Here is a 57671-nt window from a genome sequence, read left to right on the forward strand (position 1 = left end):
AGCCAATCAATGTTGCCAGGTTATCAAATAATTCCACAATGGTGAAAGAAAAAATAACAGCGATCACGCCATACCCAACAGCTCCCATAATATCCATCTGCATGAAAGTCTCAGACATACTTGGCAATTTAAACGAAATAATATCTCCAATCCCTTTAGGGACAGCTGCAGCACCACCGATCATCGCAATAATGGTAGTAGTTGCGATCGTAATCAAAAGCCCTCCTTTTATATTTTTTGCCATTAAAAATCCAGCTATGATGACACCGATTATCGCTATTAAAGGACCTGCTTTTGTCACGTCGCCCAAGCTGACAACGGTTGATTCATCCGTAACAACTAAACCAGCATTCTGAAATCCGATAAATGCAATAAATAAACCGATTCCTACACCAATTGCTGACTTCAATGGGGCAGGAACTCCTTCTACAATTTTTGTCCGGATTCCGGTTACAGTTAAAATAAAGAACACGAGTCCGGATATAAACACAGCACCAAGAGCGGTTTGCCATGTTAGTCCCTCACCGATGACAACGGTATACGTAAAGAATGCGTTCAAGCCCATTCCGGGTGCAATAGCAACAGGATAGTTTACCCAAAGTGCAAACAAGAGCGTACAAAAAACACTCGCATAAATCGTTGCGGCTAGAGCAGCTTCATGTGGAATACCTGCATCAGCTAAAATCATCGGATTTACAATAATAATATAACTCATTGCTAAAAACGAAGTAATGCCGGCTATAATTTCCGTTCTGGCGTTTGTTCCTCTTTCGGATAGCTTAAATACCTTCTCTAATAACCCCTTTTGATTAGGACCTACAGTATTACTTTTTTCCTGGATATCTTCCGCTTGTTTTGACACATCATCATCCCCCTATCTTCGTATTGAATCCATCCTTTGCTAACGCAACATATACATATAACAGTAAGTTGTATATTTCGGTCTGCATTCACCTCCTTAGATAATTATTTAAGAGAACTGCATAAATCCATATCCTTGAAATGATTAAAAAGTGATCGCTAAAGAAGAAATATTAAACAAGAAATAAATTTACGCTGATTGTTTACATGAAGAGAAGTTTTTGTACAAATTAAGCGTTGAAGAGCTTGTATCATAATGCAATCTATATATTTTAAAGAAAAGGAGAATGTTTAATAATAAAGATGCTCTGATGTAAAAGCATCTTTATTATCAACAAGGCTTTTAAATGATGAAATGGAGGATAAACGCTGCTGTAACAAAATACATAACGGGATGGATCTGTTTCATTTGTCCGGTACCTAGTTTCAATAACGTATAAGAGATGAACCCAAATGCAAGACCTTCGGCTATACTAAATGTAAGCGGCATCATAATAATCGTGAGCATAACAGGTATGACAATGGTAAAGTCATCAAATGCAATATTTTTAATTTCCGGAAGCATAAATGCCCCAACAAGAATTAAAGCAGGTGCAATAGCTTCAGTTGGAATATAAGAAATCAAAGGAGCGATAAACAACGTACATCCAAATAACGCTGCTACTACAAGCGCTTTTAAACCGGTTCTTCCACCTTCAGCAATACCAGTCGCATTCTCTGCATAGGCATTTAAAGCTGTCCCACCCAAAGAAGCACTTAAAAGAGTCCCGGCGGCATCGGCCTGCAACGCACGATCAATCCCATCAATTTTTCCGTCCTTACGAACAAGTTTTGCTTTTTTAGCAAATCCAATGAGTGTTCCTGTATTATCAAATAATTCAACAAGCGTAAAAGAAAGAATAATGGAAACAATGCCAAATCCAACAGCTGCTCCTAAATCCATTGCTAAGAAGGTTTCACTGAAACTAGGAATATTTAATGAAAATACTTCTCCAATACTGCTTGGAGAATCTGTATAACCTACAATCATCGAAACGGCAGACGTCAGGAGTATGGCAAGTAACAAACCTCCTTTTACATTTCTGGCAGTTAATATCCCTGCTATAATAAGGCCAAATAATGAAAGTAAAGGTCCCGTAGCTGTTATATCCCCTATTGCTACGATATTCGATTCATCAGAAATAACTAATCCAGCATTCTGAAGACCGAGAAAGGTAATAAACAAACCAATTCCTACCGTTATCGCGGATTTTAAAGAATCTGGAATGCCGTAGATAATCATTGTTCGTATCCCTGTAATTGTAAGGATAAGAAAGACAATCCCCGATATAAATACAGCACCTAACCCTGCCTGCCAAGTCAATCCCTCACCAATTACAACGGTATATGTAAAGAATGCGACCAGTCCGATCCCCGGTGCCACAGCAGCAGGGAAATTGGACCACAAGGCAAATACAATGGTAGCAAATAAAGCAACAAAAATGGTTGCTGCAAGTGTAGCATCTCGTGGCATCCCTGCGTCCGCAAGCATCATTGGAATGACAAAGATAATATAACTCATCGAAACAAAGGTAGTTATACCTGCGAGAATTTCAGTTTTCACATCTGTTGCCCGCTCGGTTAGTTTAAAAAACTGATCCAAGCCTGATTGTTGTTTATTTTTACCGATTTTCACTTCAATTTCTGGCTGCCTCTTTTCTTCAGGGTGTCTGTCATATTTTATTTCTTGTTCCTGTCCTAGATTTGACATACTATTTTCCCTCCCAAAATCTTTGGCTACAGTAGATGGACGAAACATGGATTGGTGAAAATACGATTTATTCCTTTATCACTTCCTTTATCATCTCAGCGATAACGCTAGTTAAAATATATTCTCCATTTTTCATTTCCAGATGAATACCTTGTTAAAAACGGACGCATAATAAAGTGACTATTCTGAAAATTACATGTAAGCACATACATCACCTGCGAAATGTAAACGACATATCGTCTATTACTTTCTTTGGTTGAATCAAGAAAGCAAAAAAACCACAGCAATCCCTGCATTAACAGGAATTTGCTGCGGTTCATTCTTTTCCGATAAACAGAAATGCACGATACCGCCACAAAATATTTAGAAATAAATGCGTATGAACACTTTTACTTCGTTGGAAATATTTTATTTACTATCTATTAATGTAAACGTTTTATTTTTGTTTGTCAAGTTGGAATTTTTATAATTTTTTGGTTATACATGGATACTGCTGATATAATAAGAAAAGCTCACCTTTTATTGTATCGGTTCAATGAACACATCCATAATTCCGCCGCAAATTCCACCATCTTCATAAAATAAACCTTGGGTTAAGTCCACTTGATGCTGCATGGGAATACCTCTCTCTATGACCGCAAAAGACTTTTCAATTACTTCTCCCTCACCACAGCCTCCACCGATGGTACCGTCGATGTCTCCATCTGAATAAATGATCATTTTTGCACCGGTTTCCCTCGGTATGGACCCTTTCGTTCTAATAATGGTGGCAACTGCGGCGCGCTTACTTTCTTTGCGAGCAGACATCACCTTCTCATAAAAATCAATCTTATTCATTTTCTCGATCTCTCCCGAAAAATTAATTTTGAATAACTCGATATTTTTTCTTTTAAAGAACTCCCACTGGCCTGATTTTTCACCTTTAAAATTTCTGCTAAAATACTAATTGCAATTTCTACAGGGGTCTGTGCACCAACATCAAGACCTACAGGGGAATAAATATTAATAAAGTTATGGTCTGTAAATTCATCTTTCAGTTGTTCAAACACACCAGAAATTCTTCTTCTGCTGCCTATCATTCCGATATATACGGTACGTTCTTCTACATCCAGCATTTCTTCACGTTTTAATAACTCTTGTAAACTGACAACATCAAATTTATGCCCCCGTGTTAATAATAGTATATAAGTTTCTGATGTAATGGGAACATTTCTGAAAAAATCAATATACGATGAACAGACAACTTCATCTGCATATGGAAACTTTTTAGTATTCGCAAATTCCTTGCGGTCATCAATAACCGTTACATAAAAACCGAGCATTTTGCCTACTTCGGCGACAGGTTCTGATACATGCCCAGCTCCTGCCACAATTAAATGTGGAGGAACTGGAAAAATTTCTACGTAACATTCTATATGTGTGTTGCGATAAACAACATCAATTGTTTTTGTTTTCTTTTGTTCTAATAATGGCAGACAATTCTCTATTATTTTCTGCTGGAAGTCTTGCGGCATTTTACTTTCATCGTATAAAGTTCCATCCTTATAAAGAATAATTTTTGCGCCGATGAAAGATATTTCTGGAAGATTCGTAATTGTAATGAGAACGGCATCGTTATGCTCATTAACTGCTTTTGTAAGCCTTTTAAATAACTCCTCGCTCATCATTGGGATCACCTCGAAATAAGCGATGGCTTTTTCGTTGCCTGCATAGCATGATAAATACGTTCTGGAGTGGCTGGCAGACGGTTAATTCGTGCTCCTGTCGCGTCATGAATTGCTGCCATGATTGCTGGAATGATTGGTATCATGACAACCTCAGCAATTCCCTTTGCCCCAAACGGTCCGGTTTCCTCATTAGACTCTACTGGTATTGTTACAATCTCAGGCGTTTCCCGAATAGTCGGTATAATGTAATCTGTAAAATTTTTCGTTTTATGCATCCCATCTTCGATCAGCACATCTTCATACAAGGTGTAGCCAATTCCCATAACGGCACCACCCTCCGATTGTCCTTCAAGACCTTGTGGATTTAAGACTTTTCCCGCATCTGGAATCGCTACGACTTTCAGGACATCTGTTTGTCCTGTGAGTGTATCCACTTCTACCATTACAACGTGTGTCATATAGCCGTATAAGTGATGGGGAGCACCGCCAGAGTTTCGAAGTTCTTCTTTTTCTTTTGGCAAATAAAAGTGACCTTCTACTCGTGTTGATTTACGTTTATCTAATAAAATTTCACAAATTTGCTTATATGTTACAAACTGGCTTTCATCCCCTGCGACCATTAATTTATTGTTGGCCAGCTCTATTTCAGATTTGGGTACATCTAAGATTTCTGCGGCAGTTTCTGAAAGCAAATTAATCATGTTGGGCGCGGCTGTTGCGATTGCTCGACCACCAGTGTATGTTGACCTAGAAGCGGAAATAGTGCCGCTATCGAGTGTTTTTGTTGTATCACCCTGGACAACGATGATATGATCAAGACTGCATTTGAGACACTCCGCAGCAACTTGTGCGTAAACCGTTCCATTTCCAGTACCAATTTCTTCAATGGCTACTCCGACTTTAAATCGACCATCCTCAAGCAGTTCCATGGTAGCCGCTCCATAATCAGGGCTGCCAAGACCCATCCCCACACCATGAAACGAAGTAGCTATTGCAACACCTCTCTTCTTCCATGGTTCACTAACTTGGGATTTATATAAATCTCTATTTTTCCACAGGTCACATTGTTCAGCTTTCTCTAATGTTTCGATTGTACCAACGCTCGATTTGACAACATGACCTAAGCTTGAAACATCGCCCTGGCGGTATGCATTTTTCTTTCTAATCTCAACGGGATCAAGACCTGTTTTTTCTGCCAGCATATCGATATGTGTTTCAATCCCTGTGCAAACTTGATTTACTCCAAAACCACGAAAAGCACCTGCAATTCCATTATTTGTATAGACGCAAAAACCTTCCATATCAACATTCGGAATTTTATAAGGTCCTGATGCGTGTTCGATAGCCAGTGCAGTTACTGCACCTCCAAGTGAAGCATATGCACCTGTATCTGCAATAGCACATACTTTATTTGCTACTAGGCTTCCATCCTTGGTTGCACCTGTTTTAACAGTAACTTTAAAAGGATGGCGTTTGATTCCGGCAAGTACAGATTCTTCACGACTTAAGTGAATTTTGACTGGTCTGCCGCTAATGTTATGTGCTAATAATGCAAGGTGAATCTGTACCGTAATCTCATCTTTTCCTCCAAAGCCACCACCATTTGGACTGGAGTAAACATGAATTCTTTCCGGATTTAATGCAAGCGCCCGCGCGATTTGCAATTTGTCTCTGTGGCCATATTGTGCAGGGCATTGTATCATGAGTGAACCATCAGGCTTAAGCATTCCCCAGCCGCCCTCTGTTTCAATAAAAGCATGCATTTGTCTTGGTGAATAAAAAGTGTTCTCGAATATATAGTCTGCCTCTTCAAAACCTTTATCAATATCTCCATTACGAATAGACACATGGCTGTGGATATTTCCATCTGGATGGAGCTTGGGAGCGCCTTGAACCATTGCCTTTTCAGCGTCAGTAACAGGGTCAAGCACTTCATAGTCCACCTCAATTAATTCAAGAGCCGATTCGGCTGCTTCAAGTGTTTCTGCCCCTACAAGAGCCACAGCGTCTCCTGTACACCGAACAACATTTTCGCATAAAACAGGCTGATCTGGTGTTACAATTCCAAAACCATTAAAACCTGGGATATCCTTATGTGTAAGCACACAAACCACATCCGGATGAGCTTCCGCCTTTGTTGTATCAATTGATTTGATCTTAGCAAAGGGATACTTTGCGCGCAATACTTTTCCCCACACCATATTTGGATAGTTATAATCCGTTTTATATTTCTGTTCCCCTGTCACTTTTTCAGATCCATCGATTCTTTTTACAGGTTTACCGACCCATTGTAAATTTTGCTTATCTTTGTATGCTTGTGTTTCTTCCACTTGTTTACTCATCTTTCATCCCACCTTTTCATTAAACGGTATAACCCGCGCTCTAACAATGCACTTGCCATGCTCCGTCTATATTTGGCACTTGCTCTAACATCTGAAATGGGCATCACTTCTTTCCAGGCAGCTCCTGCTATATCCTGAATTGCTTCATCATGGAGCGGATTTATGGTAAGCATCCTTTCACATTTTTCAGATCGAACGATTGTTGGCGCGACTGAACCAAATGCGATTTTTCCGCCGAGACATTCTCTGGACTTTTCACCCATTTTTAATGAAATGGCGACATTAACAATAGAAATGGATTGCGCCTTACGCGGTCCTAGCTTTTCAAAAATACCAATTTCATTCTCCGTTTGCGGGCGTATGATAATATTTGTAATCATTTCCTCTTGTGCTTGCACGGTTCTGCCCGGTCCCACAAAAAATTCATTGATAGGTACAATTCGTTTTTCCATCAATGAGGTTAGTTCAATTTGCGCATCGAGGACGAAAAGAGTTGGTATGGTATCCCCTGCCGGTGAAGCAGTGGCAATATTTCCCCCAATGGTTCCCATATTTTGCAGTTGTACGGCACCAACTTCTTTTGAGGCGGCTGTTAATACATCTGCTTTTTTTTGAAGTAATCCTGAATGGACAATATCTGTATGTGTCGTGAGTGGCCCAATGTGGATTCCATTCTCCTCTTCCTTAATATAACGAAGTGAATCCAGTTGTTTGATATTAATCCACGTATCTGGTAGCCAAGCACCATCTTTCATACGAACAACTGCATCTGTTCCACCTGCAATAAAACGCGATGTTTTATCCTTTTCGCCAAGATGGTATAGGCATTCTTCAACCGTTTGTGGTGAAATCATTTCTATTTCTGAAACTTTCATGGTAAGCCCCCTTCAGAAAAATTTTTAAGATAATCCTCTGGTTTGTTAAAGTTAAACAGAATGGATGGATCCTGAACTTCTAAATACATGATACGCTCAGCATAATCACTGACAATTTGTCTTAATCCTTTTGTATTTTCGCGAACAGCTAATAAGTCATCTTTCAAATTGCCGTGGAATAAAATTGGATGTCCCCGTTTATTTTCGTAAACAGGTATGATCGCTGCAGATTGAATTAATTTATCTGACATCTTCGTTAAGGTATGACTTGGCACGGGCTGGTCTACGTTACATATGAAAATACCTTTCGCATTATCAGAAACATTTGATGCTCCAATTCGAATGGATGAGCTCTTTCCTTGCTTGTAATGATCATTTCTTACAATTTTCAAATGATCATACTGCGTCATCACTGAATGAAGCTGGTCTGCTTGGTAGCCAAGAACAACAACAATTTCACGTACTCTCGCCTGGTGTATTTGTTCGATTTGGTATTCGATCAGTGTTTTTCCTTGCCACGGAAGTAAAGCCTTTAATTTTCCCATTCGGCTGGAGAAACCTGCCGCAAGCAATATTGCCGACATTCCTTTTTTATTCAATTCGTCGTCTCTTCCATCGTAAGTTGTTTCCTTGCGGCTGTTTGTACTGCTTTCATTATTTTGGTGTATCCGGTGCATCGACAAAGGTTGCCCCCAAGTGCTGTTTTAACTTCATCATCAGTAGGAACATGGTTTATACCGTCTAAGAATGACCTGGAAGATACAATCAATCCAGGTGTACAATACCCACACTGTGTTGCACCTTCATCAACAAATGCTTGCTGTACAACATCCATATTCGACGTTAAACCTATCCCCTCAACAGTGATAACGCTTACATCGTGTATTTGACCTATTAAAACAAGACAAGAACAAACAGAAACTCCATCCAGTAACACAGTACAAGATCCACACTCCCCCTTGCCGCAACATTCTTTGCTGCCTGTTAAATCAAATTCATCTCTAAGTACATCCAATAATGTTTTTGTTGGTGCACAATTCACAGAGACATTTTTTCCATTAACTTTAAAATGAATGTCTTTCAAACGATCAACCTCCATGTATTTTGTATAGAAGCCATTTTCAATAGTTTTGGATAATGATTTGTTTGAGGATTACAGGGAAGATTCATAGAACACAGAAGTACGTAAAAAAAGGTGCCATTAAAAAGCTACGAAAAGGTGCCTCACACAAAATGAAGGCGCCTTTTCGTAGCTAAGGTTTACGGTTCCCTGTAGAAACCCCCAAACGAATATTGAGGTTATACGAAAAACGGCTCTTTACAAATGAAAATGACATATTTTTGTAATTGTTTAAATTATATCCGGCGTATACTTTTTTGTCAATATACAATTTTCTAAAAATTACAGGAATTAGCTTGATTATGTTTACAAAATTCTTTAAGAAATCATTCTCTTTCCTTTTATTTTTCATGCTATAATTGCTTAGTAGCTTTATCTATTAGTAGAAAGGTTGGCATCAATGAACAGAAGAACTTTTTTAAAAAAGGCATTTGGGAGCTTTTTAGCTTTCATTGGGCTTAGCGGTGGAACTTACTATTATGCACGCGAAATAGAACCTTCTTTACTTGACGTTCATAAAAAAACAATTACTTCATCCAATCTATCAAAAAGTTTTAATGACTTTAAAATCGTTCAATTTTCAGATACCCATATCGGTTTTCACTATACACTCGAGCAATTTAATGAGTTGGTAGAGAAAATAAATAAATTAAACCCAAATTTAATTGTTTTCACCGGCGATTTGGTCGATGAGCCAAACAATTTTCATAATAAGGGAGAGCTGACTGAAGCTTTAAAAAAACTAACATGTACACACGGTAAATATTGGATTTATGGCAATCATGATCATGGCGGTTATGGCACAAACAAGATGAAGAAGATCATGGATCAAGCCGACTTTCATCTGCTAAAAAATGAACATGCACGGATCGAAGAAAGTAACGATCAATTTATTTTAGGCGGTATTGATGATGTTATGCTTGGAAGTCCAAATTTAAAACAAACTTTAAGAAAGGCAAACCCCGACTTATTTACGGTTATTCTGGCCCATGAACCTGATTATGCAGATACAACCCGCAAATTCCCTGTAGATATTCAGTTATCAGGTCATAGTCACGGAGGTCAAGTTCGCTTTCCATTTTTGGGACATTTATATACCCCCCTCTATGCAGAGAAGTATGTACAGGGCGAATATCAGTTTACCAACGAAAGATTAACACTTTACGTCAATAGAGGAATCGGCACAACGAGATTGCCATACCGCTTTTTATGCAAACCCGAAATACATGAATATACATTACAATCAAGCAAATAAGGAAAAATGCATTCCGTTGGCAACATCCAACCAAATGCATTTTTTTGTGTCAAATAAATAATTATATTGCAAGTAGACGAGCTTTACGTTAAGCTTAATTTATGACAAATGAAGAAAGGAGAATTTTCCCATGGGTGAACAAATTCCTTTACATGAACTCGCTAAAGCTATCTATACCATTAATAGACATGCTAAAACTGCCCCAGAACCTAAGCATTTATACTATATAAAAAAGAAAACCATTCAGCGATTACTCCAGGAAAAACGTGCAACAAAGATTGGCCTTCACTTTTCAGACCATCCAAAACGGAGTAACCAACACTCCACTTCACTTGTTAAAGTGGATAATTATTATTTTCATGTCCCTCCAACCAAAACAGATTTTAAGGAACTTAAGCATCTAGGTACACTCGATCAAAGTTATCGAAACCCAAAAACGAGAATGTCGCTTTCACAGGCTAAAAGGATCATCTACCGCTATATCGATTGGAAGCCTAAGAAGCACCGCCATCAGAAAAAGCAATATACATCTCCTTATTACACCCCTTCATCCTTAGGTAAAATGGAGTGGCCTCCTAGAAGAACATAATCCTGTACTTCCTGTATATACTCCCATGTTTTAATATTTCCTTTTAAAGGTATATGTAATAAAGGAAGGGTATCATTTTGATTAAATGAAAGGACTTCACTTATGAAATATGCAAAACAAATACATATTTTAAAGGATCATTATGGCAAACTTTCAGCGGATGAAAAAGAATTGGTAATACATTTAGTACCGCCCGAACATGAAACACCGGAGGACATGGATAGAAGAAGTACAAGTTCAATTCAAGTGACGAATACGAAAATGAATCAATGAGGCTGTTCCTTAAAGGTGCTTACTTTTTTTCAGCCTCTTTTATGGTTTAATTATTTCTTTTTAAAACCCGTTGAAGACTGTGATATAAGATCATAATACCTCCCCAAATAGCGAGGCACTGCAATGTTATTTTTAACAAATTCAATAAGCTATCAGAAAGATCACCCAAGAATAACACGACGGTAAAAAAAATGGCAACAACGAATAAGCTGCTTGTCAAGTAGCTTAAGAATCGAATAGACCGAAGCATGACAAACCATGACATGATAGGTTTTATCATGAGATAGCTTATGCAGACCCCTAAAAAAACCAATATAAAATAGATGTACTCCGCTTGAATAGTAACGAAGGAATAAAGCAGTACATAAAGCCAATCCGAATGGGTCATAGAATTCACTTCTTTCACAATGGTAATGCAAAACGTTAGAATGATAAGATTGTTATGATCCAGTTTAAACTTTCATAGCGCTTGTTATACATGATGTACAAAAAAGAAACTAAAAAACCAGAAACGGCATCCCATGCTTTCTGGCTTTTTTAATTCAAGAATTTATTTATGTTCGACTACGATAGTTCAAGATTTTTTCGTTTATGATCAACTAAATCTGTTTGCTTCTTTTCCAACTTCATTTCAATTTGACTAATCTTTTTTTCATCAGCCAATAATGCTTTTTTATTTTCTTGAACAAGTTGTTCAAATGAATACATTTTTGATCGCATATTTTATACACTCCTTTTCTTTCCCTTCATTTTAATTATAACCAATTTCTCCGGAAATAAATCATAATTTTGTGAACAATTTAGTAAAATTTAAAAAATTTGATATTTCTTTATATATTTTTAACGTATATTTTGAAATAGTAAAGAATGAAAATGATATAATAGGAATACATTAAAAAAGAAGATGCTTAGCTATTTCTCTGTCACATTCTTCTTTCGGCTATATCGATTTAACATTCTATCTAGTTCCTGGCTTAATTTAATTGATTCTTTACTCGTAAATCCTTTTTCTATAGCTACCGTCATCATCTTGTTGCGTAAAACCTCGATATGTTCAAGTAATTTTTCAGATGTACACATTTAATTAAGATAGTCTCCTCTTTATGTATTATTGTATTGTCAGCAAAAATATACTTTCCGATGCTTTTTCTTTTCGTTTTCATCAACGAATTAAAAAATATTATTTTCCAATGTAGGAATAGATTTCGGTTCTTCCTCACACAAATGTACCTTTGACAGTTTAACATATAAAGAGGAAAAATAGAATTTGGATCATGATATAAAAAATGTATTCATTATACCGATTATAGAACAATCGTTCTTATATGTAAAGTTAGATAACTAAAGTGTTTTGAAAAATATATTAAATATATATAATTTAATATATATAACTGTTGTATATAATTCGAAACCTAAGAATCACTGTGCTAATATATTATATGAACTTGTTTTTTTGAGAAAGGATGTCCTCATTGACTAAGTCAAAAAAGAAAAATGAATGGGTGGAATGGATAAAAGCTATTGTAATCGCTATTGTAATTGCTTTTTTATTAAGAAATTTTGTGTTTGCAACATCTATTGTCGATGGGGATAGTATGGCCCCTACATTAGAAAACGGGGAAAGGGTTGTTTTTAATAAATTTTCTTATTTAATTGGTGACCCTGAACATGGAGATATTGTTATCATTCAGAGGCCACAAAAAAATTATGTGAAGCGTATTATTGGACTGCCTGGAGAAACAATAGAGATTGTAAATCATGATATATATATAAATGGTAAAAAATATGAAGAAAATTTTGTAAATAAAGAAGCTAAAATGCTTACTGGTAATTTTGGCCCCATTAAAATTCCAGAGGGAAGCTATTTTGTAATGGGTGATAATCGGGCCATCAGTAAGGATAGCCGAAATGGGTTGGGTTTTATTTCCAGAGATGATATTATTGGAAGGTCAGAATTTATTATTTTTCCATTTAATGAATGGGCGTTAACAAGATAAAATTAAACACATCATAAAAAGCGGAAAACGCAGGTAACATGCGAATCCGCTTTTTTACTATTATCCTTTGTCAAAAATACAATATCCAAGATTTAGCAGAATGATACCAAAGCAAGCAATACCAAAAATTGTCTCCCACATAGCTGGCACCCCCCTTGTAGCATGTATGTACACAAAATTTATTTTTTGATGAACATTGATATAAATCCTACCTTCTTATCATACCAATAAACATAACCTAAATAAAGCAAAATTTCGCTCAATCAACCGTGACAAACGTCCATACACTACATTATAGGTGTCATACAATGTAGTGTAAGTTTTATGGAGGTGAATCATGATGAGTTACGGTTATGATGGTGGTTATCACGAAGGATATTATGGATACGGATATGGTTCAAGAAACAATTTTGCGTTAATTGTAGTACTCTTTATCCTTTTAATTATTGTCGGCACAGCGTTTTATTGCTAAATTGTTACTGTATTTCAAGGCTGTTTCAATCTGAGGGCTTCTCGCTTGAAACAGCCTTTTTTATTTCCTAAATGCTTTAACCAATAATTAATTTTTCTTTTGGATAACGGTAGTTTCCTCTTTTTTTATTCTTTTTAAACATAAATAAAAAGGTTATGATGCCTACCCGTCCAATAAACATTAAGATCATTAGGATTATTTTAGAGATGCTCGTTAATTCGCTTGTAATGCCTAAGGATAGACCAACCGTCCCAAAAGCAGAAGTAACTTCAAATAATAGTTGTGTGATCGTAAAAGGTTCTATAATGGAAATAAGAAAAACGGAACTAAAAACAGTTATAACTGCCATAAGTGTAACGGTCACTGCTTTTAGCAGATCTTCCTCATAAACTTCACGTCGAAAGATACGAATTCTTTCCCCACCTCTAGCGTACGTAAGAATGAAAATCACTACCAGAGCAAATGTGGTTGTACGAATACCGCCACCAGCACTGCTTGGTGAAGCTCCTATAAACATCAATATAGACATAAAGAGATGATTTTGTTCCGTTAACAAACTGACATCCATGGTTGATAATCCACCACTTCTCGTCGTAACCGATTGAAACAAGGAATAAAATAGATTTTCATGCCACGCTTTATCAGCAAAGAAATTTCCGCTATCTAATAAATAAATAAATAACGTTCCTATCATAATCAAAATAAAAAACGTACTTGTCGTTACTTTTGTAAAAAGACTAAATCGGAAATGTTCCCTTTCAGCCGATTTTGCGAATATAAATTTCTTTACTTCTATCAGTACAGGAAAACCGATTGCTCCAAAAATAATCAATAACATGTTTACAAATTGGACAAAGTAATCATGTTTAAAGACCATTAAGGATTGACCTGTTATATCAAATCCACCATTAGATATTGCGCTGATTGTTCCAAAAAAACCATGCAAATAGGCTTCTTTTGCAGTTGGAAAGTATTGCAAGAAATATGTCCCAAGGACAATAAAACCAATAAATTCAATAGTAAAAAGAACATAAATAATTTGCTTAATTAAATGAACCATGCCTTCAAACGTTGTTTGGTTTTGATCAGTCATAATTAAACGGCGTTCTTTTAATCCGATCTTTTTACCTAAAAGAAGCCAGATAAAGGTACCGATCGCCATTACACCCACAGCACCAAGTTGCAGTATGACAGCAAGCAAAATAATGCCTGTTGTACTTAATGAATTTGCAATCGTAATCGTGCTCAAACCTGTCACACTAAGTGCACTGACTGCAGTAAAAAGGATGTCAATAAATGGGATATCTACACCATCCTGATGTGCAATCGGTAAAGCTAATACAATTGTGGATACAATCACAGCTATAAAATAAAATAATAATAAGATTTGTACTGGTGATAGTCTGTTTATCCAGTGAATTCGGCGAAAGTTCATCTTGCTACTCCTTCTTCGCTGATATAAAAATTTAAAAACATACATTCATTATAGCAGTCGTAATGCATGAATGCTTGTGTTTTCCTTATTTTATTTTATAGATCATAAAGGTATCGTCTTCTTTATAATAACTCCTTAAATTTCTCAAGAAGTTCCTCTCCCTGATACCCTTCTTCAACTAATGCGGTAAGCATTTCTTGAATTTTGTCCTTTTGCTTATCCACAATAGAACCTTTGAATAATACGTTCATTTTTGAACCAATTTCATTAACACCAATGATGGACGTAAGGAAGGTTGCAGGACTATTGCTCTCTTTCGTTATTTTTACTTGGATCAATACTTCATCTTTTTCTTCCTGTAAATTTTTAAAGAACTCCAAATACGCTTGTTCAATATATGCTTCGATGAGCCACGTATTTTCTTCGTCCTCACGATTAATCGTTAATCCATCGATTAGTGGTATATCTGTTAAATGGATATCTTCTTCTTTTTCCTCAATGATTTCCAAACGTTTTAGTTTAAATGTTTTCATTTCCTATCCACCTATATAAGACATTTCAATTTTCTTCCGTTTCTTATGTTTTCCTTCTGACCGTTCGTCCGAATAACGATCTTTTCTTTTTCCCCATAAAGATATCAATTCTGTTTCCAATTCTTCATCTGTTAAGCCTTTTCTCAGTTTTTCTTTTATGTCAAATCCATCTGAAGCAAAAAGGCATGTATAGAATTTCCCGTCGGCGGATAATCGCATGCGTGTGCACGTTCCGCAGAATGAATCTGTCACAGATGATATGACACCTATTTCTCCTGTTCCGTCCATATAACGGAACCTAGAAGCAACTTCACCATAATAATGCTCTTGGGCAGATTCAAGAGGCATTTCTTTATGAATGGTATCAATAATTTGCTTTTTAGAAACAACATTGTTTAAGTCCCAGCCATTATAATTCCCAACATCCATAAATTCAATGAATCGTAAAATGACATCCGTTCCTTTGAAATGGCGTGCCATTGGCAATATTTGGCTTTCATTCATACCTTTTTTCACAACCATATTTATTTTCACTTGTAAGCCTGCATCCAGAGCAGCTTCAATTCCTTTAAGTACTGGTAATGCTACGACACCTTTTCCGTTAATCTGTTTAAAAACGGCATCTTCAATTGCATCCAGACTAACATTCACACGTTTTAATCCTGCTCTCCTGAGTTTTTTTTGCCTTTTTTGGTAAAAAAACAGCATTTGTGGTTAATGCAATATCATCAATACCAGGTATGTTTACTAATCTTTGGATTAATTGATCCAAATCTTTTCGCATCAATGGTTCCCCGCCTGTGATACGAATCTTATTAACACCAAGCTCAGAAAACTTTTCTGCCAATCGGACAATTTCATCAAAATGAAGTAATTCGCTTTCAGGTAGAAAGGGGTAGTCGTCGCCGAAAATTTCCTTTGGCATACAATACGTGCAGCGAAAATTACATTGATCAATAACTGAAATCCTCAAATCCTTCAATGGGCGGCCAAAATGATCTTTTATTGGTTCTATATCTTTACTCATCGAGATCTCTCCTTTACAACCTAAAATGCTTCTTGACCTTCCATATCATCAAGCAATAAAACATCGACCTCTGAGCCAGCTTCAAATCCTCTTGTTCCTCCAGGTAGCATCATTAAACAAGTGGCATTTGCAAGTGAAGAGACAACGTTGGATTTATCAATCCCAGACGGATGTACATAGATGGAACTTTTATTAAAAGTAAGATAACTGCGAACAAATCTTGTAAATGGATTCGGTTTTGGAAAATCAACACCTAAATTTGCGGTAATATGCTTTAAAAATGGCTTCTTATTAAATAATTTCGATTGCAAAACCGGTCTTACAAATAGCTCAAATCCAACGTAACAAGCAGACGGATTACCGGACAAACCAAAGAGCAATTGATTCCCTCTTGTTGCAACCGTTGTTACACTGCCAGGACGCATTCCTACTTTATTAAATAGTACATCTGCTCCTAATTTATCGTAGATGGCTGGCATTAAATCAAAATCACCTACGGAAACACCGCCTGTTGTAATTAATATATCTACCTTATTTAATGCATTGTTAATTGTCTGATAGCTTGTTTCCAATTCATCGGCCAATTTACCAAAATAAAGGCATTCTCCGCCGACTTTTAAAATTTGCGATTCGATCATATATGCATTCGAGTCGCGGATTTTACCTGGCTCGAGTGGCTGGTCTGCGTCTAATAATTCTGTGCCTGTAGCAATTACACCGATTAATGGCTTTTTAGCTACACAAACTTTGCTATATCCGAACGTAGCAAGCAATGCTTTTACCCCTGGATTGATTAGCGTTCCTTGTTCAATAAGTACATCCCCTTTTGATACTTCCGAACCTTCTTTTATAATATTTTGATCTTTTTCCATTTTCCGTTTGATGGACATGTAAGGCAGATTATTCTTCTCATATGTCTGGCAAACTTCGAACATCGCTACACAATCTGCACCTTCTGGAATCATTGCACCTGTCATGATGCGTGTTGCTTGTCCTTTTTGTAATGAAATTTTTGGCACGTTACCTGCACCAATATGTTCAACAACTTCAAATTCAACAGGATTATTGAAAGAAGCATCAGCGGTATCGATCGAACGTAATGCAAAACCATCGTAAGGTGACTTATCGAATGATGGAACATGATTTGTAGCGATAATGGGTTCCGCCAACCTTCTTTGATCACAATCATGTAAAGAAATTGTTTCTTTTTTACCGTATTTTTGATATTGCATTACTTTATGAACAGCTTCTTCAACTGGAATCGGCTTACGTATTTCAACCATTAAATTCTCTCCCCCCCAAGTAATCGCAAGTAGCATTTTTGTCTATCTTTAGTTTATCAAAAATAAGCTGCATTTGGTATGTTTTGCTTTCATACGTCCATTTGTCATCAAGCTCTTTTAAAAGGTAAAAAGTAGAAAGTATATTTATATTAATAAATCGAATTCTAAATAGTGAAGCTTATAAAGGAGGATGATTCATTTGACAGTAGGAACTCAGGTGAAACAAACAATTGCAGGTTTAAAAAGTGCCCAAGCGAGTCTTGAGCAATTTGCGCTAGAGACTGAAAATAAACAAGCAAAACAAATGTATCAAAACGCTGCACAACAAACACAAGCAATTGTACAAAGCGTTGAGCCAAGAATGCAACAAATTGAACAGGAAGAACCTCAATATAAGCAACAGTAGGCTTTTTTGAGGGGGTTATCCCCCCTCAAGCCTTTATTTATCTTGAGTAGGAAATGAGTGAGAGAATCATGTACAGAATCATTTTAATGATTGGATTTATTTTTTTATTTGTTGGTTGTAATGCGAATTCCAATACAGATACATCACAACAAGGTGAGAAAAATAATGATATTGAATTAACCGAAATTTCCAATACGAAAACGGTAGATCAACAACCTTCCAATCAAGCGAAACAAGTTCTCCAAAAGTATACAAATATAACGAAAGTAAAAGCTGCAAATACATCAAAATTACTCTTAATCGCGATTGATATTAAACATAGTAAACGCTTCAGTTTGAAAAAAACGGAGCAATACCTTGCTAAAAAAATGAAAAAAGATTTTCCTGATATGAAAGTGGAATTTTCTACCGACCAAAAAATTGTGCTAGAGCTTGATCAACTGGAGAAAGATTTACAAGCAAATAAGGTATCAAATAAAGAACTTAAAAAACGACTAAAAAAGCTTGCTAAATTGAAAAACGAAAAAACGTAAAGGAGAAAAGAAAAATGGCAGATAAAAAGAAGAAAAACTTGCCACCGGAAGCACAACAATATCAAGCGTTTCAACAGAAGAGGGAAACAAAGCGACCCCTTTTTAAAAATTGCCTCAAAGCATTCTTTGTAGGTGGGTTTATTTGTTTTATCGGCCAGCTTATTACTACATTTTATATTTATTTCTTCAATTTTACTGAACAGACTGCAGGCAACCCGACTACAGCGACGTTAATTTTTCTTACCATGTTGGCGACTGGTTTTGGGATTTATGATCGAATTGGACAATTTGCAGGTGCCGGTACAACTGTTCCGGTAACCGGCTTTGGAAATGCGGTAATAGCTTCAGCCATTGAACATCGAACGGAGGGATTCATCATGGGCGTTGGGAGTAGTATGCTCAAATTAGCCGGACCTGTCATTGTATATGGCGTTTTCTCAGCGTTTATTGTTGCACTTATAAAAACATTTTTAACGAAGTGGAGTGGGTTTTAAATGCTAATTGGGCATCGAACATGGTTATTTACCAACAAACCTGTCATCGCTTCTACTGGTGTCGTAGGTGGCCCTTTTGAAGCGCGTGGAAACATTCCAAATGATTTTGATATTCTACACGATGACACATGGCTAAAACAAGATTCATTTGAAAAAGCACAACAAATATTGATGGAAGAAGCTTGTCAAGTTGCGGTTAAGAAACTTTCAATGGATAAAGAACAAGTGCAATTCTTTATCAGCGGGGATTTAATTAATCAAATCACCCCAACTAATTTTGCCGCAAAAACAATTGGAATACCGTATTTTGGCTTATTCAGTGCCTGTGCAACATCAATGGAAAGCCTAGCTCTATCTGCTTTCATAATCAATAATAATGGTGCAAATTATATTTTAAGCGGAACGGCTAGTCATAATTCAGCAGCAGAAAGGCAATTTCGCTACCCTACTGAATATGGAGGCCAAAAACCTCCAACGGCTCAATGGACAGCGACAGGTGCAGGATGTGCACTTATAGCAAAAGAAGGAAAAGGTCCAGTAATAACGTCAGCAACGATAGGAAAGGTCGTAGATATGGGGATTACAGACCCATTTAATATGGGCGGAGCGATGGCACCAGCTGCAGTGGATACAATTACAACCCATTTAAAAGAGAAAAATGTTGATCCTTCTTATTATGATTATATTATTACAGGTGATCTAGCCCATATCGGTAGAGAAATATCCTTGGACCTCCTACAGAAAAATGGCATTAATGTAACGGCAGAACAATATGTTGATTGCGGACTCATCCTTTACAGAGAAGGACAGCCTGTTTTAGCCGGAGGAAGTGGTCCTGCCAGTTCTGCTATTGTTACGTATGGACATTTTATCAATTTACTGAAAAAAGGTGAAATTAATCGTATTCTCGTCGTAGCTACAGGCGCGCTTCATTCACCATTAAGTGTGAATCAAGGTGACTCAATCCCATGCATTGCACACGCCGTTTCCATTGAGTCGGGAAGTGGTAGCTCATGATCTTTTTTTGGGCATTTGTCGTAGGTGGACTTTTTTGTGTGATCGGACAAATTATGTTTGATGTTTTTAAACTTTCTCCGGCTCATACACTGACCATCTTAGTTGTTTCAGGTGCTGTTTTAAATGGCCTCGGTTTATATGAACCATTGATTGATTTTGCGGGTGCAGGTGCTACCGTTCCAATTACAAGTTTCGGTAATTCACTTGTTCACGGCGCGATGGCTGAAGCAGAGGCTCATGGATTGATCGGTGTTATAACTGGAATGTTTGAAGTAACAAGCTCAGGTATCTCTGCTGCAATTATTTTTGGTGTCATCGGAGCACTTATTTTTAAAGCCAAGGGATAAAGTTTTTAAAAGGAGTTGATTAATATGACAGTTGGATCCCATGTTAAAGGGTGTTTTTCGTCTATTAAGAGTGCTGAAGCATCACTTGAGATACTAGCTAATAAGACGCAAAGTATAGAAGCACAACAAGCCTTTAAACAGGCTGAACAATTGATGACTGAAATTAAGGATGACTTACAGAAACAGGTAGTCTTTCTTACACAAGAAGAGCCAACCTATAAATAAGCGAAAGAAAGGAGATTTCTATGCCAGGATGGGTTGAAATTCTCATTCGAACTATTAGCCTCGTAGTTATTCTGTTTTTAATGACAAAATGGCTGGGGAAAAAGCAATTAGCACAACTTAATATTTTTGAGTTTATATCCGGTATTGTCTTAGGTGGGGTTGTGGCTATTCACACCAGTAACACAGATACCCGGATGATTTATGGGATCCTTGCTATGGCAATCTGGTTTGCCATTCCATATGCAGTGAATTTTATTTCTTTAAAAAGCAAAGCCTTCCGCAATTTTACGCAAGGAAGAAGTACGGTTGTTATTCAAGATGGCAAAATTATGGAAGACAACCTGAAGAAAGAAGGATATACCACAGACGATTTGCTTGAGAACCTTCGCAGTAAAAATATGTTTAAAACCGCAGACGTAGAATTTGCTGTACTTGAACCATCAGGTACGTTAAATGTTTTACCAAAAACAGAAAATAAACCTTTGACTCCTAAAGATTTTGGGCTTAAACCTTCCCCCAAAAAAGAACCTCAAACCGTTGTCATGGATGGAAGAATGATGCTTGAACCATTAGCCAATTTAAACTTAAATCCGAATTGGCTAGAGACGGAATTAGATAAGCTAAACGTGAGCATTGAAAATGTTTTTCTTGCACAAGCGGATAGTGATGGACAGGTAACCGTTGATTTATATGACGATCAAATCGCTGTTCCTGATCCTACAGAAAAGCCACTCCTCCTTGCAACGATAAAAAAATGTCAGGCTGATCTAGAGTTATTTGCCTTAGAAACAGAAAATAAAGAAACAGAACAAATGTATCAAAAAAACAGCCAAAAAGCACAACAGGCTATCGATCTCATCACTCCGTATTTAAAATAAGCCTATAAAAAGGTCCCCGTTTCGTGTAAGATTGGTGTAGGTACTTCTATCTTACAGGGAAAAGAGATGAATGTTTTGAAAGAGAAGTTAAAAGCCTACCGATTTCCATTAATTCTTCTTTCTTCTATTTTCATCGGATCAATCGTTGGATTCATTTTTGGCGAAAAGGCGAATGTGATCAAACCATTAGGTGATATTTTTATCAACCTATTGTTTATGGTTGTCATTCCCCTTGTTTTCTTTTCCATTTCGTCTGCCATTGCAAACATGAATAGTATGCGACGACTTGGAAAAATTATGGGGTCGATGATTTCCATTTTTGTGCTTACTGGACTTATTGCATCTATCGTTATGCTTGCTGCAACAGTCATGTTTCCACCTGGGTCTGGTACAGATATTCCATTAGAGACACCAGATGATGTCGAACAATTAACCGTATCTGAGCAAATCGTAAATACATTTACGGTTCCGGAATTTGTTGATTTATTTTCTCGTGACAGTATGCTGGCATTAATTATTTTTTCCGTACTTATCGGGGTAGCTACAGGGCTTTCTGGTGATCCCGGACGCCCTTTTGCTAAATTTCTAGTCAGTGGATCAGAAGTTTTTATGAAGCTTGTTCAACTAATTATGTACTACGCACCTATTGGGTTAGGAGCCTATTTTGCTTCCCTGATCGGTGAATTCGGGGCAGATTTAATTGGAGACTACGCAAAAGCAGTTATTATTTATTATCCGGTCGCTGTCTTATATTTTGCCATTGGTTTTACACTATATGCTTTTTTAGCGGGAGGGACCAAGGGAGTTACCCATTTTTGGAAGAACATCCTCGCTCCTGCAGCAACTTCGCTTGGAACTGGAAGCAGTATTGCTGCACTCCCAGTGAATCTGCAGGCAGCCAAAAAGATAGGTGTTCCAAAGGATATCCGTGAAACAGTTCTACCACTAGGCGCTACGATTCACATGGATGGATCCTGTCTTGCTGCGATGTTGAAAATAGCTTTTATTTTCGGGGTACTAAATAAGGATTTTACAGGAATTGATACATTTTTAACCGCGATTGGAATTTGTTTATTAGCAGGGGTTGTAATGAGCGGAATACCCGGCGGCGGATTTATTGGAGAAATGATGATCATTACATTATATGGCCTGCCAATCCAAGCACTGCCAATTATATCTGCAGTTGGTGTTGTCGTTGATCCTCCAGCAACAATGGTTAACGTGACGGGAGATACCGTATCAAGCATGCTTGTTTCAAGACAATTGGAAGGAAAAGACTGGATGGAAAAAGAGGAAATCGAGTAGAAGGGGCTGGGACATAACTAGCCAAAATATCTTAAAAAAGGTTCCAACCATCAAAAATTGATGGTTGGAACCTTTTGAGTTTGAGTTATTTTCATCATCTATGGTTGGATTTGTGTCCCAGCGAGAAAAGCACGTGTCTGATGACCCCACGTGAAGTGGTTTTCTTCCGAGGAGGGTGAAGTCGTGCCCGCGGAAAGCAGCCACCTGTAGTGGAAGTCAACGGGATTAGTCCCACCCCCTTTTTTATAAGTTGATTCTGGGTTTTACTGATAAAGTAGGCCAACCGGTCGATAAGAGACTTGCTCCGAACCGTTAAAGTGCACATCCTGCACTATTACTCACTAATTTTTATCGCAACTTTACCAAATTGTTTTCCCTGATTTAAGTATTCCATCGCATCACTCGTTAAATCAAATTCAAATGTGCGATCTACTACGGGATGAATATTATGTGTATCAATCAATTTGAGCATGTCCCGCAGTTCTTCTCTGCTTCCCATCGTTGTTCCAAATAATTTATATTGCCCATAGAAAAATTCGCGCAAATTAAAATCAACGACATCTTCCGTGGTAGCACCAAAGACAACGATTTTTCCGCCTTTTTTCAACACTTCCAATGAACGATTAAAGGTTGCCTTTCCTACACTTTCAATGACCAAGTCAATGCGTTCCTCTTTTAATTCTTCAGGCCAATCGCTATTTGTATCAAGGGCGATGTCAGCACCTAATTCTTTTGCCTGCTCTCGTTTTGTTTCACTTCTTGAAGTAACAATTACTTTTGCTCCTGCACTTTTTGCAAAAGATATCAGATAAGTAGCTACGCCACTTCCTGCTCCAGGAATAAATACGGTTTCACCTTCTTTCACCTGACCTTTTGTAAATAATGCACGGTACCCTGTTAAAGCTGCTAAAGCCAATACCCCCGCTTCTTCCCAAGACAAATGTGCTGGCTTTTTCTCCACCTGTTCTTTCGAGATCACTATTTTTTCTGCTAATGTTCCGTGATCCGGCATTCCCAGGATGTCAAATTCTTTCGGCGGAGCGTCACTATTATCGTACCAGCGAAGAGCAGGATTAATAATCACTTCGTCCCCTGGCTTGATATTTGTCACGTTTTCTCCAACGGAATCAATCACACCAGCCCCGTCCGATCCTAGGATTAACGCGTCAGCTTGATTCCCGCGGCGGTTTGGTATCCCTACATCGCGACGATTTAATCCGGCAACACGCAATGCGACAACTACCTCATCTCTTCCTGCAGTTGGCTCGTCCATGTTTTTGATTGCTAATTTTCCATGTTCATGAATAAATCCCTTCATTCTAACCTTCCTTTCTAAATCATTCAGAAATATTTGCTTACTCTAACTAGTTGGTGTTTATTCATTATATCATGAGAAAACATTGGTATATAAATTAACTGCTGATCGGTAAACAACGATGTGATTTTTTCGATATATTTTTGTTCATGCTCTTTCCTTTTCTTAAAAAAGTTTCCGTCCACATCATCTGGGAGCACTTTATTGACAATAAGTGTTCTTACATGCAAATGGTACTTATCTAATAATTCAATTGCTTTTTCAGTCTCTAAAATGGGCAGGCGCTCAGGGTTTAAGACGAAAATAAAACCAGTCTGTTTCAAGTCCAGCAATATTTTCCTAACTTCAATGAAACGTTCTTGACGCTTTTTTAACACATCATAGATGGGATCCTCAACCGGTTCACCGTCGTTTAGCAGCTGGGAGTAATTTTCATTTGTCTTCTGTCGCTTTTGCAACAAACCGTCGATCCAAACGCCCATTAACTCAGGTAAGGAAAGCAGCCTGATTGTGTGCCCTGTTGGTGCAGTATCAAAAATTAATTGATCAAACTGATTACCTTCCTCTAAAATGATTGTAATCAACTTATCAAAAAGCGCAGCTTCGCCTGCCCCTGGAGAGGCTTTAGCGGTATCTAGCTGACGATTCACCTCCTCGACCATCGTTGACTGAACCATTCCTTTCATATTTTGTTTTACCCCTTGGATATAATTTTCTGTTTCCTTTTCTGGATCTATTTCAAGTGCGTATAATTGTTCGGTAACTTTTCTAATATCCCCGCCAATTTTTTTATCGAAAATATCACCTAGATTATGAGCGGGATCTGTTGAAATCAGTAATGTTTTATAGCCATTTGCGGCTGATTTCCACGCAATTGCCGCAGCAGATGTTGACTTTCCTACACCGCCTTTGCCACCGATAAATATGATTTTCTTTTCCATCTCAGTCATTTTACATCCCTCATTTAACAACACCGGATTCCCGAAATTGGTGATTTTTCCATCCCCATGCGCAGATGCCAATCATGAAATTTTTCAATTATATATGGATATAGCTCCAATGTATAATAATAGGCCGGGTTTGGAATACCGAGCATCTCCGAATAGATCAATAATAGAAATATATCGTCTTCATCTCGCAGTTCACGAGCTACTTCCTGACGATGTGGCATACTTAGTATTTCTTCATAAAGTTCGATTAGTTTTTTTATTTTATCCAACACTGAATGTCACCTCCAACTTATTGGAAAAAGGGATCCTTTATTGATCCCTTTTTCCCATTGCATGTACATTAAATTAACCCTTATCGATTGGGTTATCTATTTTTCCGCTTAAAGCTGAAAATGCAGTAAGTACGATCCACACGGCAAAGACAAAGATGATCGCTCCTAGGACGAATAATAATGTGTTGGAATCATCCCCAATCCAGGACCATTCGAAAACGACCTGCTGGAACATAGCATACAGTGTCATGAACATAACGAAGATCATCGGAATTAAAACAACTGCATAATTTCTCCCTAACCGCTTCAGCCAGATGGCAATAAGCAGTAAGCTGATTCCAGCTAGCAATTGATTTGCCGTACCGAATAACGGCCACAATAAGTAGCCACCGGATCCAAACCCTTTTGGCCCTTCTGGCAATAAAACCAGTGCAGCACTAGAAATAACAGCGATCGATGTCGCAACATGTGGCTTGGATAAAGAAGGAACATGGTATTCGATACCCAGTTCACCAATAATATAGCGCATTAATCTGACGGAGGTATCTAAACTTGTCGCTGCAAAGCTAACGACAATGATTGAAACAATTGTAGTTGCGATATCGGTAGGAATTGCTAGACCAGAAAATAATTGTGCGGCACCTTCAACAAAGATACCTAACCCCATTTGATTCGCATCTGTAAAACTGCTATAGGTAGCTAAAAATTCCTCCGAACTGCTGAAAAATGTAATAACAGCAATAATTGCAATTAATGCTAAAACACCTTCACCTACTGCTCCAAAATATCCAACAAATCGTGCTTCCGTTTCATTATTAAGTTGTTTGGAAGATGTCCCTGATGAAACAAGTCCATGGAATCCCGAAATTGCTCCACAAGCGATGGTGATGAATAGCAGCGGAAACCAGGAAATATCCGCATCCGGATTTGTAGCCGGAGCAGTAACAGAAGGATTTAAGAAAACCATTCCCAAGTATAAAAGTGCAAGTCCAAGCACAAGTTGATGGGAATTAATAAAATCCCGTGGTTGCAACAGTTTCCAAACCGGTAATGTGGAGGCGATATAAACATAGATCATTAAAATAATAATCCAGATGAAAAATGCAGATGATACTGCTCCGAGTCCAAATATTCCAGTAGCTCCTTCACCACCCATATACTGTACTAAATCAATTTGCAAGAAACTTACTTTACTTGCAATCATCGCCGTCACATACATCACAGCGAGTGCCAGAATAGATGGGAGCAACATTTTTTTGTTTCGTTTATAAACGGCATTACCGATCCAAATAGCTAGTGGAATTTGAATAAATACAGGCAAAACACTTGCCGGGTAAGAAATAAATAGATTTGTAACTACCCAAGCGAATACCGCGTTTACCATTAATACGAGAATGAGAATGATAAATAGAAATAAAATTTTTGCCCTTTGACCAACTAGTTTATTCGCTAGTGTTCCAACAGATTGTCCTTTATGGCGAACAGATAGTACTAATGTACCAAAATCATGCACACCAGCAGCAAAAACAGTTCCTAAAAGAACCCACAGGAGCGCCGGTACCCATCCCCAATATACAGCAATAGCCGGACCAACGATCGGTGCGGCTCCTGCTACAGAACTAAAGTGATGTCCCCATAGCACAAATTTGTTGGTTGGTACAAAATCGACCCCATCTTTATATCGGTGTGCCGGTGTGACATAATTTGGATCGATTTGAAAGATTTTCTCTGCAATAAATTTTGAATAATAGCGATACCCTAAAATGAAAATAAGTATTCCTATAACAGCCAGTAAAATACCACTCAATTTTTTACCTCCTTTGTTTTTTTACTATTCAGATAATCATAGGAATAGGTCGTCTAATAAACCTTATGTAAACAGACGAACTTCTAGTACAAATAAATGGAATAGTTTGTTTATTATTAATATTAAAACAAAAGGGCTGTCCTTTTGCAAGAAACAGCCCCTCGTTCATCACTCTTTTCCCATTCCACGTAAAAATGTCAAGAGCATTGTGACGCTTCGGTTTATTTCCGGATCCTTTAACGCTTTAAATAAATCCATATACGATGTGGATTTATCTGTTTCCATTGTATTTACATCTTGTAAACCTTGTGTTACCTTTTTGCTGAAGTCATTTAATTCCTCTACTGGCAATTCACCGGTCATTAGGAAAAGATCACTCAGATTTTCTAAAATAGTAGCATACTCCGGCTTATTTGCTTGTTTTACGACATTTGCAATCGCTTCATCTTTTTGTTTTGTCAGCGCATTTAATATTTCTAATACCCCACTCTCATGGAGTGTTGCTAAAAATTCGATACTTTTTAATATGGCCTCTTTATTTTCACTTATACGATCGATCACTTCAGAAATATTATTATCTTTGACTTCTTGCTCAGATAATTCCATTTTTTTAATTTTCGTAATTGGATTAGCCATTTTGTTTCACCTTACCTTTTGGGAAAGCATAATCAGCACGATTCCATTTTTGCTCCACTTGCACACCGATTTGTGGCTGGCGGTTGCCGCGCCTGAAATTATGATCTGGGAGCGGGCTTTTCCCTTTTTTCTTTAAAACTTCCATACGAACAGCAATTTCTTTATATGCAGGTGTGTTCGTATCTTTATCAACACGATTATCGGATAAAAAGTTCACTGCAGATTCGCCGCTAGAGTTAAGTGGTAAATACAGTTCATTATTTCTTACCCGATCTGTCACATGCACAACACAAGTAGCTTCACCAGTATGTGAAATTAATTTCACTTCGGCTCCTTCTTCTATCCCGCGCTCTTTAGCTAATTCCGGAGATACTTCCACATAACACATCGGCATTTCTCTGGCGATTGCTGGTGATTTGTAAGTCATATTTCCTTCATGGAAATGCTCAAGCACTCTTCCGTTATTTACATGGAGGTCATATGTTTCGTTTGTCTCATAATCATAATTAAACTCAAGCGGGAAGAGTCTTGCCTTTTTGTCTTCAAATGGAAACCCATCTAAAAATAGCACAGGAGAGTCCGTTCCATCTTTTTCTACAGGCCATTGCAGACTGTTATAGCCTTCTAAAAGCTCATAGCTTACACCTGCAAAAAGAGGTGTGAGCGATGCAGCTTCATCCATGATTTCGGATGGATGCTGATATCCCCAATCATACCCCATTTCCTTTGCCAATTCTGTCAAAATAACCCAATCTGGCTTGGAATCACCAACAGGTTCAAGTGCTTGATATAATCGTTGAATTCGTCTTTCTGTGTTTGTAAACGTACCGTCCTTCTCTAGGCTTGGTGAGGCAGGTAAAATAACATCCGCAAATTCTGCTGTACGGGATAAAAATAAGTCCTGCACAACGAAAAAGTCTAATTTTTCAAATGCGTTTGTAACATAATTGATGTTTGCATCCACGATACCGGTTTCTTCTCCTTTGATATACAGAGAACTGAGACTGCTTCATGGCTCGCAGCAATCATTTCATGGTTATCTTTTCCTGGTTCCGCCTGAATTTTCGTGTTCCATGCCTTTTCATATCGTTTTCTGACCACATCATTTGCAACTTTTTCATATCCCGGAAAGAAATCTGGCATACTCCCAAAATCACTGCAGCCTTGCACATTATTATGGCCTCTTAATGGATATGCTCCTACACCTTTACGCATATAGTTCCCTGTAATAAGCAGCAAATTCGATATAGCAGTACTTGTATCACTTCCGAGTTGATGCTGTGTGACACCCATTGCCCAACAGATTGCCAGTTTATCCACACTCGCTATTTCCCGGGCAATTTCCTTTAAATCTTGCTGGGATATACCCGTTAATTTTTCTGCATATGCTAATGTAAATTTACCTAAGCTTTCCTTATATTCGTCAAAGTTATTGACCCACTTGTCAATAAACGTACGATCTTCCCATCCTTGGTCAATAATATACTTTGTAACTGCTGATAACCATACTAAATCTGTACCACTGTTAGGTGAGAAAAACTTGTCGGCACGTTGCCCCATTTCATGCTTACGTAAGTCAAATACATATAACTTTTGTCCGAACAACTTTTGCGAGCGTTTAATGCGTGAAGCGATAACCGGATGGGATTCTGCTGTATTGGTTCCAATACCAATAACCATGTCCGCTTCCGCTATATCATCAATCGAACCGGAGTCACCCCCATGACCTACCGTGCGAAATAGTCCTTTTGTTGCTGGTGACTGACAATAACGCGAGCAATTATCCACATTATTCGTTCCAATTACCTGGCGGGCGAATTTTTGCATTAAATAAGATTCTTCATTTGTTGCTTTTGATGATGAAATAAATCCTAAAGCGTTTGATCCTTTTTCTTCTTTAATATCCTTAAAACGTTTTGCAACATAGCTTAGAGCTACGTCCCACTCTACTTCTTCAAAGTGGTCCCCTTTACGAATTAATGGTTTTGTAAGCCTCTCTTTGGAGTTAACATAATCCCAGCCAAACTTTCCTTTAATACAAGTAGATATCCCATTTGCAGGTGATTCGTGCTGTGGCTCAACACGTAGTACTTTCCGGTCCTTTGTCCAAACATGAAATGAACAACCAACACCACAATATGTACAGACCGTCTTTGTTTTTTCAATTCGTTCTTCACGCATTGCAGCTTCCGTATCTGAAATGGCGAACAACGGCCCGTACCCTGTTTCAACATGCTTGGTAACATCAATCATAGATCTTAATAAGCCTGGTTCTGTATCGGTCATAAAGCCCGCTTCGCCAAGCATATCTTTTTCCATTAATGCATTACATGGACACACCGTCACACATTGCCCGCAGCTGACACAAGAAGATTGATCAATCGGTACATCATTATCCCAAATGACACGTGGCTGGTCCCGCTTCCAGTCAATTAATAACGTTTCATTAACCTGAACATCCTGACATACTTCTACACACCGCCCACAAAGGATACACTGGTCTGGATCATATCTATAAAACGATCCGGAATTATCCACTTCATAAGGTTTTTCTTTAAACGGTCTTGATTGGTGTTCAAGTCCGAATTCCGCCACCGTATTATGAATTTCGCATGAGCCATTATTATAATCACAAACCGTACAATACAACTCATGGTTTTCCAAAATTCGATCCAATGCCTCTTTTTGCGCGCGATGAGCTATCTCAATTGTCGTATTTACTTCCATCGCAGCTTCAACCGTTGTACCACATGCTCGTTTTATTTCCCCGTTCACTTCCACCATACACGTATCACATGTCTGGATAGGACCAAGGGATTCGTTATAACAAATTTGCGGAACAAATTCATCGGTTGTATTAATTAACTCTAGTAAATTCTGACCAGGATCGGCTAAGAATTCCGTTCCATTTATAGTTACGATGATATGATCTTGCACTATCCTTCCTCCTTAAGTGATTTTTTTCCACGTAAAACGCTTGCAAAAGATCTATATGCGCTTATCCCCTATTTTAACTCAATTCAAACAATTCTCAATAGATTTAACCAAAATAAAAAGGTCTCACGAGAGAACCTCCCCCTCCTTGAGACCTTAAAACAGGTAAACTGCTACAACGGTTGTTACAAATAATCCGGTGAGTACTGGTATAAAATTTTTGCGCACAAGGTCCATCACGGAAATACCGCAAAAGCCTGCAATAGCTATGAGAGATGACCAGGCAACAATGGTGCCTCCACCAGTCCAAATAGAACCTAGCTGGCCGATCGCTGCGAGTGTTTCCGTATCTATTGCCCCATTTTCTAAAGAAGCTGCGAGTGCACCAGTTAGCGGTAAACCGGAAAATCCTGATCCATCCAGCCCAGTAATAATTCCTATGATTAGAATGCTAAGCGCTGCCAGCAATGCACTTTGAGGCAAATATCCTTGAATTGCTTGAACCAGATCAAATAAGAATGCTGGTGGCTCCTCCATTGTCAAAATTTGACCTGAGAAATCCGCACTTCCTAAAAAGAAAAACCCAGCTATCGGAATAACCGGACCCATTGCTTTAAATGCAAAGACAAATCCGTCTGTTATATGGTTTGTTATATAATCAAGGGCATGCTGCTTTCCAAATGCCACGGTGGATAATAATAAGAGTATTACAGCAACACCGCCGATAAATGCTGCACCATCGCCTCCTTCAAGGCCACCCGATCTTCCACCTTCAAATTTTGTATAAATCATGTATACAACAACAAGGAATAATGATAATGGTACCAAAATAGAAAATACTTTACTCCAAGCCGTTAAATGTTTCGTATAAGCTTTTTTATCATTTGTACTTGTCGTGTCTAAAGCAACAAGATCGGATTCATTTAAAGGGTCATGTTTAGAGCGGATTGTTTTACGGTAAAATAAATAAGCTAAAGCGATCGCTGTCGCCCCGGCAATTAAAGACAATATCAATGCTTTATCGGCTACTAAACTCGTATCAATCCCAGCGGATTTAGCCGATAAACTAGGCGCTACTTGAACAATAAAATCGGAAGAAAGCGCCATTCCCTGGCCTGCTATTGCAACAGCCATTGCTGCCAGCATAATTGGCAAACCTGACCTGACAGCTGCGGGTACTAATAAAGCACAAATAAGCGGAACAGCAGGTGTTGGCCAAAAAAATAAAGAAATAACGTACGTCACAATAACCAGGACGAAATAGGAGATGTGACCATTAATCATCACTTTTTGGATCGGTCTTATCATGCGTCGATCTGCACCAAGATCCCGCAAAGAATGAAGTAATGCTAACATAAATGTAATGATCAAAAATATATTAAAAAGCTCTGTAGCTGCAACTAAATTGGCGTTAAAAATGGCTGTAAAACCTTCGATTACACTGCCTTTATATACCCAGGCAATCACAAATGTTCCTAGCAGCGATGGAAGTACAACGCCTTTCCTGAAAATCATGGTAAAGATAATCAAAAGTGTAAATAAACCATATAACAAATGGGACGTTGTTAATACCACATTACCTTCTTCCTTTCATTCTTGACTTGTGTGATTAGCCTATGCGCAATCAAAGAAAGAGGTGATGGAAATAGGGTAATAAATAATAACGAACATACAACGTGAAAACAACGATTATTAGTTCAAGCTCTTTTCTTGTTCTTCTGCGCAATAGTTACATAAAAGTGCACCATCTTTTTGATCCCCATCAAAAAATCCGTTTTCACAGTACACATTTTTTCCGCAATGCTGGCATGTTCCGATCAATTCTCGCATGTTATACACTCCGTTTTTACAATTTTCTTTATTATAGAAGGAATAGTTTTTAAGAAAAAGAGATATGCTTTTATTTTCATTAGTGATTAATAAAAGGCATAAATGGGAATGGATCAACATAGCTATTTATTTGGAGGGTTTTTCTGATGACAAAAACGAAATGATCGTTGACTGGCATAGTTCGATTGAATTTGTTGTGAAACATATGAAGCAAAGGGCACATTTAATTCGTATGATGCGGATATAATGTTTATGGTAAATGTCATAAGTATTGATACCAGGCAGAAGGATCGGGATGAACATGGAATACTACTTTGGAGACGGGTGGCATTCTTATTGACAAGGAGGTAAGTATGAATATTGAAATCAAAATGCATAAACAAGAACCAAGTAAATAAAAAGTGTATATCAGGGCAATACTAGCGTCTAGTATTGTCTTATTTTCGTTGAACTCTTTTGCGTTCTGTTGGAGGGTAAAAAAAATCAATATTAAAGGAGGAAAAATAGAATGGCTTTGAATGTTGCAAAGAAGTTAATAAAGGATCATCTTGTATCAGGAAAGATGGAAAAAGGGGAAGAAATAGGTCTAAAGGTTGATCAGACTTTAACACAAGATGCAACTGGAACAATGGTAATGTTAGAGCTTGAAGCGATGGGACTAGACTACGCGAAAACAGAGGCCTCTGCACAATATGTCGACCACAACCTTATTCAGGTGGATAGCAAAAACCCGGATGACCACTTATTTCTAGAAAGTGCGGCAAAGAAATTTGGGCTTTATTATAGCAGACCGGGAAACGGCGTTAGTCATCCTGTACATATGCAGCGACTGGCTAAGCCCGGTAAGACATTGCTTGGTTCAGACAGTCATACATGTGCAAACGGATGTATGGGGATGCTTGCAATGGGTGCTGGTGGAATTGACGTTGCGATGGCTATTACAGGCGAACCCATTTATATTAAAATGCCGGAAATTTTTGGGGTAAAACTAACTGGCGAACTGCCGGATTGGGTAAGTGCGAAAGACGTTATTTTTGAATTGCTCAGGAGATACGATGTAAAAGGCGGTGTCGGTAAAATTATTGAATATTACGGTCCTGGTCTTGATAACTTATCAGCAATGGACCGCCATGTCATCGCTAATATGGGCGCTGAACTGGGCGCAACTGCCACTGTTTTTCCTTCTGATCAAGAAGTGAAACGCTTCTTGAAGCAGCAAAATCGTGTTGATGATTGGATTGAATTAGTAGCGGATAAAGATGCTACCTATGACAAAAATGATGAAATTAATTTATCTGAATTAGAACCGCTTATTGCAAAACCATCAAGTCCTGGAAATGTAGTGCCTGTTAGAGAAATAGCTGGTACACCTATTTACCAATCCTATATTGGATCATCTGCAAATCCAGGATACCGCGATTTTGCTATCGCTGCAGAAACCGTAAAAGATAAAACGATCGCATCAGGCATGTCTTTTGATATTAATCCGACTTCCAGACAAATGCTCACTAGCTTGGTCGAAAACTTTCATATAGCGAGCCTTCTTCAATCCGGAGCAAGATTGCATCAAGCTGGTTGTAATGGCTGTATTGGGATGGGGCAGGCACCTGCTTCAGGAAGAAATAGTCTGCGAACCACTCCAAGGAATTTCCCGGGACGCTCAGGTACGAAGGAAGATAGTGTTTATCTATCCAGTCCCGAAACTGCAGCCGCATCTGCATTAACTGGAAAAATTACAGATCCGCGGGATTTAAATATGCCATATCCAAAAGTGAAAGAACCAACAAAAGTAAATGCGAAAGATGACCTTCTGGATCAACCGCTGTCTCACGAAGAAGCAAAAAAGGTTGATCTAGTAAAAGGTCCTAATATCGTTTCCATACCAGCAATGGATAAGCTGCCGGATGAGTTGGAAATTCCGGTTTTATTAAAGGTAGGAGATAATATCTCAACGGACGAAATCCTAGCAGGTGGAGCAAGGGTTCTCCCATACCGGAGTAATTTGCCGGAAATTAGTAAATTCACCTATGAAGCTGTCGATCCAACCTATGTAAAACGCGCCATGGACACGAAAGAAAAAGGTGGTCACGCAATTGTTGGTGGGTACAATTACGGACAAGGATCAAGCAGGGAACACGCAGCGTTAGCACCACGATATTTAGGTCTACGAGCGGTACTTGTCAAAGATTATGCCCGAATCCATTGGCAAAATCTTGTTAACTTTGGTATATTGCCACTTACATTTGTAAATGAAAAAGATTATGATGAGCTAGATGCAGGTGAAGTCATCAAGTTAACCAATCTAAAAGATACATTTATGAAAGAAAATAAATTAACTGCCACACTAGCTAACCAAAATAAAGAAATTGAACTAGCGTATAGTTTATCCGATAGACAAAAAGAAATTATTCTGCAAGGCGGGTTAATCAACTGGATTGCGGAAAAGAATAAAGCATCCAAATAAAATAAAAAGGAATGGGACAAAACCCTAGCACATGTAAAAAAGTCAGTTAGTTCATCTTTCGATGGACTAACTGACTTCTTTTATGAATGAGATAATTCTCGGTAACTTCGTTAGCTTCATAGAGGGCCAACCTTTTTACATGTATCGATTTGCATTTTATCGATTCAGAAATTGCCTTTCATTAGTTAATAATAGTAAACAAAAAGGACACCATCTGATAAAATTAAAATCCCATACAATAACTATCGGAGGTTGTACAATAGAAATAAAGGAGGAGATGTCGTGATTGTTTATTATGATGGAAATTGCATGATGTGTACAAATACGTCGAAGTTATTAAATAAAATGGACATACGAAATAAGCTGACATTTACTTCGTTTCGTAAGATAGAGGACTATCCAAAAGCAATGAAAGAAAGTCTTCATGTTTATTACAAACACAAAATCTTTCAAGGATATGATGCATTTATCCAAATTGCAAAGATGTTGCCTATTATGTGGATTTTTTTGCCTCTCATGTATATTTTTAAGTGGCTTGGCCTCGGTGAATTTATTTATAAAAAAGTCGCTGCGAGCAGAAAGATCATCCCTGTAAATCAATGTGAAACAAACTGCAGCCTCTCAGACCGAACAAAACAATAAGCATTAATTTTCTGGTTCCCCGGTATGGACAGAAGAATATATTTTAATTCGCATTTCACCATCGTCTGCTTTGGCACGGATTAAAATTGGCTGGGAAAGCTTATTTTTAAATGAAAAATCAGGCCCCCACCAACTAACTGTCGCATCGCGTCCAGGTGGTACATACGGGACACTCCTGCTATGTGAATACCGTTCGACAATTTCAATTCCTTTAACGTCGACTGCATTATAAAGTGTGGAAGAAAGCTGACAAATTCCTCCGCCTATATCCTCCGTAAGCTCCCCTTCTTCAATAACCGGAGCACGTTTATAGCCTTTTTCTTCTGTTCGCTCACCGACTGTTTTATTAAATGAAAAGGTTTCCCCGGGAAAAACGACTTGATTATTGATAGCATCGGTAGCAAGTTTAATATTCGTTACGCGTTCTTTATTATCTTTTTTAAAATGCGTCACATAATCGCCAATTTCTTTTTCCCGGATTTCGGATAATAATTCACTATCAACCCGTGGATAAACACGCCTCATCGGCAGTTCCATTTCCGAAGGTTTTCCCTGATAAACGAATTTGCGAAAGGCGAGCTCAAAGGCTCGTTTATCCAGCGCTGTTCCGGGTTTACCAGAAACAATATTACCCTCATCATCCAACGATGCATCCACAGGCTTTTGATATACTTGATCATTTAATTGATCAAGCAAGACTTCTAGCTTACTTTCGTTGATGATAAACGAAAAAGCATATTCCCCAGGATCAATGGTTTGAACAACCTCACCATCCTTTTTTACCAATAGAGGATCGGATTCAGCTGCAGCAGATACCAGGGGGGTCATTACTAAAAAGAAAGACATCAAAAGAATTTTCATACACGATACCTCCTAATGATAGTATTCGGTATAATGCGAAAATCATGTAAAATAAAAAAACCAGGAATTCTCCCGGATTTTTAATAAAAGTAAAGATAAATTCCAAAAGCAGCGAGGGACAGCACAATCGTAATGGAGTAAATCCATATTTGCAGAGGCACGTTCGATTTTAATGAGCTTTTTTCATAATCAAGGGACCGCTTCATTTCATTTTCGATCGTATCCCCTTCTTTTTCATATTTCTTTAATTTATTCTCTTCTTGTTTAAAAATATAAAGTGTCCATACTGTAGCAATCATAAATAAAAGGATAATAACGATAATTAGTCCAAGACTCATCATGAGAACCCCTCCTATTCCTATTATATCCAATTTCTATTATAATATATTTATTATATAATGTCTGTGACTTAGAACATTTCACTATAAAAAAAGCCGCCTTGCCCTATATTATTCCTGGCAAAACGGCTTTTATGAACGCATCATTAACGAAAATCTCTTGTTTCTTCCATGCAGCGACCTGCAACTGCATAACCTACAACCGCTGCAATCGCAATTAAAAGACTATATAAAATCCCATTCTTCATTCAAAATTTCCCCCTTCTATTTGGAGCTTCATTGATTTAACATATTTTAATGGAAAATTAGAAAGGACGATATTTTCCTTTTTTAAGTAGCGTTCTTGTACCGCCCATTAAAAGTAAAGAACGGTTATCAACTACTTTTTTCATTGTTGCAGCTGGCTTTCCTCTTAGTTTTGTTCCAGAGAAAACGGTTCCGATTCCATCTGTTACACCAAGGGAAGCGACTGTTCCTTTATCATCAAATACAAAGTTTTCAAGTGGCTGATTGTGCATTAATGCTTTAATATTATTTGCACAAACTGATGCATGTTGCATTGCTGCTTGTGCTGTCGGAGGGAATGGACGGCCTTCCTTCTCATTCATTACCCATGCACAGTCGCCTAGTACAAAAATGTTTTCTTCTCCAGGTGCACGCAGGTCACCATTTACAGTTACTTTACCTTTTGTAATTTCAAATCCGGATTTGCTAAGAACTGAGCTTCCTGTTACACCACCGGTCCATACAATTGTACCTGCTTTAATCTCTTCCTTGTCTTCCCCAACTACAAAGCAATCTTCTTTACATTCTTGGATTTTTGCTCCCAAGCGGAATTCTACACCGCGATCTTCGAGTGATTTTTTCGCATATTCTACAAGATCTTTATCAAACATCGGTAAGATAGATGGCATAGCTTCCACATTGATGATTCTTACTTTACTGCGGTCAATGTCGTATTTTTTGCAAAGCTCTGGAACCTTTTCAGCAAGTTCACCAACAAATTCAATACCAGTAAAACCTGCTCCTCCAACAAGAATCGTAAGACTATCTTCGTCTTTTTCTTCTTCGTTGTTATATTTAGCAAATTGATATTCGATATGATCACGAATAAGGCGGCTTGAATCAATATCTACAATAGAGAAAGCGTTTTCTGCCATACCTTTAATTCCAAATGTATTTGTTTCAAATCCTAGGGCAATAACTAGGTAATCATATGTAATATCACTGTTTTCAAGTACAACGGTTTGGTCGTCCTTTTTCACTTCAACAACCGTATCATAAATCAGGCGAACGCGATTAGGATTAACAACATCACTGAGCATATAACGTGCTTGGTTTGGGTTAATCGTTCCGGCTGCCACTTCATGAAGCCATGTCGTTTCATAGTGGTAATTGTGTTTATTTACAAGTACAATTTCCGCTTCTTCTGGCAGTAAATTTTGTGTTAATTTTTTTGTTGTCATCAATCCTGCATAACCTGCTCCAAGGACAACAATTTTTGGTTTATTCATAGTCATGAACATCCACCTTCCTTGTTCTAAATAATAAATAAAATGATGTGTTGAGAAAATCGTTTTCTACACACAAATTAAGCCCATTGCAAAAAATAGTATCATACGATAAATACCTTTAAATAACATATCAATAATACCAAATTTTTTCTATTTAGGCTAATAAACCTATTTCTATTTGTCATATTTATTTATAACATATCTTGATAAATCTGTGAAATCTATTATATGATTTAGTTAGCATTTATATGAGGTGGATTATGGATAAACGAATCATTCATAAAGAAGACGAAGCAGTGAAAACATTATGTGCGAATGACCCCATCATGCGCAAATTAGTAAATGCTGTGGGGAGCATAGAGATCACATTGCGAAGTGATTATTTTAAATCATTAGTACGCTCCATTATTGGACAGCAAATTTCTGTAGCAGCTGCAAGCGCGATTTATGGCCGGCTTGATGCGATGTTAGATCATGAAATCACGGTCTCGTCCATCTATCATTTATCCGAAGCAAAATTGCGCGAGGCTGGATTAACCTTCAGGAAAATAGAATATATCAAAGATCTAGCAAATAAGGTTTACCATGCAGAGATAGACTTACAAGCATTAGCATCATTTGATAATCAAACAATTATAAAGCAATTGACAAGTATCAAAGGGATTGGAAAATGGACGGCTGAAATGTTCCTCATTCTATCTTTAGGCAGAATGGATATTCTGGCAATCGACGATATCGGTATTCAACGAGCTGCTAGATGGCTATACGAGACTGAAAAATCCGAGCGACGCAATATTTTAAAGGAAAAAGCCAAGCTATGGAAGCCTCATTATTCCATCGCCTCCTTTTATTTATGGGAAGCAATTCATCTTGACTTTGTCAAAAATTATGCATCGATTGATGATATAGAGGCCTGACTCACCGTTGGAGACAGACCTCCTTTTTATGGTTTATACCGGTCTTACGGTTATTTCATTCACATTTACATAGTCGGGCTGTGTAACGGCGTAAACAATTGCCCGGGCAATATCGTCTGTATCAAGTGGCCTACGATCACTATTGCTGCGCCCGCGTGACCGAGCAAGATCTGTGTCTACCATTCCTGGAGATATATTGGTAACCCTAACCCCAGTGCGTGCCAATTCTTTTTCCATTCCCATGGATAGCGCACGCACCGCAAACTTGGTTGCACTGTAAACAGAGCTGATCTTTGTTACTTCCTGTCCAGAGACAGAGGCAATGTTAATAATATGGCCGGTTGAGCGCTCGATCATTGTTGGAGTTACAGCATTTATACCATAAAGTGCGCCTTTGATGTTCACATCAATCATTTGTTCCCACTCTTCTACTTTCCCTTCCCGAACTCTCGCATCTAGCATTAACCCTGCATTATTAACATAAATATCGATATCACCAAAGGTTTCAGCAGCTTTTTTCACCATTGCCTCTACTTCGCTTCGATTTGCTACATTCGTAGGAACAGCCAATGCTTGTCCTTCCCCTGCTGTATTAATCTCTTCTGCTATTGTCCCCAGTTTTTCTTTTCTTCTCGCTGCCAGTACGACATTTGCCCCTTCATGTGCGAGATGCTTAGCAATAGTAGCACCTATCCCGCTGCTTGCTCCTGTTATAATCGCATTCTTTCCTGTTAACTGTCCCATTAGAAAATCCTCCTTATGATTGCTCATCCTCTTGTTCTTGTTTTTCATTATTAGGGTTATGGTTGGTCTGTTCGTTACCAGAACTAGCTTCTTTGTTTTCTTCATCTGATTCTTTATTAGATTCTTCTTCATTATTCTGGTTTTTATCCTCTTCCCCCATACCCTCATCATTTTCTACATTATCAGATTCTATTTTATTATTCGAATCAGCCGAAGAATTGGGTTCTGTACCTGGGCCTGACTTTGTTGGTGATGGGTTTGAAGGAGAACTTGAAGAATGTGAGTTAGTTGCTGGGTTCCCTGGTTCGTCATAACTGGAAGTTGTATGGCCAGAATCGTTCGATACAGATGAAGAATTTGGATCGGTTGCTGCTGGTTCTTGTACTGCATCTACTTCTTGTACATTTTCAACTTCTTTTTCCTTTACAACAACATTTTCCTCTTCTAAAGTTGGCTCCTCTTGAATTTCTTCCGTTTCTTCATTTTCTAATGTATCTTCTAATACCTCTGTATCCTTCTTTGCTACTTGGGACTGGGAGTTTATGTCTATTTCCTCCAGCTTTCCACCAACAGACATTTCATTCTTTAAGTCATAATAGTCTTGGATCAGGAAAGAAAAAAAGGTTGGTTTTTCCTCTTGTCTTTTATCTGCTAATTGGGTTTTTGGCGTTTCTATGTTTCTGAGTCCAGTACTTACAACAATAATAAAAGCAATAAACAGGACCAGATTAATGATGAGTAGCTTCTTATTGGCCATGTGATAATCTCTCCTTAAAAAAGGAACTTTTTTCCTAAATCTTTATACCCATTGTATATAAAACTCGACTTAAATTTCAAATTTTCTAAGAAATAAAACCAAAAAAAGAGATGACTAAATTTAGGGTAGTAATCTCTTCTTTTTGAGTTAAATTTATTTTTTGATTACGACTTGAATAACATGTCCAAGGCCTATATGTCTTTTTCCTTCATGGCGCTCCGCTTCACCGTAATAAAAATGAATACATTTATAGTCGTTAATCCAATTTAGAATGTCTGTTGGATCGTATAGCATATCAATCGACTTAGGGCCACCTGTTTGATAGGCGAGCTGATCTTTTGAATATACTTCAAAGATAACATGGCCGCCAGGTTTTACTGAATCTATCATGCTTTCCATTAAAAATTGCTGATCAGCTTTTGGAACATGACCAAAAACCATAATGGCAGCATCAAATTGATTTGACTCTACTTTTTCTTTTGTTAAATCGATCTCTGCGGTTTTTACGTTGACATTATGCTGACTTGCTAATTTATTCGTTTTCTCTAAACCGACAGCAGATTGATCATAGGCTGTTACGTCATGACCTAGCGTTGCTAAGTAAACTGCATTTCTTCCCTCACCTTCCGCAAAGCAGCCAATTTTGGAATGCTGGCGAATGATATTGCTTTTATGGTTTATAAATTCGTTTTCCGTCTCCCCATAAACAAAATCTTTATCTGAAAAGCTATTATCCCAATGTTCTTTTGACATATTGATTCTCCTTTTACTATCATACATTCTCTTACAATGTATCACAGGCTCATCAAATAAATGTAAGAATACGCTTATACTAATTTTTCAAATAATGAAAGCATCCTGGCTCGTGCCCGCGGAAAGCAGCCATCTGTAGTGAAAGGCAACGAAGTTACCAAAAAGTCAGGAACTCCATCGAAAGATGAAATATCTGACTTTTTTACATTTACTAGGGTTTTGCCCCAACCCCAAGGTTTAAATTCGGTTCTCCTATTAATCAAAACATAATTTTTTCATTCGAAATTGCTTAATTTTCCAAATAACGATATAATGTTGATTTACTAATGCCTGTCTTATTTTTAATATCGGCCAAGCTGTATTTTTTACTCTCATACATAACGATAGCACGCTGGACATTTTCATCAGGCTTTCTTGGTCGTCCTGTTGAAATACCTTTCTGTTTTGCTTTATTCAATCCCTTTTTTGTTTTTTCACTGATCACATCACTTTGGAATCCTGCAAGACACGTTACAACATAACGAAAAGAGTAACCATTTTTATTGCTCGTATCTATTCCTTCCTTTAATGATTGAAAATATACTTCTTTAACTTCCATTATATCTAATAACTCCATCAAATGGCGTGTTGAATCTGCTAGTGTATATAATTTATGGACAACAATTTCATCCCCTTGCTGAAGATGTTTCATCATATTCTCAAGTTGGATTCTTTTTTTAGCTGAAGCATGCGCTTCAGAGATAATTTGAGCGCAGTTTTGTTCTGTTAATTTTTTCACCTGTACTTCACAGTCTGGGTCATCTTGATCAGGTCTCATATATCCTATTCGCATCGATATTCTCCTCACTGAATTGATCACTTTAATAATAACATAGAGTTTAACATTATTTTTCCCATAATGGTTCCATTTTGGGAAAAATAATGTTAAACTGTTGCTATTCCCTTTCAGCACCGACTTTTATGCCACTTTAAAAGTCTGAATATAAATAAAGAGGAGTAGGATTAGATTGATTGAAAAAATAAAAAGAGATTGGTTTTCCAATATTAGAGGAGATATTCTGGCCGGAATTGTCGTCGCATTGGCTTTAATACCAGAAGCAATTGCTTTCTCCATTATTGCTGGCGTTGATCCAATGGTCGGATTATATGCATCCTTTTGTATTGCTGTCATTATTTCCTTTACGGGTGGAAGGCCGGGCATGATTTCAGCAGCAACTGGTGCAATGGCTTTATTAATGGTTCCTCTGGTGAAAGAGTATGGCCTCAATTATTTATTGGCGGCAACGATATTAACAGGAGTCATTCAAATTCTTTTTGGTGTTTTTAAAATTGCTAAATTCATGAAGTTTATCCCAAATGCGGTGATGATTGGCTTTGTTAATGCTTTAGCTATTTTAATATTTATGGCTCAAGTACCACATTTTCTTGGAATATCCAATATGACGTATGTGTTTGTCGCTGTTACACTTGTGATTGTCTATGTTGTACCGAGATTTATTAAATCAATCCCTGCACCTTTAATAGCTATTATTCTATTAACGAGTGTTGCACTTTATACTAACATAGATTTGCGAACCGTTGGCGATTTAGGATCAATTTCAAGTTCACTCCCTGTATTTTTAATACCTGATGTCCCATTTACTTTAGAAACACTTGCAATTATCTTCCCGTATTCTCTATCATTAGCTATTGTTGGTTTACTCGAATCTTTACTGACTTCATCCATTGTAGATGATATGACAGGAACAGAGAGTAATAAGAACAAAGAAGCAAGAGGACAAGGAATCGCCAACACGATCACAGGCTTTTTCGGTGGAATGGCGGGGTGTGCAATGATAGGCCAATCTGTCATTAATGTAAAATCAGGTGGCCGTGGCAGACTTTCGACACTTGTTGCAGGTTTATTCTTAATGTTTTTAATTATCGTATTAGGTAATTTAGTTGTACAAATTCCGATGCCCGTCCTTGCAGGGATTATGATTATGGTATCCATTGGCACGTTTGACTGGTCATCATTCTCCTATATCGTAAAAGCACCAAAAAGTGATGCAACCGTGATGCTAGCAACCGTAATCATTGTCGTCATGACAAATGATTTATCCAAGGGTGTTATTGCAGGGGTCATCTTAAGTGCAATCTTTTTTGTTGCTAAAATTTCAAAGATACAAGTGACGAAACAGTTAAAAGGGGACAATATCCTATTTCAAGTGAAAGGACAATTATTTTTTGCGTCTGTGGAAAGTTTCGTAAACGCATTTGATCTTGATAGGAAAGACGAAAACATTATCATTGATTTTTCTAATGCGCATGTTTGGGATGAATCAGCGGTTGGAGCCGTGGACAAAGTGATATTAAAATTCCGCGAAAGAAATAATACAGTAACCATACAAGGATTAAATGCCTCAAGTAAAAAGATGATTGATAAGCTTGCTATGCATCACATATAATTCATTACTAATTTATGTAAGGAGTGTTGGAATTGTATCAAAGAATACTCTTAGCAGTGGACGGGTCTGAACATTCGCTTCGAGCAGCCCAAGAAGCAATCAAAATCGCTTCCCTATCTACAAATTGTGTCATTGAAGTCGTACTGGTAGCTGAATTTTCTAAAGCGAAGGATGAGGTTCTTCATTCTCAAGGAAAAGAAGAATTAGAAATCTCCCGCAGGAAAAGAATTTCCCCTGTGGAAAAAAAGTTACAGGCGAAAGACTTGTCATATGAAGTCAAAATATTACACGGGGTACCTGGTCCAACGATTGTTGATTACGCTAATAAAGGAACGTTCGATATCGTTATCATCGGAAGCAGGGGACTAAATACCTTACAAGAAATGGTTTTAGGAAGTGTAAGCCATAAAGTCGCAAAAAGGGTAAATTGCCCTGTAATGATCGTTAAGTAAATAGAATAGATGAAACACAAACAAATGATGCTCCTTGCAATATGCAAAGAGCATCGTTTGCTTACTTTTCTTCATCAGGATCAATGACATCAAACGGACGCATCATGTCATATTCTTCATGCTCTAGAATATGGCAATGCCATACATAACGGCCGGTATGCGGAGCAAATTTTACAATAACACGGGTAAATTCACCAGATGGTGCAGTCACAGTATCTTTCCATCCACGTTCATTAGGTTCTGGTGCAGCCGCTGGTGCAGTGAATTTGATTTGACCGGTTTCATTATACCAATCTAAATCAAATGGACGGCGATCTAATACTTGAAACTGAATTAAATGAATGTGCATCGGATGGGGAAAATCAGTAATATTCATAAAGGACCAAATTTCTGTCGATCCGAGCATCGGTTTTTCGGATACTGGATCCACCCATCTTTTATTATCAAGCAGAAGTATTGGTCTCCCGTATTGATCCGTTGTGCTTGTAAGCTTTAAGTTTCGGATTGTCGTAATGTTATTATTTTTTAAAGATGGGATTGGAGATAGATTTCTAGGAATCCTACTTTTGTCCTCACTTGATAGCGGCAGGGTAACCCGAAACTGCATCACATCATGTGTTTCATCCTCTGGATCTGCATTTTCGCCAAGGTCATTTTTCAAATGAATGGTTTCTCCTTCGAATTTGGAAAAATCAATGATCACGTCAACGCGTTCCGCCGGATCAATGGCTAACGTCCCCATTTTTTCTGTTTTTTGCATCAGACCGCCATCTGATCCAATTTGATAGAAAGACTCTCCTGAATCAAGATAGAGTTGATAGGCTCTTGAATTGGCAGCATTTAAGATGCGAAAACGATATTTTCTTGGTTCCACCTCTAGATACGGCCATACCTTCCCATTCACTAGATTTGTATCTCCATTAAAAAAAGGCTGAATAGATGGATCAGGTAATTCAGGCATATTCGGATCTTGCTCCGGCTGCCTTGGATAAGAAAGAGACCCATCGCCATTAAATGATCGATCGACAATCATTAAAGGAATCTCGTATTTTCCTTCAGGCAAATGTAACGCCTTTTCTTCTTTCCCGCGAATAATATACATGCCTGCGAGCCCTGCATATACATTTAATCTTGTTAACCCCATCGCATGATCATGGTACCATAATGTCATTGGCCGCTGCTTATTGGAGTATTCATAAACTTCTCTTTCAAAAAACGGTCCTACTTCTTTAAAACCATTGGTATACCATGCCTCAGGATACCCATCACTGGAGGACTTCGTTTCGCCGCCATGTAAATGGGTAACGGTTCGTACTTCCGGTTGCCTTCCTACATCATGTATGGATCGATCTACGGGGAGAATGTGTCTTGGCGGTAGATCATTTGCCCATTTTACTTGGATTGCTTCCCCTTGCTCCACATCAATCAAAGGTCCGGGAAACTGGCTATTATATCCCCATAATCGGGTCGGACGTAGATCTTTGTGCAATTTTGCCCGGAACTCCCTCATACGCATTTCATAATAACTCCCATTTTTATTCTTTTGAAACGGTTTAGCTGCTTCTATCATTGGGAGCTGATCTACAAATTTTCTGAGTTTTGGACTCAAGGTTTTCATCTCCTATAGTTTAGTTTTACTACAGTAGATGTTTATCCCAGCGAAAAGGTTCGTTTCAGTAAAAAGGATTCAGATAAGATAAAACTCGCCCGAATGTTTTGGAATACGTAACAATTAAGGTCTTGAAATATCTTGACCAAAACCTGAAAAATTGGTGAGATATCCCTGTATTTCCCCATCTTCCAGATCCAGCACCTTATTCACAACCTCATCCAAAAAGTACCGGTCATGGGAAATGACAATAATTGTTCCTTTATAGCTCTGCAAAAAATCCTCCAGCCATTCGACTGCTATCAAATCCAATTGATTGGTCGGTTCGTCCAGCAATAAAAAATCAGGATTTTTCAGCAAAATCAGAGCTAAACCAACCTTTGTTTTTTCCCCTCCACTCAAAGCAGAAAATGACTGGTCCAAAAGAGCATTGATATGGAGACCGGTTGTGATTTTTTCTATCATTGCATCGATTTCATAACCGCCACTTACTGTAAAACGGTCCTGAAGAACGCCGTATGTTTCTACTAACTTTTGCAAGTTTTTTCTTCTGTTTCTTTACTCATGGTCTCCTCAAGATTTCTCATCTTCTCTTCCAATTGTAAGAGCCCTGTAAAAGCTGTCTTTAACACATCTTTTGTGGTAAAAGAATGTGGAAAGCTAGGAATTTGCGCGAGATAACCAACCTCTGTCCCCTTTTTCCAGTGGATTTGACCAGCGTCAGGTGTTATATCACCATTTAACAACCGCAATAATGTCGTTTTCCCGCTTCCATTACGGCCGACTAAACCTACTCGAGCACCCTCTTTCATTTCAAATGATATATTTTTAAAAATGGCGTTGCCTCCATACATCTTTTTCACTTGATTCACACTACACGTAATCATGTGTATACCTCCTCGATCGGCAAAATTAAAAAAAGCCACGGGAAAATACACTTCTCCCGTGACTAATAGGCATGAAAAAAAGAGAGCATGAAAAGCCCCCTTTCAACCTTGTATATATGTGGCGTAAGAGATGTTTTTCGCTGTTTTAGATTTGCTATTTAATTGCTAAATGAGGACATACGTATCCCGTCAGCAACAAAAACAGCAAATTTTGCACGGACAAAATATAGGAACTCGGTCCAACATCCATGCACAAAAACAGCTTGATCGAACATCCTTATCCACCTCCGTTCATAATTAGTACCTTTTATTTTATTCTTTCTGGAATTATTTTTCAAGGATTTATAAGCTAAAATCTAAAAAAGCTAAACAAAAAGAGTACATATAGCCTCTACCTTCAGCGTGCTATAGTACTCTTCCTGTTATTATTGGTCAGATGTTAACTCAGATTTCACTTGTTGAATTTCTTGTTGGGATGCAGCTTGGGGTGGCTGATAATGTCCCTTTTGCAATGCATAATCATACACTTTTTTCTGACGCGCTTCATCCCCGTTTCTTAAATTAACTAAGGTTTGTCTAAGTGCTTGATTATTTGCATCACTGATGTAGCCTGCATAACCTTTCATACTAGCATTTAATCCATTTAGATAATCGTTCGTAATATCTTTATCTGTAATCATACATTTTCCTCCTTACTGTAAATAAGTTAATAGTTGTTGCTGAGCCTGCCTGGCAGATTGGGCATCCTGCTGCAACATTGATTTTAGTTCCGGGCACATTGCTGAATGTGCATACGTTTCTAATTTATTTGCGATCATCCCATGTTCACCAATGATTTGGCGCAAATTTTCCAGTTCAGTCTGTGTTAATGATTCAGCCATACAAAAAGCTCCTTTCCAAAGAATTTCAAGTATTAGTGTTCCCAGTCAAACAAGAGGTATTCTAGGAACAACATCAATTTTTCAAATTGACTTTTTCAGCATGTAATTGTAAAATAAATATCCAAACTTAGATCGAAGGAGGATTATTAAAAAATGACACACGCGATGAGACTTCGCTTCCCAACTTTGAACCAGTAATTAAATACGTTCAAAGGCTCTGCTTGTGGATGCAGGGTAAACGGGAGTAGTCTGTCCTTTTTTAATAATCTTCATGTAGCATATATCATCATGTCATATGTAGAAAGGTGGACTCGTCTGCCTTTCTTTTTTGTATCTATATGGATATTTTTCCTTCGTCTTCATGGTAAAGATGGGATTTACCATTTTTTTAGGATGCAGGTTTCTTTGGTATATCCATTCCATTTTAAACATTTTTCATCAGGATAGGTTTTCCTTCCGTTTACACTGATCACAGGCAGAAACCTGTGATTTTTTGTTTGACCAAACAGGAGGGAATAAATGATGGAATTATTAAGTGTAGAACTCTCAAATATCGAAGTAACGTTTTTAGATCAAATGATAGTTGACATCCCCCACTTAGCTATTCATCAGTTTGATCGAATTGGATTAGTTGGAAAAAACGGAGAAGGTAAAAGTACCTTATTGAAGGTGATCAATGGCCAAGTCATTCCAAGTAAAGGAAAAGTTAACCGACTTGTCGATTTTGGATACTTTGAACAAACAACGAAACCTGTAGAGAGTGAAGTCGATTATGAATTACTCGGAAAGTTATCGATTCCTAAAACAGAAATAAGCCAGCTAAGCGGCGGAGAGCAGACAAAGATGAAATTAGCGCAGCTGTTTTCCACTTATCATGAAGGATTATTAATCGATGAACCGACAACACATCTAGACGCCTCCGGTATCGATTTTCTTATTGAAGAATTAAAATATTATTACGGAGCACTCGTTCTCGTAAGTCATGATCGTTATGTGCTAGATCAACTCGTAACAAAAATATGGGAAATTGATGAAGGGAAAATAACAGTGTATCCAGGCAATTATTCTGATTATGAAGAACAGAAAGCATTAGAAAAAAATCAGCAACAGGAACAATATGATAAATATGTAAAAGATAAACATCGCTTGTTAAAAGCTGCAGATGAGAAAATGAAAAAGGCTGAAAAAGTAACAAAAGCAAATAATAAAATGTCGAAAAAAGAAACAAAAGCAAAAGCTAATAAAATGTTTATGACGAAATCAAAAGATACCAGCCAAAAGTCCATACAACGAGCAGCTAAAGCGCTTGAACAACGGGTGAATCAGCTTGAGGAGGTCGAAGCTCCAAAAGAAGAGAAAGATCTTTATTTTCCTCAACCTAAAGCACTCCAAATGCATAATAAGTTTCCTATTATGGCAGACCGACTGACACTAGATGCTGGTGGGAAAACGCTTTTTAAAGAAATCAGTTTTCAATTTGCTTTAGGCAAAACCATTGCAATTACAGGAAATAATGGTTCCGGCAAAACAACACTGCTGCAACACATTGTCAACAATGGAGAGGGCATTATGCTTTCACCTAAAGTTATTTTTGGTAAATATAAACAGATGGATTATCATTTCGAACAAGCAGAAACTGTGCTTTCGTATATGAAAGAACGAACTGATTGTAATGAAGGCAGCATACGTGCAGCTCTTCATGCGATGAATTTTACTGGCAATGATATTAAGAAAGATGTACGTGATTTAAGCGGTGGAGAAGCTATTCGCCTTATCTTATGTCAGCTTTTTATGGGAAAATACAATGTACTTGTATTAGATGAACCGACAAACTTTCTTGATCTGCATTGTATGAAAGCATTGGAAAAATTCCTCAAGGCTTATCAAGGCACGGTACTTCTCGTATCCCATGATCGCACATTTATTGAACGTACAGCTGAGCAGGTTTATAAAATCGAAAATCAAAAACTTTTTTTAAAAAGAGAATGAATAAACATTAGAGGGAGCTGAATTTGGGTTTAAAAGAAGGAGAACCGGTGCCTAAAAATGCGTTAGGTGTTTCTTGCGTCCACCTGAGCTTAAATCCAATGTTTAAAGAAACGAAACCCTCGATGATTCGAAGAGAAATTATCGAGGGTTTCGTTTCTTTTGGTTAATATGCGATATGCGACATTCTAGTTTTTGCAGTAAACAGGTAACAACAGGATTTTTTCTATTTAAATATACGAATAACGTCCCTTATCATTGTGAAAACCCATTTACAAATGAACGATCAAGCCTTACTGACTTCTCAAAATGATACGCACAAGCCCCAGTCGCCTCGTGTATATCCTGAATATTATTAGATGTCAAACCTGAACCGGGCATGATGATCGGACCGTCCAGCTTTCTGGATAATCCGACAAGTTTTGCGAGTTGCTCCTTTCCTGCTCCTCCTCCATACAAAAAGTCCGGATTTACCATGTTTAAAACACGATAAATACGGACTTTTGTTCGTTAAGAAACTATCCTCTTTTTCCTGTTCTGCCTTTTTTTCCAAAGTACAAGAGTCCCGCTAATAAGCCAAGCAAACACATAGCGACGGAAAAAATGAAAAATGGAAGTGCTCCAAATTTAAAGATCAACGGCACAGATAGTGCTGTAACAATTCCACCGCCTAATAAAGGCTCATAGACAAGCTGCTTGTATCCAAAACTTTCAAGTGCTGGGGATTTATTATCTGGGTCAACAACACGCATTAATAATAACCCTGTTGCCGTAACTCCCATGGATTGTCCGAAATCTCCTATTGCACGCTCAAACCAGTAAGAAGGAATGATGCGCGGTGCTAGAATAAGTATACCAAATACATTCCATGCAATACCTGCCGCTGCAAGCAATAAGAAAGGGACAATATATTCTCCTATGATATCAAGTGAAATCGTTCCCATTGCTGATACGATTAGAACATCAAGCGCAAACCCTTGAATACGATTTACCATTTTTCGGTCCATAATTTCCGTTTTGTCTATTTTTTTAAAGATAAGCTGAATAATGATACCGCCAATCATCGCAAGTGGAAAGAGCGGAATGTATGTCATAAACGCTGAATCGGTGAAAGCTCCCCAGGTAACATCTTCAATCAAAATTAATAATTGTAAAATGAAGTAACCGACTAGTATAGCCAAACCTACTAAAGCAAAATGCAAAGATAATGGTTCAATAGATTCTGGACGAACCGTCATCTTAGCTGCGGGTTCTCTATTTTCAAATTCGATAATTCCCTGCTTTTTAAGTTCTGAAAACCCTTCCACATTATCGACAACTTTTGTCTTATTTCTTCGGATAGCCCAGTTGATTAAAACGATTCCAACAATGACACCAGAAAGAAGACCAACAGTAGCTAAACCAACAGCCAGATCGTAACCTTCAGCGAAACCCATTTTTTCAAACGTTCCTGCCATTCCAGCTGCAGTTCCATGTCCTCCTTCAAATGCTATTTCAATCAGCGCACCTGTCATTGGAGGTAATCCAAAAACTGGTGATAAGATCAAGAGTGCAATAGCAACACCTACCACGTATTGCCCCCACCCCATTGTCCAGCCAAAGGCTATCTGAGGACCGGCTAAATTCCATACTTTTGATACATGGGGAATGGTTGATCCAAGAAATAATGTCGCAAATACAACATTGATCATTAAACCAGGCAATGTGCTCCATGTTTCTATCACATTTTCACTGACGATGCCGTTTGTCCAAAAAGAATCTTCGCTAACAAACGATCCGAGTATTTTACCAAGCACCTGTGGTCCTAAAAGCAATGCTAAAAAACCACCAATGACAGACGATGGTAAAAATAGATTTTGCAGCCATTTTACTCTTACCCGAAGCCATTTACCAAGTAGTAAAAAGACTCCTAGATAAAGTAAGGCAAAGCCTATTTGGTCAGGTGACATATCAAAAACTCCCTTAAATTAAATCAATTTTCTATCTTTTTTTACATAATTTTCGACCCTTAAATAACTTACATGAAAACCGTAACATTTTCAAGATAAATCTATATTTAATAGATATTTGAATTTTTGTAATAGAATTGCAGATGGGACATACGGAAACAGCTTATTGCGGATCGCAATCGCAAAAGGATTTTCCAGCTGGGTACCGATGCCAATATTTCGGGACATTTTTATTATTTTCTTTGTCCGCTTTATACGTTTATTTTCGTAACGGTTAAAAGCCTTATGAAGATCTTTCTCTTTATTAAGAGACTTCACAAATACAATAGCATCCTCCAAAGCCTGTCCTGCTCCTTGTCCCATGTTTGGTGTTGTTGCATGCGCAGCATCGCCCAATAATACAATCCGCCCATAAACAAATTGGTTCAGTGGTTTGAGATCGTATATATCATGATGAAGCAATTCATCCTCCTTTGTTAAGCGAATTAGCTGTGTGATATGTTCTGGAAAAGAAGAAAAAATTTGCGCGACGTCCATTGGTGTTCTATTTTTATACTTTGGATCGTTTGGTTTTCCATTAACACAAGCAAACCAATAAACTTGTTTACCCTTTAGTGGGACGATACCTATTCTCCCTGCTCTTCCCCATAGTTCATACGATGTTTGCTTCGTAAATCGATGATCATCTGTTTCTACTACCCCGCGCCAGCATGTATAACCTGCATAGCGCGTTTTTGCATGCGGAGTTAATTTATTTCGAAAAACAGAGTGGATCCCGTCCGCAGCGATGATAATATCCCCTTCGACTTTTGTGCTATCGTCAAAATATACTTCAACCCCAGTTTTGGTTTGTTTAAAATCGAAACATCTTTTATTTAAATGAATCGTATTTGGCTTTATAGACTGATATAAAACGTGATGCAAATCTGCCCGGTGGATGGTGAAACTATTTAAACCAAATTCTTGTGCAAATTTGGTAAAATCCATTTTATTTAGCTGTACACCTTGCTCGTTTTGAAAAATCATCTCATGCAAAGGGTTTCCCCTTTGTTCGATTTGCTCTCCAACACCGGTTTCATAAAGTGCTGCTAGCGCATTTGAGCCAACTCCAATTCCTGCTCCAACAGCCTTTATTTGAGCGGCCGCTTCAAATAATTGGACATCATCGCCATTTTTTTGCAACATGAGCGTCGTACAAAGTCCCCCAATACCTCCGCCGATCACGATGATTTTTTTCATCTTTATCCCTCATTCACGTATTTTACTTTTATATGTATGGTACTACCTTTTAGGCATTTTCTACAGCATTTGAATGGATCCAAAAAAAGCATAGAAAGAGGCATTCGCCGTCTTTTCTATGCTTGTGATTAAAAAAGGTAAAATCTTACACCAATTTTTGCGGTTCGGAAGGTGTGGATATACTTGATAATGCTTCTTCTGCTTCATTATTCAATTGATTATCAACAGCTAAATCACCTAAAGCAACCATTCCAATCACTTGTCCATTTTCAACAACCGGTAACCGGCGTATTTGATGCTGAGCCATTAATTGTGCTGCTTCATGCGCATCCATCTCAGGTGTACCCTGTACAACTTGTTGTGCAGTCATTTCCTGGGAAATTGGCGTTTGAGCAGCTTCACCTTGGGCTGTTGTACGCAGTGTAATATCACGGTCTGTGATAATCCCTACCATTTGGCCTGCGTTATTTACGACTGGAACAGATCCGATATTATACTGACTCATCAAATTCGCTGCGTCTTGTACAGACTGTGTTTCATTTACTGTATAAACATTTGAAGTCATGAATTTATTTAATTGGTGCATGAAATTACCTCCTTTACATATCATATTTTGCGTCATTCATCTTTAATTATTTCAGGTAATATTTTCTTAAAGATATAACATGATATTTTCGGGATCAATCAGACAAACTAAAAAAGATAGGAGGCGATGTATGTGGATGAAAAGAAGAAAAAGAAAGTGATCGGGGATAATGTCGTGGCGCCTGGAATCGACGAAGAGGATGCATACGGTGAAAAAGCCACAGAAGCTGAAATTAAAAGTGGTGAATCGATTAAAGTAACCCAGTTCGTCTATGATGAATACGATCCAAGTGAAAATGATGAAGAAAATGAAAGGTGAAGAGCATCAGCTAGCTCTTCACCTACTTTACATATGCTCATGGATGAACTGCACAATTTTATCTTCTATTTCAGGACCATCATCTTCATCCAGTAAGTTATTAACAATGATCGAAAAGATAACTGTCTCCCCGCTTTTTCCTTCTAAATAACCAGATAAAGAACTTACTGTGCCAAGTGTTCCGGTTTTTGCTCGTACATTCAGCTTACTTAATCGTTTTTTTAATGTTCCGCTCTCCATTCGTCCATTTTCTCCGGACACTGGAAGAGCATGAACATACGCATCAAACCAATCTTTTTTCTGTACTTCATATAACAGCTTCGAAATTTCATTAGCAGGAATCATGTTCACATGGGAAATTCCTGACCCGTCCCTAATGACCGATGTATCCGTGTTTATGCCAATTTCATCTGACGCATTTCGCAATACATCGAGCCCTTTTTTCCAGCTTCCTTCATCATGGACCACCTTGCCCATTTCTTTAACAAACATTTCTCCGTGTCCATTATTACTTAATTTCATAAAAGGAACCAGAATTTCTTCCAGCGGCATCGATGGATATGCAAGCACAGCCTTTGCCTCTTTCGGTGTTTTTCCCGGCTTCGTCTCCCCACTCCAGGTAATATGATGTTCTTTCAATGCTTGTCCAAGTAAGTCCAACACATAATTCGTAGGCTCCCAGACGGCTATCCATTCTTTCATTACGTTAGATCCTGCCGGGATTTCCCCTTCGACAGTGATGCTATTTTTCCCGTGCTCGCGTTCTATTTTCAAATTCTCTTTTTCATCAGTAGAAACCGTTTGCGCCTGATTCATCATTTGTATGTAATCTGTTTCCGGTTCAACCTGTATAGATGGCTTTTCTCCCTTTTCATTTGGCGTAACTTTTACAAGAACTGTCCCTGTATCATAATCTTTATCCGGGGAGATAGTCAGAGCGGAAATTTGAGAACCGTAATGGAAATGCTCATCCCTCCACGTTACATCCTGTGATAAGCGAACAGCATCATACCATGTGTCATCCCCGATTATATTTCCTTTAACGGAACGGATTCCTCTTTTTTTAAGGTCTTTAGCTATTTTGTCTAAATCGGACGGGATTAATGTTGGATCACCCTTTCCTTTTATATAAAGATTGCCATCAAGCATCCCGTTCTTCATGGGACCATCTGTATGTATTTCCGTAGAAAATCTGTATTTTTCCCCTAAAACAGAAAGTGCTGCTGCAGCGGTCAATAATTTCAGATTAGAGGCTGGCTTCAAACGCGTATCTCCTTGATGTTCATACTGTAGTTCGCCTGTGTCTGCCGACCGAATACTTATCCCAATTTGTGCACCTTGTAATGCTTTTTCCTGCTGAATAAACTGATCTACTTGTTGCTTTAACTGATGCTTGTTGTTATTACTATCTTTTGCCGACTTCCGATCGTTTTCAATTGGCAAGATGATGAGAAGGATAAATAAAAAGCCTATTCCAAGCAAACATTTTTTGTGATGTATGGCTGATCACCCTTTTCTTTTCCTGATGTACACAAAGATTATTGCCATTATCAAAGCATTTCATTCTTTTTATAAGTAAAGAACCCTTCTGCATACCTTTTGAGATGACGGGTAAAGCTAATACCATCAAATTCTGTTGGAGGATAAGTTATGACAAAATATCAGTTACCAAAACATCCTGAATCTTACTGGAGAGAGAACATGAACATTCCTGATTTTCCTCCGCTTGACAAAGACATTGAAGTGGATGTTGTTATTGTTGGTGGCGGAATTACCGGAATCACTTCTGCTTACCTTTTAGCAAACGAAGGAATGAAAGTTGCCCTTTTAGAGGCGGATAAAGTATTAGGTGGGACAACCGGACATACAACGGCTAAGATCACAGCTCAGCATGGTTTAATTTATGATGAGCTGATAAAAAGTCTTGGAAAAAATAAGGCAAGATTATATTATGAAGCAAATAGGGATGCATTAAATTTTATAGAAAAAACGATACACCAGCATCAAATCAATTGCGATTTCCGCAGGCAAGATGCATATCTCTATGCAGAGAATGAGGAATACGCGCGTAAAATCAAACAAGAGGCCAAAGCATACGAAAAACTTGGGATTGACGGAGAAATCGTGGATAAGCTTCCTTTAGATATCATCATCAGAAATGCTTTGATCATGCGAAATCAAGCGCAGTTTCATCCATTAGAATATTTATCCCATCTTGTTCAGCATTTTACGGACAAAGGCGGCCATATCTTTGAGGGGACGACAGCAGTTAATGTGGAATCGGAAAAAGAGAAGCCAGTGGTACAAACGCGTGAAAATAAACGGGTTACCGCAAGTTATGTTCTTGCCTGTTCCCATTTCCCTTTTTACGAAGGGATGGGATTTTATTCGACCAGAATGTATGCGAATCGATCGTATATCGTTGCTGCGAAAACAAAGAAAAGCTTTCCAGGCGGAATGTATATAAGCGCAGGTCAACCAACACGTTCGTTAAGATCCGTTACGATTAACGGGGAGGAAATGGTGCTTATTGTTGGCGAAAGTCATAAGACCGGTCAAGGCGGGAATACCATGAAACATTACGAGGCGCTCGCGTCCTTTGGGGAATATGTTTTAGGAATGGAAGAGATTCCTTACCGGTGGTCAGCCCAAGACCTCACAACGCTTGATAAAGTGCCTTATGTCGGTGAAATAACTTCTCACCAGCCGAAGATCCTCATCGCTACCGGGTATAGAAAATGGGGGATGTCTAACGGAACAGCAGCTGCACTTCTTCTGCGTGATCAAGTTTTAGATAAAGAGAACCATTACCACGCATTATTTACACCAGCAAGATTTCATGTTCATCCGAGTCTTAAAAATTTCTTCACGCAAAATGCGGATGTAGCTACCCATTTAATCAAAGGGAAACTCGATATCACGGATACAAATCCAAAGAATTTAGCAAATGATGAGGGTGCTGTCTTTCGAATGAATGGCGAAAGGAAAGGCGCTTATCGGGATGATAAAGGAGAGCTTCATATCGTGGATACCACCTGTACACACGTGGGGTGTGAGGTGGAATGGAATGAAGGTGAAAAAACATGGGATTGTCCGTGCCACGGGTCACGATTTTCTTATACTGGAGAAGTAATGGAAGGTCCTGCTGAAAAACCGCTTCAAACGTATGATTTTAAAATGTTGGACATTGCTACTTCCGAAGATTCCGGCTACTAATGTTTTTCATTCATAATGATGCACTTTCCGTAGGCTACTTTCATACATTATAGAAGCACTTCTTCTAGAAAAGGCGTAGCACATCAATCACTTGTTCTCCGAAATGAAAAAAGGAACCAGGCAAGCTTTCATTGCCCGATTCCTTTTTATTCTTATTTTATTCTGTCAAGAGCGGATAAACTCCTTCTTCATCATGTGTTTCTTTACCAACCAAAGGAGGATTGAATACGCATACCATACGCATCTCTGTTTTTGCTCGCAAGTAATGTTTATCATGATCATTTAGAACATAAATGGTACCGTCTTTAATCGGGTGAACTTCCCCAGTTGCGATATCTTCAATCTCGCCTTCTCCCCCAACACAATAAACGGCTTCAATATGATTTTTATACCAAAAATAGCTCTCCGTTCCAGCTTTAATGATAGTATCATTCATACTAAATCCGACGTTATCTTTTTTATACAAAAATCTGCGACTCGACCAGGTTTCACCTGATGTTTCATCTTCTGTTCCGATAATTTCGTCAAGTGATTTTACGATCATTTCTATATCCCCTTTTTCATTTGTGATTTTTATTTTGAAGCAAGTACATGCTGAATACTTTCTTCAAGCATTTTCATGCCTTTTTCAAGCCCTTCTTCATCAATAATGAGCGGTGGCAAGAATTTAACCACTTCATCAT

61 protein-coding genes, 3 pseudogenes and 1 riboswitch (1 of these 65 running past the window's edge) are annotated in these 57671 nt (G+C 38.0%); of the genes and pseudogenes, 23 read left to right on the plus strand and 41 right to left on the minus strand.

Annotated features, from left to right (window positions below; genetic code table 11):
- From GZ63_RS0107690 to GZ63_RS0107730, 8 genes are all read right to left on the minus strand, one after another.
- Positions 1-841: NCS2 family permease (locus GZ63_RS0107690; RefSeq protein ID WP_029268339.1), on the minus strand; the 841-nt coding region annotated here is incomplete at its 3' end.
- 363 nt (positions 842-1204) lie between these two features.
- On the minus strand, positions 1205-2611 hold the full coding sequence (locus GZ63_RS0107700) for an NCS2 family permease (protein WP_084179093.1): 1407 nt from the start codon (positions 2609-2611) through the stop codon (positions 1205-1207).
- Positions 2612-3130: 519 nt separating this feature from the next.
- Entirely contained in the window at positions 3131-3448 is a 318-nt protein-coding gene (locus GZ63_RS0107705) for an XdhC family protein (RefSeq protein WP_029268341.1), read from the minus strand.
- The gene (locus GZ63_RS0107710) at positions 3445-4275 is read right to left on the minus strand and encodes an XdhC family protein (protein ID WP_029268342.1); all 831 of its coding nucleotides are present in this window, start codon (positions 4273-4275) and stop codon (positions 3445-3447) included. Before GZ63_RS0107710 ends, GZ63_RS0107705 begins: the two co-directional genes overlap by 4 nt.
- Before the next feature lie 8 nt (positions 4276-4283).
- Positions 4284-6620 (minus strand): xanthine dehydrogenase family protein molybdopterin-binding subunit, encoded by a 2337-nt coding sequence (locus tag GZ63_RS0107715; protein WP_051681424.1) that lies wholly within the window; start codon positions 6618-6620, stop codon positions 4284-4286.
- A complete protein-coding gene (locus tag GZ63_RS0107720) occupies positions 6617-7495 on the minus strand; it encodes an FAD binding domain-containing protein (RefSeq protein WP_029268344.1) in 879 nt (292 codons plus the stop codon). The genes GZ63_RS0107715 and GZ63_RS0107720 overlap by 4 nt, the downstream gene beginning before the upstream one ends.
- Positions 7492-8172 (minus strand): nucleotidyltransferase family protein, encoded by a 681-nt coding sequence (locus GZ63_RS0107725; protein WP_084179096.1) that lies wholly within the window; start codon positions 8170-8172, stop codon positions 7492-7494. Before GZ63_RS0107725 ends, GZ63_RS0107720 begins: the two co-directional genes overlap by 4 nt.
- Positions 8091-8579, minus strand: a complete 489-nt coding sequence (locus tag GZ63_RS0107730; RefSeq protein WP_029268346.1) for a (2Fe-2S)-binding protein — start codon at positions 8577-8579, stop codon at positions 8091-8093. The genes GZ63_RS0107725 and GZ63_RS0107730 overlap by 82 nt, the downstream gene beginning before the upstream one ends.
- Before the next feature lie 146 nt (positions 8580-8725).
- Positions 8726-8822: riboswitch (purine riboswitch) on the minus strand.
- A 193-nt stretch (positions 8823-9015) separates the two neighbouring features.
- Here GZ63_RS0107730 and GZ63_RS0107735 point away from each other — a divergent pair.
- The 3 genes from GZ63_RS0107735 to GZ63_RS17865 all read left to right on the plus strand — a co-directional run bounded on the left by GZ63_RS0107735 (position 9016) and on the right by GZ63_RS17865 (position 10732).
- On the plus strand, positions 9016-9870 hold the full coding sequence (locus GZ63_RS0107735; protein ID WP_029268347.1) for a metallophosphoesterase: 855 nt from the start codon (positions 9016-9018) through the stop codon (positions 9868-9870).
- Between the two features lie 130 nt (positions 9871-10000).
- A complete protein-coding gene (locus GZ63_RS0107740) occupies positions 10001-10459 on the plus strand; it encodes a YkyB family protein (RefSeq protein ID WP_029268348.1) in 459 nt (152 codons plus the stop codon).
- 102 nt (positions 10460-10561) lie between these two features.
- A complete protein-coding gene (locus GZ63_RS17865) occupies positions 10562-10732 on the plus strand; it encodes a hypothetical protein (protein WP_156947700.1) in 171 nt (56 codons plus the stop codon).
- 564 nt (positions 10733-11296) lie between these two features.
- On the opposite strand, the gene GZ63_RS17365 is transcribed toward GZ63_RS17865, so the two are convergent.
- Positions 11297-11452, minus strand: coding sequence for an FbpB family small basic protein (locus GZ63_RS17365; protein ID WP_084179099.1), 156 nt, complete (start codon positions 11450-11452; stop codon positions 11297-11299).
- A 192-nt stretch (positions 11453-11644) separates the two neighbouring features.
- A complete protein-coding gene (locus tag GZ63_RS17370) occupies positions 11645-11812 on the minus strand; it encodes an aspartyl-phosphate phosphatase Spo0E family protein (RefSeq protein WP_084179102.1) in 168 nt (55 codons plus the stop codon).
- A gap of 392 nt (positions 11813-12204) precedes the next feature.
- Here GZ63_RS17370 and lepB point away from each other — a divergent pair, with 392 nt between their 5' ends.
- Positions 12205-12729 (plus strand): signal peptidase I, encoded by a 525-nt coding sequence (lepB, locus tag GZ63_RS0107760; protein WP_029268349.1) that lies wholly within the window; start codon positions 12205-12207, stop codon positions 12727-12729.
- A 340-nt stretch (positions 12730-13069) separates the two neighbouring features.
- A complete protein-coding gene (locus tag GZ63_RS17375; protein WP_156947701.1) occupies positions 13070-13201 on the plus strand; it encodes a YjcZ family sporulation protein in 132 nt (43 codons plus the stop codon).
- 76 nt (positions 13202-13277) lie between these two features.
- On the opposite strand, the gene GZ63_RS0107775 is transcribed toward GZ63_RS17375, so the two are convergent.
- The 4 genes and pseudogenes from GZ63_RS0107775 to GZ63_RS0107790 all read right to left on the minus strand — a co-directional run bounded on the left by GZ63_RS0107775 (position 13278) and on the right by GZ63_RS0107790 (position 17479).
- Positions 13278-14636: a TrkH family potassium uptake protein gene (locus tag GZ63_RS0107775; RefSeq protein WP_029268350.1), complete on the minus strand. Its 1359-nt coding sequence runs from the start codon at positions 14634-14636 to the stop codon at positions 13278-13280.
- Positions 14637-14758: 122 nt separating this feature from the next.
- Entirely contained in the window at positions 14759-15169 is a 411-nt protein-coding gene (locus GZ63_RS0107780; RefSeq protein ID WP_029268351.1) for a YwpF family protein, read from the minus strand.
- 3 nt (positions 15170-15172) lie between these two features.
- Positions 15173-16196 (minus strand): annotated as a pseudogene (moaA, locus tag GZ63_RS16525) (GTP 3',8-cyclase MoaA).
- A gap of 20 nt (positions 16197-16216) precedes the next feature.
- The gene (locus GZ63_RS0107790) at positions 16217-17479 is read right to left on the minus strand and encodes a molybdopterin molybdotransferase MoeA (protein ID WP_029268352.1); all 1263 of its coding nucleotides are present in this window, start codon (positions 17477-17479) and stop codon (positions 16217-16219) included.
- 199 nt (positions 17480-17678) lie between these two features.
- On the opposite strand from GZ63_RS0107790, the gene GZ63_RS0107795 reads away from it, so the two are divergent.
- The 8 genes from GZ63_RS0107795 to GZ63_RS0107830 all read left to right on the plus strand — a co-directional run bounded on the left by GZ63_RS0107795 (position 17679) and on the right by GZ63_RS0107830 (position 22684).
- Positions 17679-17885, plus strand: coding sequence for a DUF1657 domain-containing protein (locus GZ63_RS0107795; protein WP_029268353.1), 207 nt, complete (start codon positions 17679-17681; stop codon positions 17883-17885).
- Between the two features lie 68 nt (positions 17886-17953).
- A complete protein-coding gene (locus tag GZ63_RS17090; protein WP_051681426.1) occupies positions 17954-18418 on the plus strand; it encodes a hypothetical protein in 465 nt (154 codons plus the stop codon).
- A gap of 14 nt (positions 18419-18432) precedes the next feature.
- Positions 18433-18912: a stage V sporulation protein AC gene (spoVAC, locus tag GZ63_RS0107805; RefSeq protein ID WP_029268355.1), complete on the plus strand. Its 480-nt coding sequence runs from the start codon at positions 18433-18435 to the stop codon at positions 18910-18912.
- Complete coding sequence (gene spoVAD, locus GZ63_RS0107810) at positions 18913-19929, plus strand: stage V sporulation protein AD (protein ID WP_029268356.1); 1017 nt, start codon at positions 18913-18915, stop codon at positions 19927-19929.
- Positions 19926-20276 carry a stage V sporulation protein AE gene (gene spoVAE / locus GZ63_RS0107815; RefSeq protein WP_029268357.1) on the plus strand — a complete coding sequence of 117 codons (351 nt, stop codon included), beginning with the start codon at positions 19926-19928 and terminating at the stop codon, positions 20274-20276. The genes spoVAD and spoVAE overlap by 4 nt, the downstream gene beginning before the upstream one ends.
- A 24-nt stretch (positions 20277-20300) precedes the next feature.
- On the plus strand, positions 20301-20501 hold the full coding sequence (locus GZ63_RS0107820) for a DUF1657 domain-containing protein (protein ID WP_029268358.1): 201 nt from the start codon (positions 20301-20303) through the stop codon (positions 20499-20501).
- A 20-nt stretch (positions 20502-20521) separates the two neighbouring features.
- Positions 20522-21379, plus strand: a complete 858-nt coding sequence (locus GZ63_RS0107825) for a DUF421 domain-containing protein (RefSeq protein ID WP_029268359.1) — start codon at positions 20522-20524, stop codon at positions 21377-21379.
- A 75-nt stretch (positions 21380-21454) separates the two neighbouring features.
- Positions 21455-22684, plus strand: coding sequence for a dicarboxylate/amino acid:cation symporter (locus GZ63_RS0107830; protein ID WP_029268360.1), 1230 nt, complete (start codon positions 21455-21457; stop codon positions 22682-22684).
- Positions 22685-23018: 334 nt separating this feature from the next.
- Here the strand turns inward: GZ63_RS0107830 and GZ63_RS0107835 are convergent, their stop codons facing one another.
- The 8 genes and pseudogenes from GZ63_RS0107835 to GZ63_RS18100 form a co-directional block, all read right to left on the minus strand.
- Positions 23019-24002 (minus strand): zinc-binding dehydrogenase, encoded by a 984-nt coding sequence (locus GZ63_RS0107835; protein ID WP_029268361.1) that lies wholly within the window; start codon positions 24000-24002, stop codon positions 23019-23021.
- Positions 24003-24025: 23 nt separating this feature from the next.
- The gene (locus GZ63_RS0107840; protein WP_029268362.1) at positions 24026-24949 is read right to left on the minus strand and encodes an ArsA family ATPase; all 924 of its coding nucleotides are present in this window, start codon (positions 24947-24949) and stop codon (positions 24026-24028) included.
- A 14-nt stretch (positions 24950-24963) separates the two neighbouring features.
- The gene (locus GZ63_RS0107845) at positions 24964-25221 is read right to left on the minus strand and encodes a cory-CC-star protein (protein WP_029268363.1); all 258 of its coding nucleotides are present in this window, start codon (positions 25219-25221) and stop codon (positions 24964-24966) included.
- A 73-nt stretch (positions 25222-25294) separates the two neighbouring features.
- Positions 25295-27028, minus strand: coding sequence for a carbon starvation CstA family protein (locus GZ63_RS0107850; protein WP_029268364.1), 1734 nt, complete (start codon positions 27026-27028; stop codon positions 25295-25297).
- A gap of 168 nt (positions 27029-27196) precedes the next feature.
- Positions 27197-27664 (minus strand): DUF1641 domain-containing protein, encoded by a 468-nt coding sequence (locus GZ63_RS0107855; RefSeq protein ID WP_029268365.1) that lies wholly within the window; start codon positions 27662-27664, stop codon positions 27197-27199.
- Positions 27657-30601, minus strand: a pseudogene (gene fdhF / locus GZ63_RS16535) (formate dehydrogenase subunit alpha). Before fdhF ends, GZ63_RS0107855 begins: the two are co-directional and overlap by 8 nt.
- A gap of 153 nt (positions 30602-30754) precedes the next feature.
- Positions 30755-32173, minus strand: coding sequence for a hypothetical protein (locus GZ63_RS0107865; protein ID WP_029268366.1), 1419 nt, complete (start codon positions 32171-32173; stop codon positions 30755-30757).
- A gap of 117 nt (positions 32174-32290) precedes the next feature.
- Positions 32291-32428 (minus strand): hypothetical protein, encoded by a 138-nt coding sequence (locus GZ63_RS18100; RefSeq protein ID WP_198020919.1) that lies wholly within the window; start codon positions 32426-32428, stop codon positions 32291-32293.
- A gap of 508 nt (positions 32429-32936) precedes the next feature.
- Here GZ63_RS18100 and GZ63_RS0107880 point away from each other — a divergent pair.
- Both GZ63_RS0107880 and GZ63_RS0107885 read left to right on the plus strand, forming a co-directional pair.
- Positions 32937-34892 carry an aconitate hydratase gene (locus GZ63_RS0107880; RefSeq protein ID WP_029268368.1) on the plus strand — a complete coding sequence of 652 codons (1956 nt, stop codon included), beginning with the start codon at positions 32937-32939 and terminating at the stop codon, positions 34890-34892.
- Between the two features lie 282 nt (positions 34893-35174).
- Positions 35175-35534 carry a thiol-disulfide oxidoreductase DCC family protein gene (locus tag GZ63_RS0107885; protein WP_029268369.1) on the plus strand — a complete coding sequence of 120 codons (360 nt, stop codon included), beginning with the start codon at positions 35175-35177 and terminating at the stop codon, positions 35532-35534.
- Positions 35535-35537: 3 nt separating this feature from the next.
- On the opposite strand, the gene GZ63_RS0107890 is transcribed toward GZ63_RS0107885, so the two are convergent.
- The 3 genes from GZ63_RS0107890 to GZ63_RS0107905 all read right to left on the minus strand — a co-directional run bounded on the left by GZ63_RS0107890 (position 35538) and on the right by GZ63_RS0107905 (position 38247).
- Positions 35538-36395: a VanW family protein gene (locus GZ63_RS0107890; protein WP_038221065.1), complete on the minus strand. Its 858-nt coding sequence runs from the start codon at positions 36393-36395 to the stop codon at positions 35538-35540.
- An 80-nt stretch (positions 36396-36475) separates the two neighbouring features.
- The gene (locus GZ63_RS0107895) at positions 36476-36736 is read right to left on the minus strand and encodes a hypothetical protein (protein ID WP_226374337.1); all 261 of its coding nucleotides are present in this window, start codon (positions 36734-36736) and stop codon (positions 36476-36478) included.
- Positions 36737-37038: 302 nt separating this feature from the next.
- Positions 37039-38247: an NAD(P)/FAD-dependent oxidoreductase gene (locus tag GZ63_RS0107905; RefSeq protein ID WP_029268372.1), complete on the minus strand. Its 1209-nt coding sequence runs from the start codon at positions 38245-38247 to the stop codon at positions 37039-37041.
- Between the two features lie 260 nt (positions 38248-38507).
- On the opposite strand from GZ63_RS0107905, the gene GZ63_RS0107910 reads away from it, so the two are divergent.
- Positions 38508-39164: a DNA-3-methyladenine glycosylase family protein gene (locus tag GZ63_RS0107910; RefSeq protein ID WP_029268373.1), complete on the plus strand. Its 657-nt coding sequence runs from the start codon at positions 38508-38510 to the stop codon at positions 39162-39164.
- Between the two features lie 33 nt (positions 39165-39197).
- On the opposite strand, the gene GZ63_RS0107915 is transcribed toward GZ63_RS0107910, so the two are convergent.
- From GZ63_RS0107915 to GZ63_RS0107930, 4 genes are all read right to left on the minus strand, one after another.
- Entirely contained in the window at positions 39198-39908 is a 711-nt protein-coding gene (locus GZ63_RS0107915; RefSeq protein ID WP_029268374.1) for an SDR family oxidoreductase, read from the minus strand.
- A 13-nt stretch (positions 39909-39921) separates the two neighbouring features.
- Entirely contained in the window at positions 39922-40665 is a 744-nt protein-coding gene (locus GZ63_RS0107920) for a hypothetical protein (RefSeq protein WP_029268375.1), read from the minus strand.
- 153 nt (positions 40666-40818) lie between these two features.
- Entirely contained in the window at positions 40819-41418 is a 600-nt protein-coding gene (locus GZ63_RS0107925) for a class I SAM-dependent methyltransferase (RefSeq protein WP_029268376.1), read from the minus strand.
- A 289-nt stretch (positions 41419-41707) separates the two neighbouring features.
- On the minus strand, positions 41708-42250 hold the full coding sequence (locus GZ63_RS0107930) for a recombinase family protein (protein ID WP_029268377.1): 543 nt from the start codon (positions 42248-42250) through the stop codon (positions 41708-41710).
- 175 nt (positions 42251-42425) lie between these two features.
- Here GZ63_RS0107930 and GZ63_RS0107935 point away from each other — a divergent pair, with 175 nt between their 5' ends.
- Complete coding sequence (locus GZ63_RS0107935) at positions 42426-43865, plus strand: SulP family inorganic anion transporter (protein ID WP_084179111.1); 1440 nt, start codon at positions 42426-42428, stop codon at positions 43863-43865.
- A 32-nt stretch (positions 43866-43897) separates the two neighbouring features.
- On the plus strand, positions 43898-44317 hold the full coding sequence (locus GZ63_RS0107940) for a universal stress protein (RefSeq protein WP_029268379.1): 420 nt from the start codon (positions 43898-43900) through the stop codon (positions 44315-44317).
- Between the two features lie 61 nt (positions 44318-44378).
- Here the strand turns inward: GZ63_RS0107940 and GZ63_RS0107945 are convergent, their stop codons facing one another.
- From GZ63_RS0107945 to GZ63_RS0107965, 5 genes and pseudogenes are all read right to left on the minus strand, one after another.
- Complete coding sequence (locus GZ63_RS0107945) at positions 44379-45926, minus strand: multicopper oxidase family protein (protein WP_029268380.1); 1548 nt, start codon at positions 45924-45926, stop codon at positions 44379-44381.
- Positions 45927-46064: 138 nt separating this feature from the next.
- A pseudogene (locus GZ63_RS17380) lies at positions 46065-46813 on the minus strand (ATP-binding cassette domain-containing protein); the annotation flags it as partial.
- Between the two features lie 158 nt (positions 46814-46971).
- Positions 46972-47088 (minus strand): RAxF-45 family protein, encoded by a 117-nt coding sequence (locus GZ63_RS18680; RefSeq protein WP_318842365.1) that lies wholly within the window; start codon positions 47086-47088, stop codon positions 46972-46974.
- A gap of 150 nt (positions 47089-47238) precedes the next feature.
- A complete protein-coding gene (locus GZ63_RS0107960; RefSeq protein ID WP_029268381.1) occupies positions 47239-47490 on the minus strand; it encodes a spore coat protein in 252 nt (83 codons plus the stop codon).
- A gap of 15 nt (positions 47491-47505) precedes the next feature.
- Entirely contained in the window at positions 47506-47694 is a 189-nt protein-coding gene (locus GZ63_RS0107965; RefSeq protein ID WP_029268382.1) for a hypothetical protein, read from the minus strand.
- A gap of 153 nt (positions 47695-47847) precedes the next feature.
- Here GZ63_RS0107965 and GZ63_RS18815 point away from each other — a divergent pair, with 153 nt between their 5' ends.
- The 3 genes from GZ63_RS18815 (at position 47848) to GZ63_RS18105 (ending at position 49850) form a co-directional block, all read left to right on the plus strand.
- On the plus strand, positions 47848-47892 hold the full coding sequence (locus GZ63_RS18815) for an erythromycin resistance leader peptide (protein WP_142301762.1): 45 nt from the start codon (positions 47848-47850) through the stop codon (positions 47890-47892).
- Positions 47893-48216: 324 nt separating this feature from the next.
- On the plus strand, positions 48217-49683 hold the full coding sequence (locus tag GZ63_RS0107970; RefSeq protein ID WP_029268383.1) for an Msr family ABC-F type ribosomal protection protein: 1467 nt from the start codon (positions 48217-48219) through the stop codon (positions 49681-49683).
- 23 nt (positions 49684-49706) lie between these two features.
- Positions 49707-49850 (plus strand): hypothetical protein, encoded by a 144-nt coding sequence (locus GZ63_RS18105; RefSeq protein ID WP_198020921.1) that lies wholly within the window; start codon positions 49707-49709, stop codon positions 49848-49850.
- Between the two features lie 85 nt (positions 49851-49935).
- Here the strand turns inward: GZ63_RS18105 and GZ63_RS0107980 are convergent, their stop codons facing one another.
- The 4 genes from GZ63_RS0107980 to GZ63_RS0107995 form a co-directional block, all read right to left on the minus strand.
- Complete coding sequence (locus GZ63_RS0107980; RefSeq protein ID WP_029268384.1) at positions 49936-50157, minus strand: copper homeostasis protein CutC; 222 nt, start codon at positions 50155-50157, stop codon at positions 49936-49938.
- Between the two features lie 41 nt (positions 50158-50198).
- Positions 50199-51629 carry a sodium/glutamate symporter gene (locus tag GZ63_RS0107985; RefSeq protein ID WP_029268385.1) on the minus strand — a complete coding sequence of 477 codons (1431 nt, stop codon included), beginning with the start codon at positions 51627-51629 and terminating at the stop codon, positions 50199-50201.
- A gap of 90 nt (positions 51630-51719) precedes the next feature.
- Positions 51720-52868 carry an FAD-dependent monooxygenase gene (locus GZ63_RS0107990; RefSeq protein ID WP_029268387.1) on the minus strand — a complete coding sequence of 383 codons (1149 nt, stop codon included), beginning with the start codon at positions 52866-52868 and terminating at the stop codon, positions 51720-51722.
- Positions 52869-53013: 145 nt separating this feature from the next.
- The gene (locus GZ63_RS0107995; protein ID WP_156947702.1) at positions 53014-53454 is read right to left on the minus strand and encodes a CBS domain-containing protein; all 441 of its coding nucleotides are present in this window, start codon (positions 53452-53454) and stop codon (positions 53014-53016) included.
- Positions 53455-53586: 132 nt separating this feature from the next.
- Between GZ63_RS0107995 and GZ63_RS0108000 the strand changes: the two genes are divergently transcribed.
- Positions 53587-53772 carry a hypothetical protein gene (locus tag GZ63_RS0108000; protein WP_029268389.1) on the plus strand — a complete coding sequence of 62 codons (186 nt, stop codon included), beginning with the start codon at positions 53587-53589 and terminating at the stop codon, positions 53770-53772.
- 27 nt (positions 53773-53799) lie between these two features.
- Here GZ63_RS0108000 and dacB read toward each other — a convergent pair whose 3' ends face one another.
- Positions 53800-55254: a D-alanyl-D-alanine carboxypeptidase/D-alanyl-D-alanine endopeptidase gene (gene dacB, locus GZ63_RS0108005; protein ID WP_029268390.1), complete on the minus strand. Its 1455-nt coding sequence runs from the start codon at positions 55252-55254 to the stop codon at positions 53800-53802.
- Positions 55255-55422: 168 nt separating this feature from the next.
- On the opposite strand from dacB, the gene GZ63_RS0108010 reads away from it, so the two are divergent.
- Positions 55423-56988, plus strand: coding sequence for an FAD-dependent oxidoreductase (locus GZ63_RS0108010; RefSeq protein WP_029268391.1), 1566 nt, complete (start codon positions 55423-55425; stop codon positions 56986-56988).
- A 157-nt stretch (positions 56989-57145) separates the two neighbouring features.
- Here GZ63_RS0108010 and GZ63_RS0108015 read toward each other — a convergent pair whose 3' ends face one another.
- The gene (locus tag GZ63_RS0108015) at positions 57146-57532 is read right to left on the minus strand and encodes an ectoine synthase (RefSeq protein ID WP_029268393.1); all 387 of its coding nucleotides are present in this window, start codon (positions 57530-57532) and stop codon (positions 57146-57148) included.
- A 29-nt stretch (positions 57533-57561) separates the two neighbouring features.
- On the minus strand, positions 57562-57671 hold the final stretch of the coding sequence (ectB, locus tag GZ63_RS0108020; protein WP_029268395.1) for a diaminobutyrate--2-oxoglutarate transaminase. It continues 1141 nt past the right edge of the window; the window shows 110 of its 1251 coding nt (coding positions 1142-1251); its start codon lies beyond the right edge, outside the window — the gene reads right to left on this strand; it ends in the stop codon at positions 57562-57564.

Origin of the sequence: Virgibacillus alimentarius (genome assembly GCF_000709085.1) — a bacterium.
In the GTDB taxonomy this organism is placed as follows: domain Bacteria; phylum Bacillota; class Bacilli; order Bacillales; family Amphibacillaceae; genus Virgibacillus_B; species Virgibacillus_B alimentarius.

Excerpts from the sequence above, each read along its gene's own strand:
- GZ63_RS0107700 (WP_084179093.1), bottom strand. The coding sequence starts at position 2,611 with ATGTCAAATCTAGGACAGGAACAAGAAATAAAATATGACAGACACCCT.
- GZ63_RS0107705 (WP_029268341.1), bottom strand. The coding sequence starts at position 3,448 with ATGAATAAGATTGATTTTTATGAGAAGGTGATGTCTGCTCGCAAAGAA.
- GZ63_RS0107710 (WP_029268342.1), bottom strand. The coding sequence starts at position 4,275 with ATGAGCGAGGAGTTATTTAAAAGGCTTACAAAAGCAGTTAATGAGCAT.
- GZ63_RS0107715 (WP_051681424.1), bottom strand. The coding sequence starts at position 6,620 with ATGAGTAAACAAGTGGAAGAAACACAAGCATACAAAGATAAGCAAAAT.
- GZ63_RS0107720 (WP_029268344.1), bottom strand. The coding sequence starts at position 7,495 with ATGAAAGTTTCAGAAATAGAAATGATTTCACCACAAACGGTTGAAGAA.
- GZ63_RS0107725 (WP_084179096.1), bottom strand. The coding sequence starts at position 8,172 with ATGCACCGGATACACCAAAATAATGAAAGCAGTACAAACAGCCGCAAG.
- GZ63_RS0107735 (WP_029268347.1), top strand. The coding sequence starts at position 9,016 with ATGAACAGAAGAACTTTTTTAAAAAAGGCATTTGGGAGCTTTTTAGCT.
- GZ63_RS0107740 (WP_029268348.1), top strand. The coding sequence starts at position 10,001 with ATGGGTGAACAAATTCCTTTACATGAACTCGCTAAAGCTATCTATACC.
- GZ63_RS17865 (WP_156947700.1), top strand. The coding sequence starts at position 10,562 with ATGAAATATGCAAAACAAATACATATTTTAAAGGATCATTATGGCAAA.
- GZ63_RS17365 (WP_084179099.1), bottom strand. The coding sequence starts at position 11,452 with ATGCGATCAAAAATGTATTCATTTGAACAACTTGTTCAAGAAAATAAA.
- GZ63_RS17370 (WP_084179102.1), bottom strand. The coding sequence starts at position 11,812 with ATGTGTACATCTGAAAAATTACTTGAACATATCGAGGTTTTACGCAAC.
- GZ63_RS17375 (WP_156947701.1), top strand. The coding sequence starts at position 13,070 with ATGAGTTACGGTTATGATGGTGGTTATCACGAAGGATATTATGGATAC.
- GZ63_RS0107775 (WP_029268350.1), bottom strand. The coding sequence starts at position 14,636 with ATGAACTTTCGCCGAATTCACTGGATAAACAGACTATCACCAGTACAA.
- GZ63_RS0107780 (WP_029268351.1), bottom strand. The coding sequence starts at position 15,169 with ATGAAAACATTTAAACTAAAACGTTTGGAAATCATTGAGGAAAAAGAA.
- GZ63_RS0107790 (WP_029268352.1), bottom strand. The coding sequence starts at position 17,479 with ATGGTTGAAATACGTAAGCCGATTCCAGTTGAAGAAGCTGTTCATAAA.
- GZ63_RS17090 (WP_051681426.1), top strand. The coding sequence starts at position 17,954 with ATGTACAGAATCATTTTAATGATTGGATTTATTTTTTTATTTGTTGGT.
- spoVAC (WP_029268355.1), top strand. The coding sequence starts at position 18,433 with ATGGCAGATAAAAAGAAGAAAAACTTGCCACCGGAAGCACAACAATAT.
- spoVAD (WP_029268356.1), top strand. The coding sequence starts at position 18,913 with ATGCTAATTGGGCATCGAACATGGTTATTTACCAACAAACCTGTCATC.
- spoVAE (WP_029268357.1), top strand. The coding sequence starts at position 19,926 with ATGATCTTTTTTTGGGCATTTGTCGTAGGTGGACTTTTTTGTGTGATC.
- GZ63_RS0107820 (WP_029268358.1), top strand. The coding sequence starts at position 20,301 with ATGACAGTTGGATCCCATGTTAAAGGGTGTTTTTCGTCTATTAAGAGT.
- GZ63_RS0107825 (WP_029268359.1), top strand. The coding sequence starts at position 20,522 with ATGCCAGGATGGGTTGAAATTCTCATTCGAACTATTAGCCTCGTAGTT.
- GZ63_RS0107835 (WP_029268361.1), bottom strand. The coding sequence starts at position 24,002 with ATGAAGGGATTTATTCATGAACATGGAAAATTAGCAATCAAAAACATG.
- GZ63_RS0107840 (WP_029268362.1), bottom strand. The coding sequence starts at position 24,949 with ATGACTGAGATGGAAAAGAAAATCATATTTATCGGTGGCAAAGGCGGT.
- GZ63_RS0107855 (WP_029268365.1), bottom strand. The coding sequence starts at position 27,664 with ATGGCTAATCCAATTACGAAAATTAAAAAAATGGAATTATCTGAGCAA.
- GZ63_RS18100 (WP_198020919.1), bottom strand. The coding sequence starts at position 32,428 with ATGCGAGAATTGATCGGAACATGCCAGCATTGCGGAAAAAATGTGTAC.
- GZ63_RS0107880 (WP_029268368.1), top strand. The coding sequence starts at position 32,937 with ATGGCTTTGAATGTTGCAAAGAAGTTAATAAAGGATCATCTTGTATCA.
- GZ63_RS0107890 (WP_038221065.1), bottom strand. The coding sequence starts at position 36,395 with ATGAAAATTCTTTTGATGTCTTTCTTTTTAGTAATGACCCCCCTGGTA.
- GZ63_RS0107895 (WP_226374337.1), bottom strand. The coding sequence starts at position 36,736 with ATGATGAGTCTTGGACTAATTATCGTTATTATCCTTTTATTTATGATT.
- GZ63_RS0107905 (WP_029268372.1), bottom strand. The coding sequence starts at position 38,247 with ATGAATAAACCAAAAATTGTTGTCCTTGGAGCAGGTTATGCAGGATTG.
- GZ63_RS0107910 (WP_029268373.1), top strand. The coding sequence starts at position 38,508 with ATGGATAAACGAATCATTCATAAAGAAGACGAAGCAGTGAAAACATTA.
- GZ63_RS0107915 (WP_029268374.1), bottom strand. The coding sequence starts at position 39,908 with ATGGGACAGTTAACAGGAAAGAATGCGATTATAACAGGAGCAAGCAGC.
- GZ63_RS0107920 (WP_029268375.1), bottom strand. The coding sequence starts at position 40,665 with ATGGCCAATAAGAAGCTACTCATCATTAATCTGGTCCTGTTTATTGCT.
- GZ63_RS0107925 (WP_029268376.1), bottom strand. The coding sequence starts at position 41,418 with ATGTCAAAAGAACATTGGGATAATAGCTTTTCAGATAAAGATTTTGTT.
- GZ63_RS0107930 (WP_029268377.1), bottom strand. The coding sequence starts at position 42,250 with ATGCGAATAGGATATATGAGACCTGATCAAGATGACCCAGACTGTGAA.
- GZ63_RS18680 (WP_318842365.1), bottom strand. The coding sequence starts at position 47,088 with ATGTTCGATCAAGCTGTTTTTGTGCATGGATGTTGGACCGAGTTCCTA.
- GZ63_RS0107965 (WP_029268382.1), bottom strand. The coding sequence starts at position 47,694 with ATGGCTGAATCATTAACACAGACTGAACTGGAAAATTTGCGCCAAATC.
- GZ63_RS0107970 (WP_029268383.1), top strand. The coding sequence starts at position 48,217 with ATGGAATTATTAAGTGTAGAACTCTCAAATATCGAAGTAACGTTTTTA.
- GZ63_RS0107980 (WP_029268384.1), bottom strand. The coding sequence starts at position 50,157 with ATGGTAAATCCGGACTTTTTGTATGGAGGAGGAGCAGGAAAGGAGCAA.
- GZ63_RS0107985 (WP_029268385.1), bottom strand. The coding sequence starts at position 51,629 with ATGTCACCTGACCAAATAGGCTTTGCCTTACTTTATCTAGGAGTCTTT.
- GZ63_RS0107990 (WP_029268387.1), bottom strand. The coding sequence starts at position 52,868 with ATGAAAAAAATCATCGTGATCGGCGGAGGTATTGGGGGACTTTGTACG.
- GZ63_RS0107995 (WP_156947702.1), bottom strand. The coding sequence starts at position 53,454 with ATGCACCAATTAAATAAATTCATGACTTCAAATGTTTATACAGTAAAT.
- GZ63_RS0108010 (WP_029268391.1), top strand. The coding sequence starts at position 55,423 with ATGACAAAATATCAGTTACCAAAACATCCTGAATCTTACTGGAGAGAG.
- GZ63_RS0108015 (WP_029268393.1), bottom strand. The coding sequence starts at position 57,532 with ATGATCGTAAAATCACTTGACGAAATTATCGGAACAGAAGATGAAACA.